The organism is Actinomycetota bacterium, assembly GCA_016700055.1.
Lineage (GTDB): Bacteria > Actinomycetota > Acidimicrobiia > Acidimicrobiales > Ilumatobacteraceae > Kalu-18.
The window spans coordinates 343,952-400,261 of record CP064997.1 but is presented as its reverse complement, the minus strand read 5'-3'; the positions used below and the strand labels follow the sequence as shown (position 1 = coordinate 400,261).

At 69.6% G+C, this 56,310-nt stretch carries 64 protein-coding genes and 1 tRNA gene (2 of these 65 only partly in view); 50 read left to right on the top strand and 15 right to left on the bottom strand.

Going from position 1 to position 56,310, the window contains the following annotated elements; all coding sequences use genetic code 11:
* A protein-coding gene (locus IPM43_01990) for a transcriptional regulator (protein ID QQS25187.1) crosses the window boundary here: on the top strand, positions 1 to 255 show its final stretch. Its footprint begins 264 nt before the window's first position; 255 of the gene's 519 nt are visible here — the last part of the coding sequence; its start codon lies off the left edge, out of view; its stop codon occupies positions 253 to 255.
* A gap of 10 nt (positions 256 to 265) precedes the next feature.
* On the opposite strand, the gene IPM43_01985 is transcribed toward IPM43_01990, so the two are convergent.
* Positions 266 to 1,513 (bottom strand): DUF222 domain-containing protein, encoded by a 1,248-nt coding sequence (locus IPM43_01985; GenBank protein ID QQS25186.1) that lies wholly within the window; start codon positions 1,511 to 1,513, stop codon positions 266 to 268.
* A gap of 83 nt (positions 1,514 to 1,596) precedes the next feature.
* Here IPM43_01985 and hemW point away from each other — a divergent pair, with 83 nt between their 5' ends.
* Positions 1,597 to 2,652 (top strand): radical SAM family heme chaperone HemW, encoded by a 1,056-nt coding sequence (gene hemW / locus IPM43_01980; protein ID QQS25185.1) that lies wholly within the window; start codon positions 1,597 to 1,599, stop codon positions 2,650 to 2,652.
* Here the strand turns inward: hemW and IPM43_01975 are convergent.
* On the bottom strand, positions 2,600 to 3,664 hold the full coding sequence (locus tag IPM43_01975; protein QQS25184.1) for an isopenicillin N synthase family oxygenase: 1,065 nt from the start codon (positions 3,662 to 3,664) through the stop codon (positions 2,600 to 2,602). The genes hemW and IPM43_01975 overlap by 53 nt on opposite strands.
* Positions 3,665 to 3,671: 7 nt before the next feature.
* On the opposite strand from IPM43_01975, the gene IPM43_01970 reads away from it, so the two are divergent.
* Both IPM43_01970 and IPM43_01965 read left to right on the top strand, forming a co-directional pair.
* Positions 3,672 to 3,745: transfer RNA gene (locus IPM43_01970), tRNA-Val, on the top strand.
* A 97-nt stretch (positions 3,746 to 3,842) separates the two neighbouring features.
* Entirely contained in the window at positions 3,843 to 4,931 is a 1,089-nt protein-coding gene (locus tag IPM43_01965) for a site-specific integrase (GenBank protein QQS25183.1), read from the top strand.
* Here the strand turns inward: IPM43_01965 and IPM43_01960 are convergent.
* Positions 4,887 to 5,105, bottom strand: a complete 219-nt coding sequence (locus IPM43_01960) for a hypothetical protein (protein QQS25182.1) — start codon at positions 5,103 to 5,105, stop codon at positions 4,887 to 4,889. The two genes, IPM43_01965 and IPM43_01960, sit on opposite strands and share 45 nt — an antisense overlap.
* 36 nt (positions 5,106 to 5,141) lie before the next feature.
* Positions 5,142 to 5,567, bottom strand: a complete 426-nt coding sequence (locus IPM43_01955) for a helix-turn-helix domain-containing protein (protein ID QQS25181.1) — start codon at positions 5,565 to 5,567, stop codon at positions 5,142 to 5,144.
* Positions 5,568 to 5,714: 147 nt separating this feature from the next.
* Here IPM43_01955 and IPM43_01950 point away from each other — a divergent pair, with 147 nt between their 5' ends.
* From IPM43_01950 to IPM43_01750, 41 genes are all read left to right on the top strand, one after another.
* Complete coding sequence (locus IPM43_01950) at positions 5,715 to 5,936, top strand: helix-turn-helix transcriptional regulator (protein ID QQS25180.1); 222 nt, start codon at positions 5,715 to 5,717, stop codon at positions 5,934 to 5,936.
* Positions 5,936 to 6,109, top strand: coding sequence for a helix-turn-helix domain-containing protein (locus IPM43_01945; protein ID QQS25179.1), 174 nt, complete (start codon positions 5,936 to 5,938; stop codon positions 6,107 to 6,109). The genes IPM43_01950 and IPM43_01945 overlap by 1 nt, the downstream gene beginning before the upstream one ends.
* Before the next feature lie 220 nt (positions 6,110 to 6,329).
* Entirely contained in the window at positions 6,330 to 6,806 is a 477-nt protein-coding gene (locus tag IPM43_01940) for a hypothetical protein (GenBank protein QQS25178.1), read from the top strand.
* A 185-nt stretch (positions 6,807 to 6,991) separates the two neighbouring features.
* Complete coding sequence (locus tag IPM43_01935) at positions 6,992 to 7,141, top strand: hypothetical protein (protein ID QQS25177.1); 150 nt, start codon at positions 6,992 to 6,994, stop codon at positions 7,139 to 7,141.
* Positions 7,138 to 8,442, top strand: coding sequence for a hypothetical protein (locus tag IPM43_01930; GenBank protein QQS25176.1), 1,305 nt, complete (start codon positions 7,138 to 7,140; stop codon positions 8,440 to 8,442). The genes IPM43_01935 and IPM43_01930 overlap by 4 nt, the downstream gene beginning before the upstream one ends.
* A 34-nt stretch (positions 8,443 to 8,476) precedes the next feature.
* On the top strand, positions 8,477 to 9,076 hold the full coding sequence (locus tag IPM43_01925) for a hypothetical protein (GenBank protein QQS25175.1): 600 nt from the start codon (positions 8,477 to 8,479) through the stop codon (positions 9,074 to 9,076).
* Positions 9,037 to 9,252, top strand: a complete 216-nt coding sequence (locus IPM43_01920; GenBank protein ID QQS25174.1) for a pentapeptide repeat-containing protein — start codon at positions 9,037 to 9,039, stop codon at positions 9,250 to 9,252. The genes IPM43_01925 and IPM43_01920 overlap by 40 nt, the downstream gene beginning before the upstream one ends.
* Positions 9,249 to 10,073 carry a pentapeptide repeat-containing protein gene (locus IPM43_01915; GenBank protein ID QQS25173.1) on the top strand — a complete coding sequence of 275 codons (825 nt, stop codon included), beginning with the start codon at positions 9,249 to 9,251 and terminating at the stop codon, positions 10,071 to 10,073. The genes IPM43_01920 and IPM43_01915 overlap by 4 nt, the downstream gene beginning before the upstream one ends.
* A complete protein-coding gene (locus IPM43_01910) occupies positions 10,070 to 10,267 on the top strand; it encodes a terminase small subunit (GenBank protein ID QQS25172.1) in 198 nt (65 codons plus the stop codon). The genes IPM43_01915 and IPM43_01910 overlap by 4 nt, the downstream gene beginning before the upstream one ends.
* A 19-nt stretch (positions 10,268 to 10,286) precedes the next feature.
* Positions 10,287 to 12,167, top strand: coding sequence for a DNA (cytosine-5-)-methyltransferase (gene dcm / locus IPM43_01905; GenBank protein ID QQS25171.1), 1,881 nt, complete (start codon positions 10,287 to 10,289; stop codon positions 12,165 to 12,167).
* Positions 12,164 to 12,397, top strand: coding sequence for a hypothetical protein (locus IPM43_01900; protein ID QQS25170.1), 234 nt, complete (start codon positions 12,164 to 12,166; stop codon positions 12,395 to 12,397). Before dcm ends, IPM43_01900 begins: the two co-directional genes overlap by 4 nt.
* Positions 12,394 to 12,630: a WhiB family transcriptional regulator gene (locus IPM43_01895; GenBank protein ID QQS25169.1), complete on the top strand. Its 237-nt coding sequence runs from the start codon at positions 12,394 to 12,396 to the stop codon at positions 12,628 to 12,630. The genes IPM43_01900 and IPM43_01895 overlap by 4 nt, the downstream gene beginning before the upstream one ends.
* The gene (locus IPM43_01890; GenBank protein QQS25168.1) at positions 12,627 to 12,950 is read left to right on the top strand and encodes a hypothetical protein; all 324 of its coding nucleotides are present in this window, start codon (positions 12,627 to 12,629) and stop codon (positions 12,948 to 12,950) included. Before IPM43_01895 ends, IPM43_01890 begins: the two co-directional genes overlap by 4 nt.
* Entirely contained in the window at positions 12,947 to 15,316 is a 2,370-nt protein-coding gene (locus IPM43_01885; protein ID QQS25167.1) for a bifunctional DNA primase/polymerase, read from the top strand. The genes IPM43_01890 and IPM43_01885 overlap by 4 nt, the downstream gene beginning before the upstream one ends.
* A gap of 25 nt (positions 15,317 to 15,341) precedes the next feature.
* Positions 15,342 to 15,572 (top strand): hypothetical protein, encoded by a 231-nt coding sequence (locus IPM43_01880; protein ID QQS25166.1) that lies wholly within the window; start codon positions 15,342 to 15,344, stop codon positions 15,570 to 15,572.
* Positions 15,569 to 15,763 (top strand): hypothetical protein, encoded by a 195-nt coding sequence (locus IPM43_01875; protein QQS25165.1) that lies wholly within the window; start codon positions 15,569 to 15,571, stop codon positions 15,761 to 15,763. Before IPM43_01880 ends, IPM43_01875 begins: the two co-directional genes overlap by 4 nt.
* 33 nt (positions 15,764 to 15,796) lie before the next feature.
* Complete coding sequence (locus IPM43_01870; GenBank protein QQS25164.1) at positions 15,797 to 16,252, top strand: hypothetical protein; 456 nt, start codon at positions 15,797 to 15,799, stop codon at positions 16,250 to 16,252.
* A complete protein-coding gene (locus IPM43_01865; GenBank protein QQS25163.1) occupies positions 16,249 to 17,556 on the top strand; it encodes a DNA-packaging protein in 1,308 nt (435 codons plus the stop codon). The genes IPM43_01870 and IPM43_01865 overlap by 4 nt, the downstream gene beginning before the upstream one ends.
* A complete protein-coding gene (locus tag IPM43_01860) occupies positions 17,553 to 19,862 on the top strand; it encodes a phage portal protein (protein QQS25162.1) in 2,310 nt (769 codons plus the stop codon). The genes IPM43_01865 and IPM43_01860 overlap by 4 nt, the downstream gene beginning before the upstream one ends.
* Positions 19,859 to 20,527, top strand: coding sequence for an HK97 family phage prohead protease (locus IPM43_01855; GenBank protein QQS25161.1), 669 nt, complete (start codon positions 19,859 to 19,861; stop codon positions 20,525 to 20,527). The genes IPM43_01860 and IPM43_01855 overlap by 4 nt, the downstream gene beginning before the upstream one ends.
* Complete coding sequence (locus tag IPM43_01850) at positions 20,524 to 21,588, top strand: glycosyltransferase (GenBank protein ID QQS25160.1); 1,065 nt, start codon at positions 20,524 to 20,526, stop codon at positions 21,586 to 21,588. Before IPM43_01855 ends, IPM43_01850 begins: the two co-directional genes overlap by 4 nt.
* A gap of 30 nt (positions 21,589 to 21,618) precedes the next feature.
* Positions 21,619 to 22,317 carry a hypothetical protein gene (locus tag IPM43_01845; protein QQS25159.1) on the top strand — a complete coding sequence of 233 codons (699 nt, stop codon included), beginning with the start codon at positions 21,619 to 21,621 and terminating at the stop codon, positions 22,315 to 22,317.
* Positions 22,314 to 23,216 (top strand): NAD-dependent epimerase/dehydratase family protein, encoded by a 903-nt coding sequence (locus IPM43_01840; protein QQS25158.1) that lies wholly within the window; start codon positions 22,314 to 22,316, stop codon positions 23,214 to 23,216. The genes IPM43_01845 and IPM43_01840 overlap by 4 nt, the downstream gene beginning before the upstream one ends.
* Before the next feature lie 29 nt (positions 23,217 to 23,245).
* Positions 23,246 to 23,500, top strand: a complete 255-nt coding sequence (locus IPM43_01835; protein QQS25157.1) for a hypothetical protein — start codon at positions 23,246 to 23,248, stop codon at positions 23,498 to 23,500.
* Positions 23,501 to 23,900: 400 nt separating this feature from the next.
* Entirely contained in the window at positions 23,901 to 25,139 is a 1,239-nt protein-coding gene (locus IPM43_01830) for a phage major capsid protein (GenBank protein QQS25156.1), read from the top strand.
* Positions 25,140 to 25,401: 262 nt separating this feature from the next.
* A complete protein-coding gene (locus IPM43_01825) occupies positions 25,402 to 25,941 on the top strand; it encodes a hypothetical protein (protein ID QQS25155.1) in 540 nt (179 codons plus the stop codon).
* Positions 25,941 to 26,270, top strand: a complete 330-nt coding sequence (locus IPM43_01820; GenBank protein ID QQS25154.1) for a hypothetical protein — start codon at positions 25,941 to 25,943, stop codon at positions 26,268 to 26,270. The genes IPM43_01825 and IPM43_01820 overlap by 1 nt, the downstream gene beginning before the upstream one ends.
* Positions 26,270 to 26,653, top strand: coding sequence for an HK97 gp10 family phage protein (locus IPM43_01815; protein QQS25153.1), 384 nt, complete (start codon positions 26,270 to 26,272; stop codon positions 26,651 to 26,653). Before IPM43_01820 ends, IPM43_01815 begins: the two co-directional genes overlap by 1 nt.
* Positions 26,650 to 27,081, top strand: coding sequence for a DUF3168 domain-containing protein (locus IPM43_01810; GenBank protein QQS25152.1), 432 nt, complete (start codon positions 26,650 to 26,652; stop codon positions 27,079 to 27,081). Before IPM43_01815 ends, IPM43_01810 begins: the two co-directional genes overlap by 4 nt.
* A gap of 11 nt (positions 27,082 to 27,092) precedes the next feature.
* On the top strand, positions 27,093 to 27,647 hold the full coding sequence (locus tag IPM43_01805; GenBank protein ID QQS25151.1) for a hypothetical protein: 555 nt from the start codon (positions 27,093 to 27,095) through the stop codon (positions 27,645 to 27,647).
* Positions 27,648 to 27,660: 13 nt separating this feature from the next.
* A complete protein-coding gene (locus IPM43_01800; protein QQS25150.1) occupies positions 27,661 to 28,071 on the top strand; it encodes a hypothetical protein in 411 nt (136 codons plus the stop codon).
* Positions 28,071 to 28,238: a hypothetical protein gene (locus IPM43_01795; protein ID QQS25149.1), complete on the top strand. Its 168-nt coding sequence runs from the start codon at positions 28,071 to 28,073 to the stop codon at positions 28,236 to 28,238. The genes IPM43_01800 and IPM43_01795 overlap by 1 nt, the downstream gene beginning before the upstream one ends.
* A gap of 205 nt (positions 28,239 to 28,443) precedes the next feature.
* Positions 28,444 to 31,200 carry a hypothetical protein gene (locus IPM43_01790; GenBank protein ID QQS25148.1) on the top strand — a complete coding sequence of 919 codons (2,757 nt, stop codon included), beginning with the start codon at positions 28,444 to 28,446 and terminating at the stop codon, positions 31,198 to 31,200.
* A complete protein-coding gene (locus IPM43_01785; GenBank protein QQS25147.1) occupies positions 31,200 to 31,580 on the top strand; it encodes a hypothetical protein in 381 nt (126 codons plus the stop codon). Before IPM43_01790 ends, IPM43_01785 begins: the two co-directional genes overlap by 1 nt.
* A 1-nt stretch (position 31,581) precedes the next feature.
* A complete protein-coding gene (locus IPM43_01780; protein QQS25146.1) occupies positions 31,582 to 32,853 on the top strand; it encodes a hypothetical protein in 1,272 nt (423 codons plus the stop codon).
* A gap of 1 nt (position 32,854) precedes the next feature.
* Positions 32,855 to 35,407: a hypothetical protein gene (locus tag IPM43_01775; GenBank protein ID QQS25145.1), complete on the top strand. Its 2,553-nt coding sequence runs from the start codon at positions 32,855 to 32,857 to the stop codon at positions 35,405 to 35,407.
* Complete coding sequence (locus IPM43_01770) at positions 35,404 to 35,556, top strand: hypothetical protein (protein QQS25144.1); 153 nt, start codon at positions 35,404 to 35,406, stop codon at positions 35,554 to 35,556. The genes IPM43_01775 and IPM43_01770 overlap by 4 nt, the downstream gene beginning before the upstream one ends.
* A 92-nt stretch (positions 35,557 to 35,648) precedes the next feature.
* A complete protein-coding gene (locus IPM43_01765) occupies positions 35,649 to 36,317 on the top strand; it encodes a peptidoglycan-binding protein (protein ID QQS26291.1) in 669 nt (222 codons plus the stop codon).
* Positions 36,317 to 36,517, top strand: a complete 201-nt coding sequence (locus IPM43_01760; protein QQS25143.1) for a hypothetical protein — start codon at positions 36,317 to 36,319, stop codon at positions 36,515 to 36,517. The genes IPM43_01765 and IPM43_01760 overlap by 1 nt, the downstream gene beginning before the upstream one ends.
* Entirely contained in the window at positions 36,514 to 37,011 is a 498-nt protein-coding gene (locus IPM43_01755) for a hypothetical protein (protein QQS25142.1), read from the top strand. Before IPM43_01760 ends, IPM43_01755 begins: the two co-directional genes overlap by 4 nt.
* Entirely contained in the window at positions 37,001 to 37,180 is a 180-nt protein-coding gene (locus tag IPM43_01750; protein ID QQS25141.1) for a hypothetical protein, read from the top strand. The genes IPM43_01755 and IPM43_01750 overlap by 11 nt, the downstream gene beginning before the upstream one ends.
* A gap of 86 nt (positions 37,181 to 37,266) precedes the next feature.
* On the opposite strand, the gene IPM43_01745 is transcribed toward IPM43_01750, so the two are convergent.
* On the bottom strand, positions 37,267 to 37,389 hold the full coding sequence (locus IPM43_01745) for a helix-turn-helix domain-containing protein (GenBank protein QQS25140.1): 123 nt from the start codon (positions 37,387 to 37,389) through the stop codon (positions 37,267 to 37,269).
* A gap of 601 nt (positions 37,390 to 37,990) precedes the next feature.
* Between IPM43_01745 and IPM43_01740 the strand changes: the two genes are divergently transcribed.
* A complete protein-coding gene (locus IPM43_01740) occupies positions 37,991 to 38,155 on the top strand; it encodes a hypothetical protein (protein QQS25139.1) in 165 nt (54 codons plus the stop codon).
* Positions 38,156 to 38,309: 154 nt separating this feature from the next.
* Here the strand turns inward: IPM43_01740 and IPM43_01735 are convergent, their stop codons facing one another.
* The 4 genes from IPM43_01735 to IPM43_01720 are packed head-to-tail and all read right to left on the bottom strand — an operon-like array spanning position 38,310 to position 42,385.
* Positions 38,310 to 39,299, bottom strand: coding sequence for an aldo/keto reductase (locus IPM43_01735; GenBank protein ID QQS25138.1), 990 nt, complete (start codon positions 39,297 to 39,299; stop codon positions 38,310 to 38,312).
* A gap of 21 nt (positions 39,300 to 39,320) precedes the next feature.
* Complete coding sequence (locus IPM43_01730; protein QQS25137.1) at positions 39,321 to 39,965, bottom strand: hypothetical protein; 645 nt, start codon at positions 39,963 to 39,965, stop codon at positions 39,321 to 39,323.
* Positions 39,962 to 41,248, bottom strand: a complete 1,287-nt coding sequence (locus IPM43_01725; protein QQS25136.1) for an MBL fold metallo-hydrolase — start codon at positions 41,246 to 41,248, stop codon at positions 39,962 to 39,964. Before IPM43_01725 ends, IPM43_01730 begins: the two co-directional genes overlap by 4 nt.
* Before the next feature lie 24 nt (positions 41,249 to 41,272).
* The gene (locus IPM43_01720; GenBank protein QQS25135.1) at positions 41,273 to 42,385 is read right to left on the bottom strand and encodes an acyl-CoA dehydrogenase family protein; all 1,113 of its coding nucleotides are present in this window, start codon (positions 42,383 to 42,385) and stop codon (positions 41,273 to 41,275) included.
* Between the two features lie 103 nt (positions 42,386 to 42,488).
* Between IPM43_01720 and IPM43_01715 the strand changes: the two genes are divergently transcribed.
* The 3 genes from IPM43_01715 (at position 42,489) to IPM43_01705 (ending at position 48,119) form a co-directional block, all read left to right on the top strand.
* The gene (locus IPM43_01715) at positions 42,489 to 43,709 is read left to right on the top strand and encodes an NADP-dependent isocitrate dehydrogenase (GenBank protein ID QQS25134.1); all 1,221 of its coding nucleotides are present in this window, start codon (positions 42,489 to 42,491) and stop codon (positions 43,707 to 43,709) included.
* A gap of 1 nt (position 43,710) precedes the next feature.
* Positions 43,711 to 44,691: an NAD(P)H-quinone oxidoreductase gene (locus tag IPM43_01710; protein ID QQS25133.1), complete on the top strand. Its 981-nt coding sequence runs from the start codon at positions 43,711 to 43,713 to the stop codon at positions 44,689 to 44,691.
* A 95-nt stretch (positions 44,692 to 44,786) separates the two neighbouring features.
* On the top strand, positions 44,787 to 48,119 hold the full coding sequence (locus IPM43_01705; protein ID QQS25132.1) for a S8 family serine peptidase: 3,333 nt from the start codon (positions 44,787 to 44,789) through the stop codon (positions 48,117 to 48,119).
* A 6-nt stretch (positions 48,120 to 48,125) separates the two neighbouring features.
* Here IPM43_01705 and IPM43_01700 read toward each other — a convergent pair whose 3' ends face one another.
* The 4 genes from IPM43_01700 to IPM43_01685 form a co-directional block, all read right to left on the bottom strand.
* Complete coding sequence (locus tag IPM43_01700; protein ID QQS25131.1) at positions 48,126 to 49,673, bottom strand: molybdopterin-dependent oxidoreductase; 1,548 nt, start codon at positions 49,671 to 49,673, stop codon at positions 48,126 to 48,128.
* Positions 49,674 to 49,681: 8 nt separating this feature from the next.
* A complete protein-coding gene (locus IPM43_01695) occupies positions 49,682 to 50,947 on the bottom strand; it encodes a citrate synthase (protein QQS25130.1) in 1,266 nt (421 codons plus the stop codon).
* A 78-nt stretch (positions 50,948 to 51,025) separates the two neighbouring features.
* Positions 51,026 to 52,369 (bottom strand): methylmalonyl-CoA carboxyltransferase, encoded by a 1,344-nt coding sequence (locus IPM43_01690; GenBank protein ID QQS25129.1) that lies wholly within the window; start codon positions 52,367 to 52,369, stop codon positions 51,026 to 51,028.
* Positions 52,370 to 52,392: 23 nt separating this feature from the next.
* The gene (locus IPM43_01685; GenBank protein ID QQS25128.1) at positions 52,393 to 53,328 is read right to left on the bottom strand and encodes a LysR family transcriptional regulator; all 936 of its coding nucleotides are present in this window, start codon (positions 53,326 to 53,328) and stop codon (positions 52,393 to 52,395) included.
* A 237-nt stretch (positions 53,329 to 53,565) separates the two neighbouring features.
* Between IPM43_01685 and IPM43_01680 the strand changes: the two genes are divergently transcribed.
* Positions 53,566 to 55,005: an HAD-IB family hydrolase gene (locus IPM43_01680; protein ID QQS25127.1), complete on the top strand. Its 1,440-nt coding sequence runs from the start codon at positions 53,566 to 53,568 to the stop codon at positions 55,003 to 55,005.
* Between the two features lie 8 nt (positions 55,006 to 55,013).
* Here the strand turns inward: IPM43_01680 and IPM43_01675 are convergent, their stop codons facing one another.
* Both IPM43_01675 and IPM43_01670 read right to left on the bottom strand, forming a co-directional pair.
* The gene (locus tag IPM43_01675) at positions 55,014 to 55,682 is read right to left on the bottom strand and encodes a nitroreductase family protein (protein ID QQS25126.1); all 669 of its coding nucleotides are present in this window, start codon (positions 55,680 to 55,682) and stop codon (positions 55,014 to 55,016) included.
* Between the two features lie 19 nt (positions 55,683 to 55,701).
* A protein-coding gene (locus IPM43_01670) for an aconitate hydratase (GenBank protein ID QQS25125.1) crosses the window boundary here: on the bottom strand, positions 55,702 to 56,310 show its final stretch. Its footprint extends 1,665 nt past the window's final position; 609 of the gene's 2,274 nt are visible here — the last part of the coding sequence; the start codon falls outside the window, past its right edge; it ends in the stop codon at positions 55,702 to 55,704.

The window sequence follows — 56,310 nt, the reverse complement described above, 5'->3', positions numbered from 1 at the left end:
GCGCTCGACGCGCCGACGGGGACGTACCGCAAGCTGGCGATCGACCTCGTCAAGCTCGCGCAGATGAAGGGCCAGCCGTTCGAGATGCTTGCCCGCTTCCTGCGGATGATCCAGGTACAGCGCCAGGACTTCAACGGCAAGGTGCTGACCGTGCGGGGCCACGACACGCGGGCGATCGCGGCCATGCTCGACGTCCCGATCGACCAGGTAGGTGAGCGCCTGGAAGCGCTCGACCTCGTCTTCCGCACCGACTGACCGACCTGCCTCAGGCGGCGTCGTCGCTGTCGTCGTCGGGTCGGTGTTGGTTGCGCCAGCGGATGAGGGCGCGGAGGCGGTCGAGGTCGTCGATCGGTCTCACGGGTTGGGGTTTGATCTGGTGGTGGTCGCTGACGTCGGGGTGGCGGTTGTGGAAGGCGCACAGCAGCCTCCCGTTGAACTGGCTGGTCGGCCCGCCGTCGCGGTAGGGGGTGATGTGGTCGACGTCGCAACGTTCCACGGCCTGGTAGCAGCCTGAGCTGTGTTGGCAGCGGCGGTCGCGGACTTCGATCGCGCGCCGCAAAGCCCCGGTGAAGCGTCGTTTGTGGGTGACGGCGATGACGGTGGTCTTGTTGTCGAAGATCACCGATTCCACCAGTGCGTCGTTGACCAGTCCGGCCGCTTGGCCGGGGGTGATCACGGTGCCGTTGGACAACTCACACATGTGCCGCAGCGTTTCGTCGCCGACGAGCACGGTGACCAGCGGCCGTTGCCGACCGGTCTTGGACGCCGCTGAGCGTTTGGCCATCTCCACCAACGCCGCCGCCCGCCGCTGCGTGACGGTTCTCACGGTCAACGAAGCCTTGTCCGCCAACAGCAGCTGGCGCTCCAGACGCTGTAGTTCGTTGGTGAACACCGCCCCTGATATCGCGTCGAGTTGACCGTTGATCACCACCGTGCCGTCCAAGGTCGCGGACGTGTGCAACGAGTTGGCGCTCTCGTTGCGTTCGGCCTCGTCCTCGGCGGCGGCGGCGTCGGCGCGTTGACGCCAGTACTTGACGAGCCGTTCGGCGTCGGGGAACGGCAACCGGGCGCATTGATCGACGAGCCATTCCTCACTGTCGGCGAACGCCGCTTGGCAGGGTTCCTTGCGCGCCTTGGCGAACAGGTACACGTGATCCAACGACAGCCGACCAGCGGTGATCGCGTCCGCAGCACGACGCATCACCGCCAGATCCCTTGCCCGGGCGAGCTCCACCCTGGCCGAGTGCGTCGAGGTGTTCGTCTCTCGCGCCAGGCGGTGAGCGGGGCTGCGCGAACCATCTGCGGCCCACACCCCACGCGTATCCCAACGGCGGACCACCGCGGCGCGGGCCACCCCCAGTCGAGCGGTACAGCGCTGCACCGCGATCGTCAACGCATGCAATCTGTCGTCAGACAGCCCGTCGAGGTCGAGCCGAGAGAGGGCATCGACACCGGCGTTCAAAGCTGCCAGCGCCTCTTCCTCAACCCCTACGACCCCAACTACGAGTTCCATCACACCAGTATACGAACATATGTTCGTCTTGTCAACCCCTGAACTGAGAAACGGACGGTGCCGGCGAACGCCAGACTGAGTTAGTGCCGTTCGGTGTCTACGTCCACATCCCGTTCTGTCGGCACCGTTGCGACTACTGCGCGTTTGCCACCTGGGCCGATCGTGATCACCTGGTCGCCGTCTACATGGACGCGCTCGCGGCCGAGATCGGCCGTGCCGTGGCCGCCGGGATGCCGGCCGCGACGAGCGTGTTCGTCGGCGGCGGCACTCCCACCCGCGTGCCCGCCGAGGCACTCGCCGGCGTCCTCGGACGGATCCCGATCGCCCCCGGCGCCGAGGTGAGCGTCGAGTGCAACCCCGACGACGTGACGGTCGCGATGCTCGGCACGTACCGCGCCGCGGGGGTGAACCGGCTGAGCTTCGGGGTGCAGTCGATGGTGACCGATGTGCTCGCCGCGCTCGGGCGCACGCACGATCCCGCCAACGTCGTCGCCGCCGTCGACGCGGCGCGCGAGGTGGGGTTCGAGTCGTTCAACCTCGACCTCATCTACGGGGCCGCAGGCGAGACGCCGGGCGACTGGGCGGAGACGGTGCGCGCTGCGCTCGCGCTCGAACCGCCGCACGTGTCGGCCTATGGGCTGACGGTCGAGGCCGGGACTCCGCTTGCCCTCGATCCCGAGCGGCATCCCGACGACGACGTGCAGGCGGAGATGTACGAGATCGCCGACGAGCTGTTGAGTGCCGCGGGGCTTTCCACCTACGAGGTGTCGAACTGGGCGCTGCCCGGCCACGAGTGCCGGCACAACCAGCTCTACTGGGGGCAGGGCGACTACCTCGGCTTCGGCTGCGCGGCCCACTCTCACCGCGACGGGCGGCGGTGGTGGAACGTGCGAGCCCCCGAGCGTTATGTGGATCTCGTCGGCGAGGGGAGCCCGGCCGAGGCAGCGGCGGAGCAGCTCGACGTGGAGACCCGCCGGATGGAGGGTCTGCAGCTAGCGCTGCGGACTCGCGACGGTGTTCCCGCCGGCTCGCTGGACATGACCGATCTCGCCGGGCTGGTAGAGGTCCGCGGTGAGAGGGCGGTGCTCACGCGGGCGGGCCGCCTGCTGGCGAACGAGGTCTCGCACCGCCTCCGCTGAGGTCTTCCACGCCGGCCGCCACCGACGTGAACAGCTCGGGGAAGACCTTCGCCACCTTCGCGGTGAGGTAGTCGCCGTAGGTCCCGTCCCACGCGTGGACGCTCGCCGCGTCCCACCGGAGGTCGGCGTCGTCGGCAGGGGGCGAGCCGGTGAGCGGCAGCGGCACGACGCACGCGTCCCACGAGGGGTCGAAGAAGAACGGCATCGACAGCCGGCTGCGCCCACTCGTGTTGCGCACCCTGTGCGCCGTCGAGCGATAGCGGCCCTCGGTGAGGCGATCGAGCATGTCGCCGATGTTGCACACGATCACGCCCCGCTCGGCGGGCACGTCCACCCAGCCGTCGGGCGTGCGCACCTGCAGCCCGCCGCAGCCGTCCTGGGCGAGCAGGGTGAGCAGCCCGTAGTCGGTGTGCTCGCCGACGCCCCAGTCGGTGTCGTCGCCGGGCGGGTAGTGGAAGATGCGGAACAGCACCGTCGGATCGCCGGTGAGGTTCTCCTCGAACCAAGTCGGCGAGAGACCGAGGCCGAGCGCCACGCCGCGCATCACCACGTTGGCGAGTTCGGTCAGCTGCGCGATCCAGGCGAGCGCCAATGGGCCGAGCTCGGCCGGCTCACTCGGGAACAGGTTCGGCCCGTGCAGGGGCACGCCGGCCGCGACGCGCGGGTGGTCGGCGCGCAGCTCGGTGCCGACGTACAGGCCCTCCTTGCGGTCCGGACGCCCGGAGGTGAGCTCGCCGCCGACGGGGAACCACCCCCGCCAGGCGGTGCCGCCGCGGGGCATCGCGATCTGCGACTTCACGGCGTCGGGCAGGGCGAAGAACTCGCGAGCGGCCCGGTCTAGGTCGTCGAACAGCTCGTCGGGCACCCCGTGGCCGGTGATCCGGAAGAAGCCGGCGTTGCGGCAGGCGGCGTCGATCTCGCGGGCCGCGGCGAGCGCCGCCGGCCCAGGTGCGCGCAGCGCGGCGACGTCGATGAGTGGGAGCGGGCCGGGCACCGCTGGTAGCGTACGCATCCGCTTCGGGCGTATAGCTCAGTTGGTTAGAGCGCTACCTTGACACGGTAGAGGTCTCCGGTTCGAGTCCGGCTACGCCCACCCATCGCCCCTGGTCGCAGACGTGGTGGGGTGCGGTCGTTGTCTCCGGCGTGACACCCGTGACCACGCCGTCGCACCGACGGTGCAGAATCGGGGGGTGCACCTCGACCGTCTCCCCTCCGGCTCCTGGCGGGTCCGAGTCTCCGTTGGTGGCCGTCGGCGCTCCACCACCGCGCCCACCCGGCGGGACGCCGAGATCGCCGGCGCCCGGCTCCTGATCGAGCTCGGACGGCACCTGGCCGGCCGAGACGTCACTGTCGCCGTGCTGGCCGGCACCCACCTGGCCGACGCCGAGCTGGCCGCCACCACCGCCGATGACTACCGGCGGGTCGTGGACGCCCTCCCCGCCCACTTCACCGACCGCCGGGTCGCCGACGTCGGCGTCGGCGACGTCGAGCACCTGTACCGCACCCTCGGCTGGTCGCCGCACCGGCTCGACAGGCTGCACACCGTGCTCTCGGCCGCCTGGCAGCGGGCGATGCGCTACGACTGGGCGGACCGCAACGTGGTGCGCCTCGCCCAACGTCCCAAGGTCACCCCCCGGCCCGTCACCCCACCCGACGACGTCGACGTCGCCCGCTTGCTCGACGCCGCCGACGGCCCGCTCGGCGTCTGGCTGCGCCTCGCCGCCACCACCGGGGCCCGGCGAGGCGAGATCTGCGGACTCCAGTGGCACGACCTCGACCTCGACACTGGGGCGCTCGTCATCCGGCGCGCCGTCTCCTACACGCCCGCCAGCGGGCTCGTCGTCACCGCCACCAAGACCGGGGCGAAAGGGCATCGGGTGGTGGCGCTCGACGTGCCCACGTCACGCCTGCTCGCTCGCCACCGCGCCGAGCGCGCCGAGCACTTGCTCGGGCTCGGGCTGGCGTGGCGGGACGACTGGTGGGTGTTCTCGCACCGACTCGGCGAGACGTCGTGGCGGCCCGACTACGTCACCCACGCCTTCGGGGTGCTGCGAGGCGACCTCGGCCTGGAGCACGTGCGGCTGCATGACCTGCGCCACTACGTCGCCACCACCCTCCTCGCCGACGGGGAGGCGCCCGTCACCGTCGCCGGACGGCTCGGGCACGCCACGGCGGCGACGACGCTGCGACGCTACGCCCACTTCGTCCCCGCCACCGACCGGGCGGCCGCCGACTCACTCGCCCGACGACTGGCCCAACACGGCAACGATGGCGGCTGAGCACCAGGCGACGACGGAGCCGAGGAACACCGGCCCCCACGCCAGCAACGCCACCACCCAGTCGAACGACTCCCCGGCGTCGGGGATATCCCGGCCGGCGAGAGCGCCAACGGCGACCGAGGCGACGAGCAGCAAGCCGGCCACGAACCGGATCTGACTGGCAGCCTTCTCCATGCCGTCAACGTACCCCCGGTGCGCAACACCCTCTGTCTAGCGTTGCGCCTGTGAGCGTGGACGAGGCGGTCGAACGGTTGGAGCGGGCGCTGGAGGATCTAGAGCGTCGACTCGACGCTCTAGATCTCCGACTCGATCTGCAAGACGCTGCACGACGTCACCCAGCCGCAGGAGTCGGGCGACCAGGTCGTTGCCGGGCTCGCTGGCAGCGGGTGGCGTGAACCTGGGGTCGACCAGGGCGAGCAGCTCGGCCGGCTCGAGGCCGACGACGATGGCCATGCGGGCGAGCGTCTCCGGCTTGGCTGACTGACCTGCCTCCACCTCGGTCCACTTCGTCCGGCCGACCCCGGCCGCCTTCGCTGCGTCGACGACGGTCAGCCCGGCAAGGATCCGGTGGCGCTGCACGAGGTCGGCAACGGCGTCGAACCCGCCCCCCTTCACGCTCCCATCATCGATGCCCATTCGTGGACAGTCAACCACGCCACAACTGGACTCGACTGGACGAACCAACAGCCCCAGTGGCGCATCATGCCTGGTCGTGCTGTTTTTTGTGTGGACATGGTGGATCATGGTTGACACTGACCAGAAGTGACCGGTACTGTTCGACTCGTGCCCGCAATCGACCCCAACAACCTCACCAAGGCGATGGAGCGATCAGGGCTGACGCCCACCCGTCTCGCAGACGAGCTCGGCGTCAGCCTCTCCTACGTGGTGCGCATCATGCACGGCAACCGCCGACTTAAGCGCAACCCCGCCCTCCGTCGCCGCATCGCCGACGCCCTCGACGTGCCCCAGCACTGGATCGAGCACCGAGACAGCGGGGCAGCGTGATGACCAACCTGCCCGCCATCCTCACCGCCGAAGAAGTGGGGGAGTTGCTGCGCCTATCGCCCGCCACCATCCGGCGCCTCGCCGAAACCGGCGAGCTGCCCGGCCGCAAGCTCGGCAAGGTGTGGCGCTTCTCCAGCCAAGCCATCGAGCACCACCTGTGGGAGAGCCAGTGAGCATCCACCTGTTCCGCTGCTTGCACTGCCCCGCCGACTCGCTCCCCTTCCTCTCGCTCGATGCCTGGCGCAAACACCGGCGCATCGCCCACAACCACCACACCGGTCTCCCCATCTCGTCGGCCCCTAGCGCCTCCTGTGCTCAGCCGACGGGGACGCCCCCAGCCCCCGTACCGACGTCCGGGCCGGCTGGGGGCACCTTCTCACCGGACGGCACCACATGATCCGCTGGATTGCCGCCGCCCTCGTCGTCTTCATCGGCGGGGTCATCAACGACCCCGCCGACTACCAGGCGGACCTGAACGTCATCGCCGAGGTGCCTGCGGTGCGGGGAACCGTCGTGCAGGTCACCCCGACCGCACCGCCGCCGGCACCGCCCAACCTGCGCCTCGACGGGCCGTGCGACGAGATGAACCTGTACCGAGTCGTCGTCGGGCTTCCCGAGCAATTCAACGCCCTCGGCTACCGGGAGTCCCGCTGCCTCAACACCGTGACGTCACCGTCGGGGTGCTGCGTCGGGTGGTGGCAGCTGCACTACGTCATCTTCCGGGACCACCGCATGATCGGCCCGCTGGCCGAGTGCGGCGCCACCTGGACCAACATCATCGGGGACGACCCCGACTCGAAGATGCGCCAGGCGTGTGCCGCCAAGGCCTTGTTCGACGTCGCCGGCTACGACCCGTGGGCGCTGTCATGAACGCCCCCATCGACCGCACCCACGCCGAGTCGCTCGCCGCCATCGCCGAGATTCGCCGGCAGGTCACCGAGCTGCGGGCCGCCGCCGCCGCCTGGACGCCCAGGCCGTACACGGTGCAGGTGCGGGGATGACCGCCGCCATCATCGCCGTGCTGGCCGCGCTCGTCCTCGTCGGAGTGTGGCTCGATGACTGACCAGCGCCTCGCCCACCAACTGAACCTGCTCTGCGACGAGTTGGAGCGCCACGGGCTCCGCTCGATCGACCTCTACACGCTGCGTCAAACGCTCACCCACTACGCCGAGCTGCATCCCGACCCCCAGGAGATATCACGATGACCGAGACACGCCGAGACCGCTGGGGCCGCTACCTGGTCGTCCCACCCGAGGGCGGCCGCCCGGTCGGCTACACCCGGGTCACCACCGTCGCCAAGACGCTCGACTCCGGTGACGGGCTCGGACCGTGGAAAGCGACCGCGGCAATGGTCGGGGCGATCCGCAATTCGGGCCTGCACGCCCGCTGGCAGGCACTCATCGCCGAGCACCCCGACCCGTGGTACTCGGCGGCCAAGAAGGAATGCAAGCGGCTGGTGGAAGAATGCAGCACCGCCGGCGGTGCCACCGACCGGGCCAACCAAGGCACCGCGCTGCACGCCGTCACCGAGCTGGTGGACCGGGGCAACATGCCGATCCTGCTGCCGACGATGGCCGCCGACGTGGACACCTACGTGCGCACCATCCAGGCGGCAGAGATCACGTTCGACCCCGACATGATCGAAGTGACCGTCGTGCTCGACGGCGACCATGTGGCCGGGACCGCCGACCGGTTGGTCGCCCACCTCCCCGGCTACGGGCCACTCGTCGCCGACATAAAGACCGGCGCCAACCTGTCCTACAGCTGGCAGTCGATCGCCGTGCAGCTCGCCGCCTACGCCAACGCCGACGCCCTGTACGTCCAAGGCGACCGGGACGACGGCACGCAGGACCAGCGGCTCCCCATGCCCGCCGTGTCCCGCACCCACGGGCTCGTCATCCACCTGCCCGTCGGGTGCGGCACCTGCACCCTGCACCTCGTGGACATCGCCGCCGGCTGGCAGGCGTTCCGCCAATCCATGCAGGTGCGCGCTTGGCGGACCCGCAAGGACCTCGCCACCACCTACACCCCGGCGACGCCAGCCGAGCGCCGGGCCACCCTGCCCGGCGTCCACGCCCCGGGCCGCCCGGCGCCCGACGAAGGCGCCTACGTCACCGACGCCGACGCCGAAGCGATGAAAGCTCGGTTCGAACGCCTCGCCCCCAACCAGCAGGCGGTGTTCCGAGAGCTGGTGGTGCAAGCGACCAACGCCGGGGTGCCGATCCACATGTCGCAGGCCCGCACCGTCCGCCGGTATGAGATCGCCCGAGGTCTGCTCCCCCTGCTCGAGGCCGGCTGGGACGACGAGGTGGTGCGAGCGCTCGCCGCCAAGGCCATGTCCTCCGACGCCCCGATGCTCACCGCCGTCGCCCTCGGTCACGCCGTCGGAGCGCTCGACGCCACCTCGGCCGCCCAGTTCGCCCGTCTATGCGACGACTACGTCGCAGGACGGCTCACCGCCGCCATCACCGATGACGGACAGCTCACGCTGCACGAAGCGGCGTGAACACCACCAACCCCAACTGAAAGGGACAACCACCATGCCCATCCCCATCGGGACCCCCAAGACCCCCTCCATCCCCACCGTCAAGCTTCGCCACCCTGGCGACCGGGTCGGCATTGCCCTCGTGGACGAGCGCGAAGTCCCCTGGCTCGAGTTCGGCACCGGCGCCCCCAAGCTCAACGCCAAAGGTGAGCCCCGCACTCAGGTGATGGTGCTCGGCATCGTCGTCGGCCACTCCGGCGCCACCGTCACCAACGACGGGGCCGACGTCGATGTCCAGCCCGGCGACCTCGTCCGCTGGTACTTCTCCGGCCGCAACCGCTGGGACCCCGACCTCGACAAGACCCGCCAACCCGGCCAGCCCAAGAGCTGGGGCGGGGCGAAGGACGAGCACGGCCAGCTGATGTCCGGCGACGTCCTCACCATCACCTACGAAGGCGACGTCGCCGGACAGGGCGCCAACCCGCGCAAGCTGCGCACCGCCAACCTGCGGCGCGCCAAGCCCGACGAGGCCGCACAGACGCAGCGGTGCGAGCAGCTGCATCGAGAGATGACCGGCGTGCAGATCGGCGCCAGCGGCCACGACAACGACACCGGATGGGGCAACGACACCGGATGGGACGAGGAGCCGTTCTGATGCCGCAGCCTGTGATCGGGTTCAAATTCGTAAACAAGGCCGATCTTGAGGGCGTCGATCTGCGGTGCGACCTTGAGGGCGCCGATCTGCGTGGCGCCAACCTGGCCGGCGCCAATCTTGAGGGCGCAAATCTTGAGGGCGCCAATCTTGAGGGCGCCGAGGGCGTGACGTCATGACCACATCACAGGAGGATGGCATGGACTCAGCAAATGGGATCGTAACCAAGGCCGATCTTGGGGGCGCCGATCTTGGGGGCGCCGATCTGCGCAGAGCCGATCTGCGCAGAGCCGATCTGCGTGGCGCCGACTTGTCCGGCGCCAATCTTGGGGGCGCCGATCTTGGGGGCGCCTACATGTCCGTCGCCAACCTGTACGGCGCAAATCTTGAGGGCGCCGATCTTGAGGGCGCCGATCTGCGCAGAGCCGATTTGCGTGGCGCCGACCTGTCCGGCGCCAATCTTGGGGGCGCCGATCTGCGCAGAGCCTGCCTTGGGGGCGCCAACCTGTCCGGCGCCGATCTTGAGGGCGTCGACCTTGAAGACGTCAATCTTGAGGGCGTCGATCTGCGTGGCGCCAAATTGTACGGCGCCAAATTGTCCCGCGCCGACTTGCGAGAGGCCAACCTGGTCGACGCCAGGCTAGTCAACGCCAACCTGTCCGGCGCCTGCCTGGCCGCCGCCGACCTGTCCGGCGCCTGCCTGGCCGACGTCAACCTGTTCGGCGCCAATCTGCGTGGCGCCGATCTGCGCGAAGCCGAACTGGCCTACGCCAGGCTGTACGGCGCAAACCTTGAGGGCGCCGATCTTCGTGGCGCCGACCTGTTCGGCGCCGATCTTCGTGACGCCGATTTGCGTGGCGCCGACTTGTCCGCCGCCAATCTTGGGGGCGCCAACCTGTCGGGCGCCGACCTGTCCGACGCCAACCTGTCCGACGCCAACCTGTCCGGCGTCAATCTTGAGGGCGTCAACCTTGAGGGCGCCAAAGGCGTGGCGTCATGACCACACCGACACCGTTCGTCTCGCGCGCCGAACTTGCCGACCTGTTGGGCGTGTCCATCGCGACGATCGACCGATGGCGCCGGGCCGGCATGCCGAGTCATCGCCCTAGTGGTGGTCAAGGGGCGCTTTTCTTCGACCCGGGCGAAGTGGTCGAGTGGGTGCGTGGGGCGCCAGCAGAGGTGTTTGTGAGATGACCGGTGAAGGGCAGCAGGGATGACACCGCGGGCCTACGGAGTCACGGTCCGCCGTAGCGCGCCGTTGCGCCTACCGATGCACCATGATGCGCCTGACCAAGGCGAATGGCGAACGTGGGCGCAAAGCTCGGAGAGGCCCATCGCGATCGACCTGTTCTCGGGCGCAGGTGGTCTCTCACAGGGGTTGGAAGCGGCCGGCTATCGAGTCGCGCTAGCCGTCGACATCGACCCTTGGGCGCTCGAAACACACGTTCACAACTTTGCCGGACGCGCCCTGGGTCTCGATCTGGCGTCCGACGCCGACCGAGACGCTGTCGTTGGCATGTTTGACGGAATCGCCGTGGATTTGGTCGCCGGCGGACCGCCGTGCCAACCGTTCTCGCGAGCAGGTCGGTCCAAGATCCGGAGTCTCGTGGAGCTGGGCGCGCGCGACGAGGTCGACCTGCGCAAGGAGCTCTGGCGCGCATTCCTGGATGTGGTCGAGCGCATTGCTCCCCGGTCGGTGCTGATGGAGAACGTGCCAGACATGGCACTCGGCGACGACACGATCGTGCTTCGCCAGATGCTGGACCGACTGGAGACGCTCGGTTATGAGGTCGACGCCAGGATCGTCGACACCTGGGTCCACGGTGTTCCCCAGCATCGCCAACGGCTGATCCTGGTCGGGGTACGTGACGGCGGCGCGTTCCAGTGGCCCGACCCTGTCGAGCCCGTCACCGTGCGAGACGCGATCGGCGACCTGCCAGTGCTCGACGTTAAGGCGGACGCTCCGATCGGTGCTGAGGCCCTGCCCTACGACGATCGAAGAGCGAGCGACTTCGCCCGACGCGCCCGCAAACAGTGTGCGGGAGACTCGGCGGTGACCATCCACGACCACCTGACACGGGCGGTGAGGGCCGACGATCTCGAGGCCTTTCGTCTGATGACATCCGGCACGCTCTACTCGGATCTCCCCGACGAGATGAAGCGCTACCGCGACGACATCTTCGACGACAAGTACAACCGCCTCGGTTGGGATGACTACTCGCGATCGATCACGGCGCACATAGCCAAGGACGGGTACTGGTACATCCACCCAGACCAGCACCGAACGCTCACCGTCCGTGAGGCAGCTCGCGTGCAGACGTTCCCCGACAACTTTCGGTTCGCCGGCAGCAGATCGCACCAGTTCCATCAGATCGGAAACGCGGTTCCTCCCGCTCTGGCCGAGGCGATTGGCGGCGCCATCATCGAGGCATGTCGAGGGCCCCTGCTACGTGCCGCACGTCCGTCGGTCCGCCGCGCGAAGTTCCGCACATCAGTCCGGGAGTGGGCGAAGGCTGACCGCCAGCAAGCTCCCTGGGAGTACCCCGGAGAACCGTGGCCGGTCGCGGTTGGACTGATCCTGGGATCGAAAGGTGGGTCGGCGTGGCCCGCCCCAGCCGACGTCCTTCGTCTGGCGCCGGGCTTCAGCGATGCCACACCGAGCCTTCTGTCGGCGGTCGCAACAATGTCCACGCCCGGCCGCCGGCGTGATGCGGCGGAGCGACTCCGCCGCGTCGCCGACTCGGTCCGCGCCGATGCAGCCGGGTGGGAGGGACAGTCGTGGATGAAGGCGGCGAACCTCGGACCGGCCAACCGAACCTGGTACAGGTTGCTCGCCGGCGAGACGCTGGGACTGGTGGCGTCAACGGCCGTGCTTCGAGTGACTGCTCGCGTCACCGGCACCGACGTGCACCGCCAGAATCGGTTGTCCGCGGGTCGCATGGAACTCGCCAAGTTGGTCGGCGCTGGCGAGGACGCGGCTCTACTGAACGCTGCGCTGCACCGCTTGGGGAGCACCGTGTGCCTCCCTGACGAGCCGCTCTGTCGGCTGTGTCCGGTCCGGTCTCAATGCGCGGGACGATGGGAGGCCCGATGATCTGGGTGCTCGGGGTCACTTGCTGGCTGGTCGCGTGCGTGGCGATCGTCCAAGCCCTTCACATCGGCGCTTTGCGCGGCGAAATCGACGTCCTGCGGCGCTGGCGGCACCAGCCCTACCGGGCGCAGCAGTTCGAGCTGGACGCGTGGCGGGACACCGCCGACGCCGAGTTGGACGCCGTGTGCCGGCACTCGCCTGAGCGATCACCGGCGGATGACAACGACTGGTGACCCTCCCCGGACGGCCCCTCTGGTGGCGAGACGCCGCTTGTCGAGAGCAACCCCTGGACCTGTTCTTCCCCGCCCCCGGCCGCTCCGCCCAACCCGCCCGCAACATCTGCGCCACCTGCACCGCCCTCCACCACTGCCACACGTGGGCGATGAGCGAAGGCGACTGGCTGGACGGCATCTTCGCCGGGCTCACCCGGAGCGAACGCAACCGACTGAGGAGACGCAGCGCGTGACCCCCACCCAGCTCACCCTCCGAGCACTCCGCAACGACGGATGGCCGCTCGTGGAAGTCGTGGAACGCTGGCTGCCCCAGCAGCGCATCCGCAAAGACCTGTTCGGCTTCGTCGACATCGTCGCCGTCGGCCACCCCGACCACCCCGCCCCGCTCCTCGTGCAGGCCACCTCGGCGACCCACGTCGCCTCACGGGTGCGCAAGATCGAAGACCACCCCAACGTCGCCCACGTGCGGGAGGCCGGGTGCTTCACCATCGAAGTGTGGGGGTGGGCCAAGAAGGGGCACCGCTGGCAGGTGCGCAAGGTGAACGTGACGTGACCGCCACCAAGCACGCCGACTACGAGGGCTCACCGTTCACCGCTGCCCTCTACTACGCCTCGCTCGGCTGGCGGGTCCTGCCCATCCGCCCCGGCAGCAAGCACCCGCCGATGGGCTCGTGGCAGCACGCCGCCACCACCAACCCTGGCGTCATCACCAACTGGTACCAGGGCCTGTACCGAAACCACGGCGTCGGCATCCTCACCGGGCCCACATCGGGAATATGGGTACTCGACGTTGACGTCTCCGACGGCAAAAGAGGCGACGAGACACTCGCTGAATTAGAATCAATCCACGGTCCGCTACCGCCGACAGTTCGCGCAATCACCGGCTCCGGAGGTAGCCATATCTTCTTCAAGGACCCCGGCGGCGTCCCGATCCGCAACTCGGCCAGCACCCGCCTCGGCCCCGGCCTCGACATACGCGGCAACGTTGGGGTAGTCGTCGCAGCCCCCACCATCCACCCCAACGGGCACCCCTACGCCTGGGAAATCGACCACGGACCCGACGAAATCACCACCGCCGACACCCCCCAATGGCTCCTCGAGCTCGCCGCCGACCCCCAGCCGGCAGCCAAAATCGAGCGCACCGGGCTGAAGATCGGAGACACCGACTCCATCGCCGCCCGCATCAACGCCGACCATCGCTGGCACGACGTGCTGTACGCCGACGGTTGGCAGCTCCACCACACCGACCACACCAACCATGACACCCACTGGACGCGCCCCGGCAAAAACGTGCGCGACGGCTCGTCCGCCGTGCTCCACCACCCCGACGGACCATTCACCGTGTTCACCACCGCCGTACAGGCGCTCCAACAGCCGTGGGCGGCCGTCAACGGCGGCACCGGCTGGACGTACAGCCTGTTCGGCTACGTCGCCGCAACACGCCACCACGGCGACCGCTCCGAATGCGCCCGAACCTACCGCCACGCCGCCAACGCGCAGATCGTCACCATGGACAGCACCCGCCACGCCCACCAGGCACTCACCGACGAGGCAAACAGCGACTGGGACCCCACCGACCTCGCCACCATCTCCGCCCTCATCCGCACCGGCAACTACCAACCAACCACCCCCGAAATCCTCCACGTCGACAAATCCATACCCCTGCTGTATCCGGGCCGCATCAACTCGCTGTTCGGCGAATCCGGCGGCGGCAAAACCTGGGTAGCGCTCGCCGCCATCGCCGAAACCACCCGCAACGGGCAACGAGCCCTGCTCATCGACTACGAAGACGCCCCCGCCGGCATCGCCGAACGCCTCGTCGCCCTCGGCCTCTCCGACAACGAAATCGCCCTCATCGACTACGTCAACCCCACCACCGGCCTCAGTGAACTCAGCGTCGCCGAAATCACCAAACGCACCCACACGTACCGGCTCATCGTCATCGACTCCACCGGCGAAGCCATGGCCGCCGGCGGAGTCGACCCCAACGCCGACGCCGAAGTCGCCCGCTGGTTCGTCCTCATCCGCCAACTCACCCGGCTCGACGGCGGACCCGCCGTCCTCATCCTCGACCACGTCCCCAAAGCCGCCGACGCCCCCAGCGCCTACGCCATCGGCTCCCAACGCAAACGCGCCGCCGTCAGCGGCGCCGCCTACCGGATCGACACCCTGCGGGAACCCGCCAAAGGCCGCGACGGCAAACTGCGCCTCACCGTCGCCAAAGACCGCCCCGGCAACCGGGCCAAGAGCACCACCGCCGCCATCGTCGACATCATCAGCGACGGCGACACCGTCGAGCTGATGATCCACCTGAGCGACGCCCAAGCCGCCGCCGCCGAAGGCCGACGATTCCGACCAACGGTGCTGATGGAACGAATCAGCCGCTGGCTGGAGATCAACCCGGGCGCATCCACTCGGCAAATTTTCGCCTCCGTCACCGGCAAGCGGGAGACGCTGCAAGAGGCCCTCGAAGTGCTCACCGCCGAAGGCTGGGTCGCCGCCGAAGCTGGGGAGCGAGGAGGCAAGTCGTACCGGTCGCAGCGATCGTTCCGCGAGCTCGACGACACCGGCACGGATGTGGGGAACCCTGTGGACAACCACGGGTCGGCCCACCGCAGCCCCACCGCAGCCCCACCGCGGCCCACCGCGGCCCACCGCGGCCCCACCGCGGCCCGGCCGCGGTCCGAAAGCCCCGAAGACCCACCGCGGCCCACCGCGGCCCACCGCGGCCCCACCGCGGCCCGGCCGCGGTCCGAAAGCCCGGATGACCGCGGCCCCGTGGTCCCCCCCCCCTTCGGGGGGGACACGGGGCCGCGGTCGGACGGCGACCCCAGAGAACACACCCACCGCGGCCCCGAACCCAGAGAACACCCCCAAGCCACCCACCGCGGCCCCACCCCACACGAGGAAATCTTCTAATGCCCCCCCCCCATTCGACACCGGCATGCTGAACACCACCTCGCTCACCGCCTGGCAACACATGCTCGACGTCCTCGCTGACGGCAACTGGCACACCTCCAGCGAACTCGTCGCCACCCACGGCGGCTCACGACGACCCTGGAAACGAGAGATGCTCCGACTCGCTGCCCGTGAGGGCGTCATCGAACAGATCACACCCAACAAACTCCCCAACGGCCACCAACCGGCCGCCCTGTTCCGCATCCCACAGCCATGACCACACGCACCTGGAACCCCCAAGCACTCCTCCACGCCACCAGCCTCGGCGTGCGCCCCCTCGCCCGACGCCTCGCCATCGACCCAGCACTGCTCTGCCGCCCCCTCACCGACCGGCAAGCCGACGCCTACGCCACCCGCCTCGGCCTGCACCCCGCCACCATCTGGGGGAACACGTGGCACGACCGATAACTCGTCAACACCCGTTGCAACACTTGCAAGTGCATGCCACGAACCCGGTATTTGCCCGAGCAGAAGGCCGAAGCCTTGCAGCTCGTCGCATCGCTCGGCCAAGCCGAAGCGGCGCGCATCTCCGGCATCCCCTTCGGGACCGTCTGCTCCTGGGCGTCTCGCGCTGGGCTCAAGGGGCCCGAGGAGTTCGTCGGTCGCCAGAAAGCCGTCGCCGCCAAGCGGGTCGCCTTCGCCGAACGACGGGTCGACCTCGGCAACCGCATCGGCGACCTAGCGGCCAAGATCGCCGACCGCATCGACGCCGAGCTCGAAACCGGCACCCGACGCGACTACCAGTCGATCCGCAACCTCTCCGGCTCGCTGTCCGTGCTCGTCGACAAAGCCCAGCTGCTCTCCGGCGGCGTCACCACACGCACCGAACACGTCGAGCGCACCCCCGAGCGGGAAGCAGAAGTTGCTCGCGTCCTCCAGCTCGTTCGCAGCGCATGACCGACCTGCTCACCGTCGTCCGCTCCATGACCGACACCGAATGGGCCGAGATCTCCAAGGTGCTGCTCACCTGGTTCCCAACAGGCCGATCGGAGCAGAAACCGGGCGCCGCCGATTGGCTCGTGTACGCCTACGTCGCCGGCCGGGGCGCCGGCAAGACCCGAGCCGGCGCCGAATGGCTCGCCGAGCAGGCCGTCACCCAGCCCGGCACCCGTTGGGCGGTCGTCGCCCCCACCTTCGCCGACGTGCGAGACACCTGCATCGAAGGCCAATCCGGCCTGCTCACCGTCGTTCGCCGCCGCATCCCCGGCCTCGATGTCGCCAAAGCCTGGAACCGCACCCTGCTCGAGCTGAACCTGCCCAACGGGGCCCGCATCAAAGGCTTCTCCGCCGACGAGCCGAACCGCCTCCGCGGACCCCAGCATCATGGCGCCTGGGCGGACGAACTGGCCGCCTGGCGCTACCACGACGCCTGGGACCAGCTGCAGTTCGGGCTCCGCCTCGGCGACCACCCCCGCACGTTCGTCACCACCACCCCCAAGCCCACCCGCACCGTCCGCCGGCTGCGGGAACGCTCCCAGCGTGGCGACGAGGTCCGCTGGGTGGGCGGATCCACGTTCGACAACGCCGACAACCTGTCCGCCGTTGCCCTCGCCGAACTGCGAGCCACCTACGAACACACCCGCCTCGGCCGCCAAGAGCTATTCGGCGAGCTGCTCACCGACACCCCCGGCGCCCTGTGGACCGTCGACCTCATCGACCGCCACCGGGTCGCCACCCACCCGCCGCTCACCCGGGTTGTCGTCGCGATCGACCCGGCCGTCACCGCCGGCGAAAACTCTGACTCCACCGGCATCGTCGCCGCCGGCATCGGCGTCGACGGGCACGTGTACATTCTCGCCGACCGCACCTGCGTCGCCAGCCCCGCCGACTGGGCCCGACGGGCCGTCGCCCTCTACGACGACGTCCTCGCCGACCGCATCGTCGCCGAGGTCAACAACGGCGGCGATCTTGTGGGCACCGTGCTGCGCACCATCGAGCCGTCCGTTCCCATCCGCCAGGTGCACGCCAGCCGTGGCAAGCGGATGCGCGCCGAACCGGTCGCTGCGCTCTACGAGCAGGGCCGGGTGCACCACGTGGTGGGTGCCGACCTGTCCGACCTGGAAGACCAGATGACAACCTGGACACCCGACACCGGATCCTCCCCCGACCGGCTCGACGCCCTCGTGTGGGCGGTCACCGACCTCGCCGTCGAGCAGGCGAAAACTCGTCGACGCAGCATCGTCGGGACCGTCGCAGCATGACCGCCGTCGAGCGCCGCCTCATCCTGCCACCCAACATTCGCGACCCGCGGGCCGCCACCGCCACCCTCGGCTGGACGGCCCCCGACCTGCCACAGGTCGAGCATTGGGACGCCGAGCAGGCGTGGCGCCTCGGTGTGCTCGCCAACGTCGTCGCCTACCGCTGCGTCCAGCTGCGAGCCAACGCCTGCTCCAGCATCCCGCTGGTCGCCGGCACCCGCCTCGGGGACCACACGACGATCCGCCCCAACGCCCCGATCGCCCGCCTGCTCGGCCCCCCACCCGGCGGGCCGGCCCCCAAGCTGTCCGCCACCCGCCTCATCCGCTGGACGGTCGCCCAGGAGATCGTCACCGGCCGGCGGGCATGGGAGATCGAGACTGACAACCAGCGCCCCGACGGGCGCCCCGTCGCCTTCTGGCCGCTGGTATCCGCCCAGGTGCGAGCCACCCCGGCGCACAAGGGGACCGAGTGGTTCCGGCTGTTCGAGTACGGCCCCGCCCACGACCCGGTCTCCCTCGTCCCCGGGTTCGTGTTCTACGGCTGGACCCCGTCGGGGCTGAACTTCCGCCAAGCCGAATCGCCGCTGCAGTCGTCCCGGTTCGACTTGTCGCTCGTGCAGCTCTGCGACCGCTACGGCATCGGCTTCCTACGCAACGGCGCCGTGCCCGCCGCGATCATCACCACCACCGCCTTCCCCGACGACGACCACCGCCAGCGTTTCCTCGCCGCCTGGCAGGCCGAGTTCGGCGGGCCGGAGAACGCCGGCCGGGTGGCGCTCAACGAGGTCGGCGACGACGGCGACGGCCCGGTCGGCGACTCGATCGACGTGAAGGTGCTCGGCCTGTCCGCCAAGGACGCCCGCCTCGTCGAGGCCCGCAAGGAAGCGATGCTCGAGGTGGCGATGTCGCTCGGCGTCCCCTGGTCGAAGCTGGACGCCTCCGGGCGCACGTTCGACAACGCCGAGGTGGAGGACCGGGCGTTCTACGAGGAGACGATCCTGCCCGACCTGGTCGACCTGCAGGACGACATCAACATGCAGCTCGCCCCCCGCCTCGGCGACGAGGTCGTCTGGTTCGACCTGCGGGGCGTACGGGCGCTGCAGCGGCGCATGTTCACGATTGGCGGCGGCGACCTGCCGGCCCTGCTCGACCGGGGCGTGCTGCTGCCAAACGAGGTACGCGGTGACCTGTCGCTGAAGCCCGTCGAGTGGGGCGACCGGCCGCTGCAGCCGGCGACGAGCGTCCCCGACGCCACCCTGCCCGACAACACCCCCGCCCCCAAGCCAGAGCCGGAGCCGGAGCTGGAGCCGGCGCCGGAACCTCGTGCCCTGCCCGCCGCCCCCGAGCACCGTGGCATCGACCCCGAGCAGGTGGAGGCCCGCCGGGCCCGGATCTGGCGAGCCACCGACGCCGCCGCACAGACCGTCGAGACCCGCTGGGAGCGGGCATGGCGCCGGTTCTTCGACCGGCAGCGGGACGCCACCTTGACCCGCCTGCGCGGCAAGCGTGGCCGACAGGCGCTCGGCTACGGCACCGACGGCCTCCCCGTCGGTGCCGAAACCCGCGCGCCGGGCGACCCGATCGAGCCGGAGAACATCTTCTCGCCCGACTTCTGGTTCGTCGAAACCAACGAGATGGCGGTCGGGCTGTTCGAGGCGGCCGCCGGTGCCGGCCTCGACCGGCTGGTCGCCCTGTTCGAGGTGGCGTTCGACGTGCACGCCGCCTGGGTCGAGGACTTCATCCAAGTCCGGGCCGCTCAGCTCGCCGGGCAGGTCACGCAGACCACCTACGACCAGCTCCGTGACGAGCTGTCCGACGGGGTGGGGCTCGGCGAGTCGATCGACGAGCTGTCCGACCGGGTGATCAACGTGTTCTCCCAGGCGTCCGAGCATCGTGCACGCACCATCGCCCGCACCGAGGTGATCTCCGCCTACAACGGCGCCGCCGTCCTCGGCGCCTCCCAGCTGCCCCGTGACGTGGTCGCCGGCCAGGAGTGGATCGCCACCCGCGACACCCGCACCCGCGACGCCCACGCCTCCGCCGACGGCCAGATCGTCACCGCCGGCGCCCCGTTCGTCGTCGCGGGCTATTCGGCCGCCTACCCGGGCGACCCGGCTCTCCCGGCGTCGCAGACGGTCAACTGCCGGTGCGCGGTGGCGTTTCTCACCCCCGAGGAGATGGCCGAGATGGTCGGGCGGGTCCCGGCCCGGGTGCCTGATCGGGCCGCACGGGCCCTGCTCAGCCTGGTCATCCCAGGAGAGTTCGACGAGCTCGGCTTCCGCCGGGCCGCACAGGAGGTTGCAGCATGAACCGCGAGCATCGCGCCGCCCCCGTGGCCGCCGTCGACGGCGACGGCCGCACGTTCACCGCCCGGGCCGTCACCTACGACGTAGTCGACGACTACAACACTCGTTTCATCAAGGGGGTGTTCAACGCCTCGCTGGCTCGCCGCCTGCCGGTCATCGCCTGGTCGCACGACTGGTCCGAGCCGATCGGGCGTGCCACCAGCTGGGATGAGCGCGACGACGGGCTGTACATCACCGCTCGCCTGTCCGACCCGGAGGCGGTGCCCAGGGCCCGCCAGGCGATGGTGCAGCTGGCCGACGGGACGCTCGACTCGGTGTCGGTCGGGTTCTTACGCCTGGAGGAACGCACCGGCGACGACGGGGTGGTCGACATCATCCGCGGTGACCTCGACGAGGTGTCGGTGGTGCTCCGCGGGGCGGTGCCGGGCGCCGAGGTGCTGTCCGTACGCTCGGCCGGGGGTGCGGTCGACCTGGACGCCCTGGTGGCGATCGCCAAGCGCAAGGCCGCCGGTGAGCTGTCCGACGCCGAGGCGAAGGCCGCGCTCGGCCTGCTCGCCGGCGGCGTTGCCGAGCTGCCGGAGCCGGAGCCGGAGCCGGAGCCGGAGCCGCCGGTCGCGATCGACGCCGAGATCGATGCAGCGTTGGCGTCGCTGGGACGCAGCCGGTGAGAGTTGCCGTCTTCCCCGCCGACCTCGGCGGGTGCGGGTACTACCGGGTGATCTGGCCGGCCGAGGCGCTCGCCGCCCAGGGTGCCGACGTGGTGTTGGTGCGCCCCGACGTCGACGACGACCGCCAGATCCAGGCGGCGTGGATCGGTGACGGCGACGACCGACGCCTAGTCGACGTGGTCGCCCCCGATGCCGACGTGGTGGTGCTGCAACGCCCGCTCACCGACACGCTGGTCGAGGCGATCCCGATGCTGCAGGCCCAAGGGGTGCGGGTGGTCGTGGAGATCGACGACGCCTTCGACGCCATTTCCCCCCGCAACGTGTCGTGGAAGGCGCTGCATCCCCGCACGTCGCCCCGTCGCAACTGGCTGCACCTGCGTCGGGCGTGCGAGCTGGCCGACCTGGTGGTGGCGTCCACCCCCGCCCTGGCGGCCCACTACGGGCGCCACGGCCGGGCCGTCGTGGTCGAGAATTGCATCCCCGAGCACTACCTGGGCATCACCGGCACCCCGCACGACGGCGTGTTCGTCGGCTGGTCGGGGTCGATCATGACCCACCCGGACGACCTGCAGGCGACCGGCGGCGGTGTTGGGCGGGCGGTGGCCCGCACCGGGGCCCGCTTCGCCGTGATCGGCACCGGCAGGGGCGTGCAGAGGGCGTTGGGGCTGCCCGAGCCGCCGTTGGCGTGCGGCTGGGTGCCGATCGAGCAGTACCCGACGGCGCTCGCCCAGCTCAACCTCGGGGTAGTCCCGTTGGAGCTGACCCCCTTCAACGAGGCGAAGTCGTGGCTGAAGGGGCTGGAGCTGTCGGCAGTGGGGGTGCCGTTCGTCGCCTCACCGACCGGGCCGTACCGGGCCCTGGTCGAGCGGGGGGCCGGGCTGCTCGCCGAACGCCCCCGCGAGTGGGAGGGCCTGGTGAAGCGCCTGGTCGGTGACACCGACTGGCGGCTCGATCTGGCCGGCCGGGCACGCGAGGTGGCCGCCGGGTTGACGATCGAGGCCAACTGCGGCCGCTGGTGGGACGCCTGGACAACCCCAGTCAACACCGTCTGCGCAGCATGATCGGGTGGCAGCAACAACCGAGGTGATGTTGTGACAGTGCTCGTCGGCACCACGTTGGCAGCGATGGCGATGAGCCACCACGACACCTGGTCGGCGTGGCTGATGCACGCCGAGCGCATCCGCCAGTTCTACGACGGCGACGTGCACTTCTTCGCCGCCATCCAGCTCGACGGGCGGGGCATCGACCCGTTCGTTCCGCTGCTCGCCCGGCTCGACGACCTCGGCGGGGAGCACTGGACGTACACGCTCGACGACGGGCGCGACCGAGTGACGATGACCAATCGGTGGCGTCACATCACATTCGGACAGAACCTGGTGGTGGAACGAGCCCAGTCGGACCCGTCGGTGTCCCACCTGCTGTTCTGCGCCGCCGACTGCGCTCCACCGTCGGACGTGATCCCTCGCATGTTGGAGATGAACCACCCGCTGGTCGCCCCGTACATCAACACCTACGGGCTGCGCGGCGACCATGTGGCCGGGTATCCGTTCCCGGTGGAGCGGGCGATGGCGTCGGCCGCCTGCGTCTTCATCGCCCGAGACGTGTTCCGGCGCATCCGCTGGCGCTGGGACCTCGACGACGGCATGTCCGACGACCCCTGCTACCACCACGACGCTCAACACCTGCTCGGTGTGGACACGCTGGTGCGCCTGGACGTGCGTGCCCGGCACTACCCGGAGGCGATCGGCGACTACGAGGCCCGCGGGCTGGACACGACGGTGGTCCGGTGATCGCCCTCGTCACCGGCTCGGCCGGGTTCGTCGGCCGCCACACGGTGCGGGCGTTGCGGGATCGCGGGTGGGACGTGCACGGCATCGACCTGGCGCTCTCCGCCGACTGCACGGTCGCCTCCGTGTCGGACGTGCGGCACTTCTTCCGACTGGACGACCGCCGGTTCGACCTGGTCGTCCACTGCGCCGCCGTTGTCGGCGGGCGGGCAATGATCGACGGTTCGCCGCTGCAGCTCGCCGCCGAGGACCTGTCGATCGACGCCGAGATGTGGCGATGGGCGCTACGCACCCGGCCCGGCCGGGTCGTCTATTTCTCATCTGCAGCCGCCTATCCGACGTGGTTGCAGACCGACGACGCGATAGCGGCGCTGCTCGAGGACGACATCGACCTGGGCGCCGGTCATCATTTGGGCCGGCCCGACCAGACGTACGGCTGGGTGAAGCTGACCGGCGAACTACTCGCTGTTCACGCTCGTGAGCAGGGGTTGGCGGTGACGGTGCTGCGCCCGTTCTCCGGCTACGGCGGCGACCAGGCGCTCGACTACCCGTTCCCGTCGATCCTCGCCCGCGCTGTCGCCCGCGAGGATCCGTTGGACGTGTGGTCGGACACGGTGCGGGACTTCGTCCACGTCGACGACGTGGTCGCCTGCACGCTAGCCGCCGTCGAGGCGGGCGTTGACGGCCCGCTGAACATCTGCACCGGGGTGGCCACGTCATTCTCCCAGCTCGCCCATCTGGCCGCCTCGGTCGTCGGCTACGAGCCGGAGGTGCGAGTGCTGGAGGGCTACCCCACCGGGGTCCGCTACCGGGTGGGGGACCCGACGAAGATGTTGGGCGTGTTCCCCCCGGTCGTCACCATCGCCGACGGGGTGAACACTGCAGTGAAGGGGCTGTCATGAGTCGCAGGTCACCGGATGGTCGCAAGGGGGTGGACGCCTACTCGGCGGACGAGCTGCACCGGATGCTCGTGTCGGACGCCGTGAAGCGCCACGCCACGTCGCTCCCGTGGGCGGTCGCCGCCTACGACCGGATCGGCAAGCTCACCCGCAAAGGCGCCGAGGCAGCGTTCCAGGCGGTGCTCGACGAGGTGGAGATGCTCACCGATCTGCGGGCGATGCCGGTGGAGGAGCCGGCGACCCGTGGCGAGGTCGCCCGGGCGGTCCGACCAGTGGTGCGCCGATGAGGTGGTGGCGTCGCCCCCGGAACCTCACCCCCGACCACTGCCGGGTGTGTGACCGCCAGCTGCGTCACGGGGACGTGTGGGAGGTCCGCTCCAACGTCGAGGCTGCTGAGGACGGGTTCGGCGGCACCTGGCTGGCGGTTTGCTACTGCCGACGGCACAAGCCCAAGGGCGCCGTGAGAGTCTGAGTGGCGATGTCCCGGGCCGAGGTGATCCGCAAGGCGGTGCTCGAGTACCACGCCGGGCGGATCACGCTCGCTGAGCTGGCACGCGTCGTCGCCCAGTGGCGGCCGAGACGGTAGGTCAACACCGTCTGCGCACCCTGTTCGTCGACCGCCGGGCCTGGCCGACTGCTCTGTGCCGGTGGAGTGAACAACCGCTCCCACCCACAAGGAGACCCATTGTGAGCATCAAGCTCCCCGAGCTGCGCCCCGACGCCACCCTGTCAGACGTACGCAGCGCCCTCGCCGACGGGGCCCGGACCCTGCTGGAGCTGCGCTCCAAGCCGGCCGACGCCCGTGGCGACACGTTCGACGCCGACGCCAAGTCGGTGATCGACTTCATCCACGCCGCCAACGTGATCGAACAGGCGTTCACCTCCGTCGAGCGTGGCCGCATCGAGTCGGAGGCCCGTGGCCCCCGCACCGGTGAGATCGACCTCACCAACGACCGGCGTTCCATGGGCGCCCAGGTGACCGACGGCGACGCCTACGCCCAGTGGGCGACCCGCGGCCGGGCCGGCGGCCCGTTCGTTACCGAGGTCCGCAACCTGCTCGGCGGGTTCTCCGCCGGCGCGTACGACACGGGCGCCGACGGCTTCCTCGCCGCCGGCTCGCCGATGTACGTGCCCGCCACCGCACCCCGCCGGCGTACCTTCCTGCGGGACGTGATGAGCGTCCAGCCGACCGGGTTGCGGGTCGTGCCCTACGTGCGTGAGCTGGCCCCGATCACCAGCGAGTCGGGTGCCGGGATGACGTCGGAGGGCTCGGCCAAGACCGAGGCGACGATGCAGTTCGAGACCCACTCGGCGATCATCGAGAAGATCACCGCCTGGGTCCCGGCGACCGACGAGATCCTCACCGACGCCCCGACGCTGCGCGGCTACATCGATACGCGGCTGTCGTACATGCTGTCCATCAAGGAAGACGACCAGATCATCAACGGGACCGGCACGTCGCCGGAGATCACCGGCGTCGAAACGGTGTCGGGGACACAGACCCAGTCGACCCCGACCGGCGATTTTCCCGGCATCATCGGCAACTCCATCGCCAAGGTCGAGAACATGTACGGCGAGCCGAACGCTGTGTTGGCCAACCCACTCGACTACTGGGCGGCGGTCATCAAGCGCTGGTCGACCCAGCAGGACAACGCCGGCGGTGGTAACGCCCCCTCGGCGGAAGCCGGCATCACCTGGGGCCTGCCCGCCGTGCGTACCCGTGCCGTGGCGTCCGGTAAGGCGTACGTCGGTGACTTCCGCATCGCGTCCACGCTGTTCGATCGACAGCAGACCACCGTCCGGGTCGGCGACCAGCACTCGGACTACTTCACCCGCAACCTGGTTGTGGTGCTGGCTGAGAAGCGAATCGGCATCGCCTGGCATCGACCGGACCTCGTCGTGAAGGCGACCGTCCCGACCAGCTGATCCCCCCTGGGGCCGCCATGACGTCGCACTTCCCAGCTGCCACGCCAGGGGAGTGCGACGTCTGCGGTGGCCCCTGCCGGGAGCCGTTCACGCCCCCCCCTGCTCACGACCGGTACCCGTTCCTACCCGCCGAGGTGATCGTGGCTGAACCCCAACCCAAACTTGAGTCGGAGCCGGTGCGGGGGCGTCGTCGCGGTGAGCCACGGTCCCGATATCTCGTCGAGGACCGGGCCCGACATCTGACCGAGGACCGGTCGCGGCTGTGAGCCTCGTCACTGTCGCCAGGTATCGGGCGATCACCGGCGACACGGCCACCACCGCTTCCACGGTGACGGCACGGATCGAGGACGCCGTCGACCTGCTCGAAGAGGTGCTCGACCGCCCGCTGGAGAGCGCCGAGCGCACGGAGGCGCTGACCCCCACCCGGGATGGCAAGCTGTGGCCTCGCGCTGTCCCGGTCACCGACCCGGGCGACTACACCGTCGACGGCCTGGCGCTCAAGGGCGGCATGTTCGGCTCCACCACCTTCACCGTCACCTACACCGGTGGTTGGGTGGAGCCCTCGGCGGACCCGTCGGCCACTAACCGGCTGCCCGTGTGCATTGAGGAGGACCTCGCCTGGGCGGCTCATGCGCTCATCCACCCCGGCCCCGGCTTGGACGTCCCCGCCGGTGCGACAAGCGTGCAGCTCGGCGACGTGTCGGTGTCGTTCCGAGGTGGCGCCCCCGGGGTGAACCGCTCCGGCATCCGCTGGTCGAGGCGCACGCTCGCCTACCGCTACCGGGTGACCCGGAGCGTGTGATGCTCCTGTGGACGACCCGTGTCGACGTGGAGCGCCCCGACCCTGGCGGCGACGACGACCCGTACGAGGCGCAGACCTGGTCGCAGGTGGTGTCCAACTGCGCCACCCACATCGGCTCCCCGTCGGGACGTGACCTGCAGGTGGGCGGCGGCAAGGAGGTCGTCGACGCCGTGCTCCACGCTCCCGTCGACGTGATGTTCGCCCACGGTGACCGGGTGACCGAGCCGGCGTCCGGTGAGACGTGGACGGCCACCTGGGTGCAGCGCCGCCGAGGATTCGGTCTCGATCACCAGCGGGTCGGCTTGCGACGTGTGGACGGGGCGGCGTGATGGCCGGCTACGTGAAGCTCGACGAGGCCGGGCTGCGCCAGATGTTCGAGTCACCGCAGGGCCCGCTCGGCAAGTACCTGACGAAGGTCGCCGTGCGCATCGACCGGGAGGCGAAGCAGTCGATGAAGGGCGGCTCCGGGCGCACCTACCGTCGGGGCAAGGTGACCCACCGGGCGTCCGCCCCCGGCCAGCCCCCCGCCGTCGACACCGGCCGGCTGCGCTCGTCGATCACCCACGAGCTCGGCGCCAAGGGCCCCGTGCTTGTCGCCAGGGTCGGCACCAACGTCACCTACGCCAAACACTTGGAGCTCGGCACGTCCAAGATGCGCCCCCGGCCGTTCCTGCGTCCGGCGCTCGCCAAGGTGCGGGGGATGCAGCCGTGAGCACCTGGCCGGACGTCGAAGGCGGTCTGCGCACCTACCTGCGTGCCAACTCGGGTGTGTCCGCCCTGGTCGGCAACCGAGTGTTCTTCGGCGTGCCTCGCAAGGCGACCGAGACGTCGTTCCCACTGGTGACCGTGCAGCGGGTCGGCGGCGGGGCAGACCTGTCGGACGCCCCGGTGGACGTTGCGCTCCTGCAGGTCGACTGCTGGGGGTCGCTGAACGCCAACGGCGACCCGTTGAAGGTGACCGCCACACACCTGGTCAACACCGTGCGTGCAGCATTAGAGGCAGTGAACGGACGCACCACTCTCACCAGCGGGGTCGACGCCTTCGGCATCACCGTCGAGAGCGTCGTCTGGGCGCCAGATCCCGACAACGACCGACCTCGTTACTCCGTCACCGCAGAGGTGACGGCAATCGCTTCGTAGGAGGAGCAGCAATGGCAGCAGGTGGCACCCCCGGCAACGTGACCCTCGGTCCGGGCCGGCTCTACTACGCCCCCCTCGGCACCACCGAACCCACCTCATGCTCGGCGGCGTTGCCGTCGGCGTGGAAGGTGATCGGCTACACCGAGGAAGGCACCGAAGTGTCGACCGACTTGACGGTCGAGGACATCGAGGTCGCCGAGGAGCTGGACCCGATCGACCAGCTGATGACGAAGCGCACCACCACGGTGACGTTCACCATGGTGGAGGCCACTGCCGCCCGCCTCGCCTTGGCGATGGGCTCCGGCGCCGCTCGAGCCGACGACGCCTCGTCGTTCGAGTTCCCCGACTCGCTCACCGCGGTGATGCTCGTGTGGGACTCGACGGACTCCCCAGACGCCACCAACCGGCGTTGGGTGTTCCGCCAGTGCAAGCCGCAGGGCACAGTGGCGATGGCCCGCCGCAAGGCACCACAGAAGACCGGCATCGCGGTGACGATGGCGTGCGCCAAGCCGGACTCCACCACCGCCGCCGTCAAGGTGTTCCCCAACTCGTCCGGCCGAGTCTGACCGGGCCCGGGCGATGCCGCATCGAAGCTTCGATGCGGCTCGGCGGGCCTACCACGTCGAGCGGGACCCGATCACCTTCGACCTCGGCGGGGAGCGGTTCACCGTGCTTCCCGACCCGTCGCTAGGTGACGTGTTCGAGCTGATGGACGCCCCCGAGCCGACACCCGACAACGAGCAGCAGTCGGTCCGCATCCTCGCCAGGTTCATCCGCCGGATGCTTCCCGACAAGGACCGGTTGTCTTGGGACCGGGTGCTGCTCACCATCCCGTCGACCGAGTCGCCGGTCATCATCGAGCTGGCGTCCTGGATCACGGAGCAGATCACCACCCGCCCTACGTTGCCGCCCGCGCGCTCCTCGCGTGGGCGGCGGAGCACTGGGCGGACCTCCAAGCCCGAGCCGGCTGGGACAACCCGGTCGAGCTGATGCCTGCCTGGCGCGCCTTCGACTTCATCTACGACACCCTCGTCGGCGGGGTGACCGAGGAGTCGCGCCTGCGCATCGACGCTGCGCTCGGCGACGAGGCGGCCCGCGTCGAAATCGAGCGCCGCCGTCAGTCCGCTGTAGCGGCAGCGGGGTTCGAGGTGGGTTGATATGAAGATTGCCGAGGCGTACGTCGAGATCAAGGGCGACTACAAGAAGTTCCGCTCCGAGCTGACCAAGGAGGGCAAGTCGGCCGGCCAGCAGGTCGCCGGGGCGTTCGCCCAGGCGTTCGCTGCGGCCGCCTTCACCGCCGGCGTCGCCAAGTCGATCAACGCCGCCAACCGGCTGCAGCAGGCGGTCGGGGCAACCGAGGCGGTGTTCGGCTCGGCTGGGCGGGCGGTCAAGGAGTTCGCCGACACGTCCGCCCAGTCGTTCGGCATCTCGGCGTCGGCCGCCCGCGAGCTGACCGCCCAGATCGGGGCGTTACTGCAAGGCATGGGGTTCACCGCCGAAGAGGCGGCATCCACGTCGGTCGAGCTCGCCCAGCTCGGCGCCGATCTGGCCGCCACGTTCGGCGGCAAGCCGGAGGCGGCGGTGCAGGCGCTCGGCGCCGCCCTGCGCGGCGAGCGGGACCCGATCGAGCGCTACGGCATCAGCCTCAACGAGGCGGCTGTCAAGCAGAAGGCGTTGGAGCTGGGCCTGTACGACGGTGTGGGGGCGCTCGACGCCAACGGGCGGGCGCAGGCGACGTTGGCGCTCATCACCGAGCGGTCGGCGGGGGCGCAGGGTCAATTCGCCCGCGAGTCCACCACGGCGGCAGGCGCCCAGGCAATCGCCGCAGCGTCCGCTGAGGACGCTGCAGCGTCGTTCGGTGAGGTGCTGCTCCCCGTCTACACCCGGGTCGTTGAAGTCGCCGGGGCGTTGGCGGGGGTGTTCGGCAAGCTGCCCGCACCGGTGCAGACCGCCGTGGTGGCCCTGGCCGGACTGATCGCCTTCCAGGGGCCGATCCGGGCAGTGGTGACCCAGGCGAAGGCGTTGGAGGGGGTCCTGGGCAAGATAGGCGTGTCCGGGAAGACGGCTGCAGCGGGCCTAGGGGTGCTCACGGGGGCGTTGGTCCTCTATGAGCTCCACGCGGGGGAAGCCGAGAAGCAAATCCGAGAGCTGGCGTCGATGATGGACGACGAGTTCAAAGCGTCCATCCTCGACAGCGTCGACGCGCTCAGCAGGTTCCAGCCAGGCTTCGCAGACGAGATCTTCACGTTGGGCGACGCTGCTGGCTACTCGGCCGAGGAGCTGGTGAAGATGACTGCGCCTACGGCTGAGCTGCAGGCCCGCCTGCTGGAGCTCGCCGAGTCGGATGCCGCGTTCCGGGCCGGGCTGGAGGAGACTGGCATCACGCTGGAGCTGCTGCGCGAGATCGTCGGCAGCAACGCCGCAGCGCAGCAGCAGTACGAGGCGACGATGGCGGGCACGCAAGGCGCTGCGGAGGACCTTGGTGGCCAGCTCGGCAGCGTCACCGATGCCACCGTCAAGTACGGGCTCACCTCGGCTGAGGCTGCTCATGCCGCTGACGAGCTGACCCAGGCGATTGAGGGGCAGGAGCAGGCGCAGCGGGACATCTACACCGCGATCGTCGACAGCGTCGCCGCCTTGGTCAGCGCCGAGGATGCGATGTTCGCCGCCACCGAAGCGGTGAGCGAATACAACGCCTCGCTCGCCGAGCAGGCGGCGGCGTCAGACGATGCCAAAATGACGGCCGGCGAGCTGCGTGACGAGCTGGAATCCACTCGGGACTCGATCTTGGACGCCGCCGCCGCTCAGGTGGAGATGACCGGGGCGTCGCTCGACACCAAGGATGGCATCCAGCTTTACATCGACAAGATCCGCGAGCTGTCGCAGAACATCGCTCCTGGATCTCCGGTCGCCCAGGCGCTCGACGGGATCGTCGCCACGTTGGAAGCCCAGATGCATCAGGCCGAGCCTGCCGGCCAGGCGATCGGTAAAGGGTTGATGGACGGCATCGCCGCCGGCATCCGGGTGAACAGGATCATCGCCGAGAACGAGATGGCAGCAGTCGTGCGCCGCCTGCTCGACCGTGGCGTGAACGTGGCCCGGATTCGGTCACCATCGAAGGAGTCGGCCGAACGGATCGGCGAGCCGCTGGCCGAGGGCATCGCCGTCGGCATCGAAGCGGGCGCACCGACCGTGCGGCAGGCGATGGCAGACCTCGTCACCTCGTCCATCGAGGAAGCCGAGGATCTCGTTGATGGTGCCAAGTCAATCTTCGACGGTCTGTGGGACTCGATCGACGACGAGCGGCACCAGGAGCGGCTCCAGGAGGGCGTCAGCGACGCCAACGATACGCTCGCTGATGCCCGGCGTCGTCTCGTCGACGCCCAGCGTGCGCTAGCCGGGGCGACGCCGGGCACCGAGGACTACACCGAGGCGCAGGAGGATCTCGCCGACGCCCAGGAGCGGGTCGAGGACGCCGAGCGCCGGGTCCGCGACGCCAACTTGGACCTGCTCGAGTCGTCGCAGGACCTGATCGACCAGGGCCCCGAGGGGGAGGCGACGTTCGCCGCCCTCGGGGCCGCTGCCGGCCTGACCGAGGGGCAGGTCCGTGCGCTGATTCAGGCGTACAAGGACCTCAAGGCCGCACAGGGCGAGCTTGACGAGGCTAACGCCGCCAACCCGGACGCGCCGTCGTCGACCGCTGAGGAGCAGCTCGACGCCCGCAACCAGCTAGACGCTGCGATTGCCCGTGTCCGCCAGCTCGACGAGTCTGGAGCGTCCGACGGCGAACTGGCGGCCGCCATCGTCGCCGCCGCCAAGCTCGCCAAGAAGGTCAACGGCGGCAAGGGCCTCGACTGGCTGCGCTACTTCGCCGGCTCCTACCAGCGCACATGGGATGACCTGGCCGGCATTGAAGCGGCATGGGCCAAATCCGGCTTCGATGCCGGCGGTGTCGTTCCCGGCCCGATCGGGTCCCGCCAGGTGGCGCTCGTCCACGGCGGTGAGACGATCCTGCCCACTCACCGTCAAGGCGTTGGCACTTTGGATCCGGTCGAGTTCGGTGAGGCTGCAGCCCGGGCGTTCGCCCGGGAGATGCGCCGGATGGAGAGGGCCCGCTGATGGCGACCGTCACCCTCGACCGCATTTGGCTCAACCTGGCCAGCGACCCCGACACGCACTTGACGATCCGCCAGGCCACCTGGCCGGAGTCGTTCACTGTCTCCGCCGAGGTGCGCCGCTTCGCTGGCGGGGTGAAGCGGATAATCAGCCGTCCGGGTTCGACGGTCAGCGTCACCGTGGGGGCGCCGAAGGTGGCGATCGCCGACTGGCGGACCCTTAAGACCACGTTCGCTGGGGTGGCGGTGCTGATGCGCGATGGCCGCGGGTTCCGGGAGTGGGGGCTGATCTCCGACGTGCAGGGCACCCCGGAGCGGGCGGTGCAGGTGATGCGTGACGTCGCGTTCACGTTCACCTCGATCACCTGGTCGGAGGTGGTGTGAGGTGGCGGTCGACTACGGCTCCCCGTGGCTGCAGGTCGACTACGGCTTGGACCTGCTCGACTCGACTGGGGCGTGGGTGATGTCGCTCGACGACGACCTGGTCGCCGAATCGTTGTCGGTCGACATGGATGCCGAGCGCACCATCGGCGCCACGGTGTCGTTCGCCGTTACTCGCGAGCTCGACTGGGGTACCGCCCGGGTGCGCCCGAACGTCACGGTCACCGATGCCACCGGCGCCTCGGAGTCATGGGACCTGGGTGTCTTCGTGCTCGACACGCCGGAGCGGGTGATCGCCGAGACGCCGCCCACTTGGCAGGTGCAGGGGTCGGACCTGACGGCGGTGCTTGACACTCCGGCCGGCGCAGCAATGCAGGTCACCACGTCCGATTATGTGCTGACAAAGGTGGCGGACCTCATCGTCGCCCAAGTGCCGGGCGCCACGGTGAACCTGTCGCCGGTATCGGTGTTGACGGCGTGCACCGAGTGGTCGTGGCCGTTGGACGAGTCGAACACGGTGCTCAGGATCGTGAACGACCTGCTCGCCCAGGTCGGTTACGAGCCGTTGTGGTGTGACCGGGACGGGACCTTTCGGTCGGACCCGGTGCCCGTCGTTGCCACTCGCACGCCGGTTTTGACCATTGACGCCGACGCCGATGTGCCGGTGGTGGGTGAGGATCGCACCGTCGTCCATGACATGTGGTCGTCTCCGAACCAGTGGACGTTCGTGGCCGAGGCGCCTGCCGGTGATGCCCCGGTTGAGGGTGCCGGCCTGTACGTCGTGGCCAATGCATTTGACGGGCCGTCGTCGATCTCCGAGCGTGGTGGCCGGGTGGTGCGCAAGGTGGTGCGCCTGGCAGTCGCCGACCAGACGGCCCTCCAGGCGCTCGGTGACGCCATCGTCGCCGCCGACAGGGCGCAGACGATGGTTATTCGGGCAGTGGCGTCGCCGTTGCCCGGCCTGTGGCACGCCACCCCGGTCCGCTACGTCGACGCTGCGGTCCCGGTCGATGCCACGATGACCGTGGTGCGGTGGCGACTCGGCGTCGAGTCGCACGACCTGGAGCTCGTCGCCGGGTGGCTGCCGACGCTGCCCGAACGTGAGCGGCCCCGAATCACCTGGGGTGAGGTCGTGGATGCCACAACTGGGACGGTGCGCCCGGCCGGCGACGTCGCAAACCTGAGGACGAACAAGTCGACGGCCACGCTGGCGAACGGGGACATCGTGCTCCTGGTGCCCCGCGGCAGCGGTTACTCGGCAGTGAAGGTGAGCTGACATGACGGTGACGACGGTTGCATCCTCTCCGACCCTGCCGACCAACTTCTCGGGGCAGCGTCACGTCGCCCGGACGTCGTCGGGGCGGATCTGGGTTGCTCACCGGAATGCCACCGACCTGCGGTTCTCCTATTCGGACAACTCCGGCGGGTCGTGGACATTGGCGACACCGAAAATCACCGGGGCGATCAAGCAGTGGTGCTTGTTCATCGACATGGACGACAACGCCTGGGTGTCGCTGGTCGACGAGAACGACGACGCCAGGCTGTGGGTGAACCAGTCGATCACGTCGTCGTCGTCGTGGACATACAACCGCCCAATAGCCACGGCGGCGACGACGACGGCGGTGGTGGTGTTCAAGCATCCAACGCTGCCCAGCTGGTCGATTCAGGCGACCGGCTGGAACTCCGGGGGCGGAACCTGCTGGATGCACGTCCACCAGATCAACCGATACACGCTCCAAACCGTTAGCTCGCTCTACTCCTCCAACGCTTTTGACTCCATGACGTTGCTGTCACCGCTGGTGCTCGACTTCGCCCACACCGGTGACGGCAAGACGGCGACGTCGTCGCCTCACTTGTGGGTGGCCTATGTCCGGGACACCGACGATCTCGTGATGGGTCGATTCACGTGGACCGGTTCGGGTTACGCGTCGGCGTCATCCACAGTCGTTGACGTGACCGTGGACACCGCCGGCCCGATCGCCGGGGTGTTCGACGGGTCCCGTTTTGTCGTTGCCGCCCAGGACGCCACCGACTCGACCATCGTTGTCTACGAGCGCAACGCCGGCGACACCAAGACGACGACCCGCACACCGACAGCGTTGTCCGGCGGGGATGTCGACAGTTTGTGCCTGACTTCGAACAGCGCCAATGTGTGGCTGTTCGCCTCGGGGCAGACGGCCGACGACATATCCAGCTTGATGTACACCCGGGCGGCCGGGACGTGGGGGGCGTGGCAGACGGTTGAGGCGACCACGGTTGTGCACCCGTACGTGTCGTCGGAGCGATGCAACAATGCGTTGTCGAAGCGGTCGGTGGTGTGGTCGTCCTCCGCGGCGGTGAAGCATGAGCTGGTCGGTGCGAACCGGTCGCCGACGACGCCGACGTGGGTCACGACATCGGGGGCGTTTGACGAAGCCAGCGCCCACAACCTGACATGGCAGCACAATGACCCCGACGGCGATGCCCAGCATTCGTACAAGCTGCGACGTTCGGTCAACGGCGGGGCGAACCAGTGGTGGAACGGCACCACCTGGACCACCGAGGGCTGGGTCACGTCGTTGTCTACGGTGGTGTCGATCACTGCCGCCACGGTGGCTGACGGGGACAGCATTGCCTACTCGGTTGCCACGAGGGATGCCGACCTCGCGGAGTCCGGGTACTCGTCGACCCTGACGCTCACCTACTCGGCGGCGGCGACCCCGACGATTTCCTCACCGGCGGACGGTGGCACGGTCGCCGGGTCCACGCTCACCGTCACCTGGGCCGTGTCCGAGCAGGCGGCGTACCGGGCGATCCTCTACACGTCCGGTGACGTGATGCTCGCCGACTCGGGGTGGGTGACGTCGACGGCGACGTCGCACACCTTCAGCTCGGTCGAGATGGCGGACTCGACGTCGTACAAGGTGTCGGTTCAGACGCGGGGCGACGATGGGCTGGCCGGCGCCGCCGATACGAACACCTTCTCCGTCTCGTTCACACCGCCGACCACCCCGATCCTGACGGTGACAGCATCCGGCGGCAGCATCTCGGTGGCGATCGACAACGGTGCCACTGATTGGACCGACTCCTTTACCCGGTCGAACTCGACCGACATCTCCGGTGAGGGCTTCTGGACCGCCGATGCCGGCACCTGGGGGGTGCAGTCCAACGCCCTGGAGGTGACGGCTCTGTCCGGCGGCGTCGCCCGTGTCTTGGTGGACACCTGGTCGTACGTGCACGCTGTCGAGTTCGACTACGTGTTCGACGGCGACGCCTCTAACGACGCGTTCTACGTGGCCGTCGGCTGGGCGTCGGCGTCGAACTTTGTTCGGCTGCAACGGTCGGCCGCGTTCGGGACCTGGAACATTTACAAGACGGTCGGCGGCTCGGTGACGAACGTGACGAACCTCGGGCTGGTCGACACGTCTTCTGGCCGGTTCCGCCTGGAGTGGGGTGGGCTGAACACCTTGACCGTCTATCAGTCGTCGACTCCGGGAGGGACGGTGTCGCTGGTCGGTGCTTACACGGTGACCGGGATCACCACACCGGGTCGGTCGATCGCCTTCAAGGACGGCGAGGTGGGCAAGGTGGCGATCGACAACATGGAGATCTCGCCATCGCCGGAGTTCGCTTCCGTGTCGACCAACGATGTTTACGTTCGGGTGGCGTCCGGCGGCACCCGAACCGGTGAGCGCACCGTGGGCGACGACGGGGTGCGCATCGCCACCGGCGTCGCCGTCGACGCCACCTATGTCGACTGGGCGGTGTCGTCCGGCGTCGCGTTCGAGTACCGGGTGCTCGCCACAGCCAGCTCCAACGGAACGTCGGCGTGGTCGGCGTGGACCGGGTGACCACGTTTTTCCGGCGGCTGTTCGTCGCCGGGTTCGCCGTCGCCTTCGGCTGGGTGGCGGCAGCGGCCGCCTGGGTGTCGGTCATCGTGACGATCACCCGCCGGAATGAGACCAGGCGTCAACGTCGCCGGGAAGGATGGGGCCGATGACTGTGGCAACTAGGTACTTCGAGTGGGCTGATGGTGCGCCCGGCGCCCCGTACGACGCCTTGTCCCCCAACCTGCGGGCACTGCGTGAGGAGATGCAGAAGCGGTGGGGCGGGACCGTGCTCGGCGGGTATTTTGTGCGGCCGGTCCGGGGCGGGACCCGCTGGTCCGCGCACGCTTTCGGTGCAGCGATCGACCACGGGCTCGCCACCCGCCACGGCGGCCCCGGCATCAACACCGTCGAGAAGATCATCCTCCCCTGGCTGGTCGACAGCTCGGCCGAGCTCGGCATCCAGGTCGTGCACCACTACGCCAAGTGGTCGCAGGGCCCACACCAGGGTGCCAACCGGTGGAAGGCCGGCAAGGGCTGGTACGTCTCATCCATCGGGTCGGGCGACTGGTTGCACATCGAGACGCACCCGGACCGGTGGGCGGACGCCACCCCGGTCGACCAGCGTCTCGCCGCCCCGGCCCTAGACCTGCCCGAGTTCGCACCGGACCGGGGACTGTGGTCGCTGTGGCCGTTTTGGCAGGGCAAGCCGACCGTCCGCCTCGGCACGACCGGTGACGCCGTGCGCTACCTCCAGGGCGTGCTCAAGCACAAGGCCGGCCAGACCCAGCTCGGTCCGGTCGACGGGGTGCTCGGCAACCAGACCCTGTCGGCGGTGCTGAACGTCCAACGCTTCTTCACCCCACAAGCAGTCGACGGGGTCGTCGGCCCCAAGACGTGGACAGCGGTCGACTACCTGGCAGGGCTGCGGTGATGTTCGGCCGCAAGCGCACCCCGTCGACCGTGAAGGTCGTCGTCTACCGGGACGTGGAGGGGCGGTGGCGGTGGCGGGCGGTGGCGACCGTCAACGCCAAGATCCTCGCCATGTCGTCCGAGGCGTACAACGATGTGCGCGACGCCCAGCAAGCCATTCGGGCACTGTGGCCCGACGGCGTCGAGGTGGAGCAGCGGTGATCGTCCTGTCGATCCCGCCAGCCCCGTCGGGCGACAACGTCGAGGTGCTGTCGTGGGTGCTGGTGGCGCTCATCGTCATCATCGTGATGGGGGCGATCCTGGCCCTGCGCTCGGTGCGCCCGGTGCTGCATGAGATCCTCGAACACGTCGGGATCGTGAACAACACCGTCGACCGGGTCGAGGACTCCGTCAATCATCGCCACCCAGGAGCTCCCACCCTTGCGGACCATGCGGTGATGACCCGTGCCACCGTCGAGCGGCTCGAGGAGAACCTGGTCGACTTCGACCGGCGCAACGAGGCCATCCACCGGGAGATCATTGGCGACGTGTCCAGCCTGAAGGCGTGGGCTCGCCGGTGGGGTGACCTGCCGCCGGAGCCGTCGTCCGACGGCTCCGGCGGCAGGAACCGCAAGATCGCCACGGGAGGCTCGATGACCATGTCGCCTGAGAGATGTCCGTCAATCAATCCGGAAGGAGACGCCGATGCTCGCTGACCTGCTACCCGCCAAGGTGCGGTACTACGTGTACCTCACGCTGACCACTCTGCTCGGCTTGGAGCTCGTGTTCGACGTGCTCGACTCAGGGGTCCAGCAGAAGATCATTGAGGCGATGGCTGTGCTCGGCTTCATCCTCGCCGCCGGCAACACCAACAGGAGCAACTGAGGTACCGCTGCCGGTGTCGAGCAGCTCGGCCGCCTGGTCGGTGGAGAGCGTCGGCGGGAAGTCGGTGCCGTTCACGGTGAGGGCGATCATGCGAGGGCCTTCAGCTCGTCGAGCACAGCGATGTAGCGCACGAGGTGCTTGGCGTGTGGGTTCTGGCCGAGCTCCCAGCGGGCCACGGTCCGCTGGGCGACCCCGACCGCTTCGGCCACGTCGGCTTGGGAGGCTCTGCCCGAACGATGCGGATCGCTCGGCTTCGACCCGATCACCGTGCGCGACAAGCTCGCCGAGGCGCGGCGGCGGGGACTGCTCGAGTCAGCCGGCCGTGGGCGCCCCGGTGGCCGGCTCACCCCGAAGGCCCGGCAGGTGCTGGGCCTCAGCGACGAAGGAGACGATCCACGATGAGGGGACGAGTCCGAACCATGGCCTTCTCGGCGTGTTGGGGTCGGAGCGGGGACACGAGTGTCCGGTGCACGTCGAGCACGTGACTGGGCATCTCCTCGTCACAGTCGGGGCATCGCTGGCGTGCTCTCGTCGCCCACTCGCTCGCTCGCCCGGGACTCTACCCCCGGGGCAAGCGAGGCAAGCGACGGTCGCTCGCCCCGTCGCTCGCCCGGCGAACGAGCATTTCGCTCTGTTTCCCCTGGTCAGGGGCTACGTTCGCTCGCCCCGCAGGTGAGGTCATTTCTGTTCGGTCGTTCGCCCCGATGAGCAGCTCATGAGCTGCCTCTCCGGCGAGCGAAGTCGCCGCTCGGACGGGTTCACGCGGCCCCCTTCTCCAGCTCGGATTCGTTCAGTCGGTAGCGCTCGACGGTGCGTCGGCTGCCGTTCTTCGACGGTGATGGTGACGGGCACCTTCTCGATGCGCTCGTCGTCGAGGAGCTGCTGGAAGGCTGCCCGCTTGAGGTCGCTGCCCATCCCCGTCACGAGCTTCAACCAATCGACCTCGGCGAGGGGCTCGCTTGGAATGCGACGTGACATCGCATGACACCGCAGACGCATCACGCCTGCTCGCAGACCCCATCGATGAGCGCACACACCGGCGAACCACCAGCACAAGTGCCGTCGACGGAGAGTTGACACGGTAGAGGTCTCCGGTTCGAGTCCGGCTACGCCCACCAATAGCGCCGGGTCAGCGGGCGTGCTCGACGAGGCGGTATTCGTGCGTCAGCTCGTCGATGCGCTGCTTCAGCTCGGCGTCGAGGGGGGTGCGCACGGCTTCGACCGCGGCCGCGAGCTGGTCGGGTCGGCTGGCGCCGACGATCGGCGAGGTGATCACCGGGTTGGCGAGCACCCACTGCATGGCGAGCGTGGCGAGCGGTACGCCGGCCTCGTCCGCGATCGGGCGCAGGTCATCGACGGTCGAGAACATCTGCTCGTGCCAGTAGCGCTCCTGGTAGCGGCCTGCCGCCCAGCCAAGCGTGAACCGGGTCTGCTCGGTCGGCGTTCCCGGCCGGTGCTTGCCGCTCAGAAACCCCCCGGCGAGAGGGTTGTAGGGGATGACGGCGATGCCTTCTTCGGCGCAGAGCGGCAGCATCTCTCGTTCGATCTCGCGGTGGAGCAGGTTGTAGCGCGGCTGAACGCAGTCGAACCGCGCCGTGCCGAGCACCTCGCTGCGTCCGAGCGAGCGCGCCAACTGGTAGGCGGCCAGGTTGGAGCAGCCGAGGTAGCGCACCTTGCCCGAGTGGACGAGGTCGTCGAGCGCCCGCAGGCTCTCGTCGATCGGTGTGTCGTGGTCCCACGCGTGGAGCTGGTAGAGGTCGATGTGGTCCGTGCCGAGACGGCGCAGCGAAGCCTCGACGGCGCGCATGATGTTCTGGCGGCTGTTGCCCGAGTCCCACGGCTTGGGCCCGGTCGGGAAGTAGCACTTCGTGGCCAGCACGTACTCGTCGCGCCGGCCGTGCAGCCAGCGCCCGACGATCTCCTCGGTACGGCCGAACAGCTCGGGTGAGGCTCCGAGGGGGTAGACGTCGGCGGTGTCGATGAAGTCGATGCCGGCGGCTGCCGCGGCGTCGAGGATCGCGAACGACGTCTCTTCGTCGCACTGGAATCCGAACGTCATCGTGCCGAGGCAGAGCCGGGACACCTTGAGGCCGGTGCGGCCGAAGCGGACGTGGTGCACGTGCCCGAACCTACTGCGGGCTCAGTCGCCCTCGGCGATGGTGCCGGCGATCAGCTCGGCGAACATGTCGCGCCCCCGCGTGGTGAGGTGGACGCCGTCGGCGTCGAGCAGGGAGGGGTCGAGGCCGACCGCTCCCGGCCAGTCGATCGGGCCGCCGCAGTCGCGGGCCGCCAGCCGGTCGCGCAACGTGGTTGCGATCAGATCGGCGCGGGCGATGGACGCGGGGTCGACGGGCGCGGCGACGTGGGGGAGCACCCACCACACGCAAGCCTCACCGTCGGACGCCGTCGCGTCGATCGAGCCGAGCAGCACGTCGAGATCGGCGAGGACAACGTCGTCGGTGACCGAGCCGACCGTGAACGCGTCGTTGGTGCCGAGCTCCACCACCCACCGGTCGGGCTCGGACGCGGCCAACACCTCCACCCGGGGCAGACCCGCGTCGGACAGCGCCGGGCTGACCATCGTGCGCCCGGGAACGGCGTCGACCGTGCTGCGCGGCAGTTCGGCGAGGATCGGCTCTGTGGCCGAGAACATGATCGAGTCGCCGAGCAGCACCGTGCCCTCACCGTCGGCGGGGAACGCAGTGTCGACCGAGGGCCGCTCGGCGAGACCGCACCCCGCGAGGAGCGCCAGCGCAGCTACCAGCCCGCGTCGTGCTGTCGTCATCGGCCACCCGGCACGACGGCGCGGGATTCCCGCTCCGCGCCGAGGAAGATGCCCTTCGCCATCAGCGACGTCTCCGCCGCCCGCCGTGCCGCGTACACCTCGGCACGCGCGCCGTGCACCAGCGGGTCGTCGGGCGCGGCCCATGCGGCGAGATCAGCCAGGTGGCAAGCGAGGCGCAGGTCACCCTCGGCGAGCGCTCGCTCGGCACGCTGCACCATCGCCTCCGCGCCGCCGGCGAGCTCGGCGAGCACGCCGGCGAGGTGCGCGTCGGGGGAGGGCTTCAGCCGCGACGGCGCGCCGTCCCACCATCCGCCGTACTGGCGCCAGATGTTGCGGACGACGAACTCGGGTTCGTCGTAGAGAGGGCGCAGGTACGGCTTGGCGAGCTCCTCGGCGGGGACACGCACCTCGTGCACGATCGTGTCCAGGGCGGCGCCGGCGTTCATCATGGCGAGCACCTCCTCGACGAGCGTCTCGAGCACTGCGGCGATATCGGTGAGCACGGTCGCGATGCGCTCCCGGCCGGCGATCGGCAGACCGTGGGCGGGCACGAGCAGCTCTGGTCCGTGTTCGGCCATGTCGCGCAGCGCTGCGGCCCACTCGAGCGGGTAGCGCTGCACCTTCTGCGGGTTGCCGGCGTTGGGGAAGTTCCAGATGACGAAGTCACCGGCGAACAGCCAGCGCCGGCCTGGCACCCAGCCCCACAGGTGGTCGTCGGTCTCGCCCCTCGCGTGGTGCAGCTCGAGCACGTCGTCGCCGGCGGCCAGCTCGTGGTGCTCGCGGAACGTTTCGTCGGGCCGCATCACTTCGTCGGCGACGAAGCGCCGGCCGAGGCCGAGACCGAGCCCGCCGCCGGTGGCGCCGAACTGGCGGGCGTTGATCGCGAGGTTCCAGCCGTTCGTCGCGTCGTATCGGTCGAGGCGCGTGGCCACGTTCTCGTGGCCGACGACGCGCGGGCGGGGGTGATGTCTCGCCGCCGCGTCGGCGGCGAAGAACCCGCTGCCGCCGACGTGGTCGACGTGGCCGTGGGTGTACACGAGCCGCTCGAACGGGGTGCTGCGCCAGGTGCGGACGGCCTCGACCACCGCCTGGCCGGTTTGCACGGCCGACGTGTCGAAGCACACCAGGCCCTCGCCCGTGTCCCACACCGCGCAGTGGCTGAAGCTCTCCACCAACGCGAGATCCGCGGCCAGCTCGGACAGCTCGTTGGTCACCCTGTTCACCGGCTGGTCGGCCACGCCGGAGTCGATGATGCGGGCCGAGAGATCGCAGAGGTCGCCCATCGCGCCGACCCTACTCGGGGTGCTTCAGCGGGCCGCCGGCTCGCGCGGCAGGCCGAGCACACGCTCGCCGAGGATGTTGCGCAGCACGTTCGAGGTGCCACCCATGATCGTGTAGCCGGGGGCGTAGACGAGCCCCTGGGTGAGCTCGTTCCACAGCATGGCCTCCGGGCCGAGCACGCGGGCGACGAACTGCGCCACCCGCCACTCGTGCTCGGTGCAGAAGCACTTCGTGGCCGCCGAGAAGCCGGCCGGCGCCTGGCGCAGCACCTCGCGGACGACGAGGATGCGCCCGATCCGGTACGCCGCCTCGAGCCCGGCGATCTCCTGGCGCACGAGCGGATCGGAGGTGTCGGCGCGCTCGCGGGCGAAGCGGTACAACGCGTGATTGGAGACCAGCCGGTCGATGCCGCCGCGCTCGTGTTCGAGCTGGCGCATCGTCTGCTTGAACGCGGCGCCCTCGGTGCCGACGAGGTTGTCGATCGGCACCCGCACGTCGGTGAAGAACACCTCGCAGAAGTGCCGGTTCGTGGTCATGTCCTGGATCGGGCGCACCTCGATGCCGGCGGTGCCCATCGGGACGACGATCTCGCTGATCCCGACGTGCGCCGGCCCGTCGGCGGCGGTGCGACAGATCAGGTAGCAGCAGTCGGCGAGCTCACCGAAGCTGGTCCAGATCTTCTGCCCGTTGATCACCCACGAGTCGCCGTCGCGGCGGGCCGAGGTGGTGAGCGAGGCGAGGTCGGACCCCGCGTCCGGCTCCGACATGCCGATGCACCATGTCGTCTCGCCGGAGAGGATCCGCGGCAGGTACTCGGCCTGCTGGTCGGGCCGTCCGTAGGCGATGAGCGTCGGGCCCATCTGTCGGTCGGCGAACCACATCGACGCGATCGGTGCACCTGCATTGATCAGCTCTTCGCCGACGATCAGGCGCTCGATCGGGGGCCGCCCACCACCCCCGAACTCGACCGGCCAGGTCATCCCGATCCAGCCGAGCGCCGCCAGTTCGCGCGCGAACTCCTTGGAGTAACCGTTGATCCACGAGTCGTTGGCGCGGCCGTAGCGAGCGACGGCATCGGCGGCAACCTGGCGAGCGTGCTCGCGCAGGGCCTGTTGCTCGGGGGTCCACGAGAAGTCCACTGCCGGGCGACCTTAGAGCCCTCGGGCGCGCCCGCCCCATGCACAACGCCCGCCGGCAAAGGGATATCATGACAAGTCGAATACAAGTCCGAAGGGAACGCAGATGGCGAAGATCAAGGTCGACAACCCGGTCGTCGAGCTCGACGGCGACGAGATGACGAGGATCATCTGGCAGTTCATCAAGGACCGCCTGATCCTGCCGTACCTCGACGTGGAGCTCGAGTACTACGACCTCGGCATCGAGCACCGCGACGCCACCGACGACCAGGTGACCGTCGACGCCGCGCATGCCATCCAGCGCCACGGAGTCGGCGTGAAGTGCGCCACGATCACCCCCGACGAGGCGCGGGTCGAGGAGTTCGGCCTGAAGCACATGTGGAAGTCGCCGAACGGGACGATCCGCAACATCTTGGGCGGGGTCGTGTTCCGCGAGCCGATCATCTGCTCGAACATCCCCCGTCTGGTGCCGGGTTGGACCAAGCCGATCGTCATCGGGCGTCACGCGCACGGCGACCAGTACAAGGCCACCGACTTCAAGGTGCCCGGCGCGGGGACCGTCACGATCACCTACACGCCCGCCGACGGCAGCGAGCCGATGCGCTTCGACGTCGCCACCTACGGCGACGACGGCGGGGTGGCGATGGGTATGTACAACTTCAACGACTCGATCCGCGACTTCGCGCGGGCCTCGTTCCGCTACGGGCTGGCCCGCCACTATCCGGTCTACCTGTCCACCAAGAACACGATCCTGAAGGCGTACGACGGCCAGTTCAAGGACCTGTTCCAAGAGGTGTTCGACGCCGAGTTCAAGCCGCAGTTCGACGCCGCCGGGCTCACCTACGAACATCGCCTGATCGACGACATGGTCGCGGCCGCGATGAAGTGGGAGGGCGGCTACGTGTGGGCGTGCAAGAACTACGACGGCGACGTGCAGAGCGACACCGTCGCCCAGGGCTTCGGCTCGCTCGGGCTGATGACGTCGGTGCTGATGACCCCCGACGGCCGCACGGTCGAGGCCGAGGCCGCGCACGGCACCGTCACCCGCCACTTCCGTGAGCACCAGAAGGGCAACCCCACCTCCACCAACCCGATCGCGTCGATCTTCGCCTGGACGCGCGGCCTCGCCCACCGCGGCAAGCTCGACGACAACGCCGCGCTGATCGACTTCGCCGAGAAGCTGGAGACGGTGTGCGTCGAGGCCGTCGAGGGCGGCGAGATGACGAAGGACCTCTCCCTGCTCGTCGGGCCCGAGCAGGGGTGGCTGACCACCGAGGAGTTCCTCGCCGCGCTCGACAGGCGCCTGCAGGAGAAGATGGCCGGCTGACATGCGAGCCGTCGTCCTCCATGACCACGGTGGGCCCGAGGTGCTCACCGTGGAAGACGTGCCCGACCCGGTGCCCGGCGCCGACGAGGTGCTCGTCGACATCCGCGCGACGGCGCTGAACCGGGCCGACCTGTTGCAGCGGATGGGTCTCTATCCCGACCCACGGCGGGGGACAGGTCCCGAGATCCCCGGGCTCGAGTTCGCCGGCACGGTGGCGCAGGTGGGCGAGCGCGTCACGCTCTGGCGCCCCGGTGACGAGGTGATGGCGATCGAGGCCGGCGGGGGTTACGCAGAGCGCATCGCCACCCACGAGCGCCAACTGCTCGCCGTTCCGGCGGCGGTGCCGCTCGACGACGCGGCGGCGATCCCCGAGGTGTTCCTGACGGCATGGGACGCGCTCGTGCTGCAGGGCGGGCTGACGTCGGGGCGCTGGGCACTCGTGCACGCCGGCGCGTCGGGCGTGGGCACGGCCGCGATCCAGATCGCGAAGGCGATCGGTGCGCGCATCGCGGTCACCTGCTCGGCGGGGAAGGCAGCCGTGTGCGAGGCGCTCGGCGCGGACGTGGTGCTTCAGCGCTCCCCCCACGATTGGCTGGCCGACGCCGGCAGCGCTGTGCCGGAGGGGTTCGACGTGGTCCTCGACGTGGTCGGCGGCGAAGAGATCGACCGCAACCTGCGCGCCGCCGCGCTGCGCGGCACGGTCGTGCAGGTGGGCTTGATGGGGGGCGGGGTGGCGTCCGTGAACGCCGGGCTGCTGCTCACGAAGCGCGTCACCTGGGTTGGCACCACGCTGCGCGCCCGCCCGATCGAAGACAAGATCGCCGTCACCCGCCGATTCGCCAGCGAGATGCTGCCCCTCTTCGAGAGCGGCGCCCTGCGCCCGGTGATCGACAGCCGCTTCCCCCTCGACCGCATCGCCGACGCCCACCGCCACATGGAGGCCAACGCCAACGCGGGCAAGGTGTTGATCGACCTCCGGTGATCCGGCGGCCGAGCCACAGAGGGTGGTGCTTGCGCCAGCTTCGGTGGCGGTGTGAGAATCCGCCCGCCACGATGGCGTGGCGGCTGGGAGGACCGATGAGATCGAAGCGGTGGTTGCTGCTCGGAGCGCTGGCAAGCGCGTCGGTGGTGGTGTCGACGTCGGGAGCGCAGGCCGCGCGAACCGATGCCGACGGCCTGTCGGCGTCGGGCACCCTGGTGCCCGAGTCCACCTACTCGCGCTCATCGGTGGTGGTGAACGGACAGAAGCTGATCCCCGTCGTCGTACGGCTGACCGCCGATTCGGTCGCCTCCTACGACGGTGGCGTCGCCGGCTTGCCGGCGACGAGCCCGGCCGTAACCGGCCAGCCGCTGAACGCGAACTCGCAGAACGTGCGGCGCTATCGCGCGTTCGTCGCCGGCGAGAGCGCGACGGTAGAGCAGCGCGTCCGCGCTGCAGTGCCCGAGACCCAGGTGACGCGCCGGCTCGACCTTGCGTTCGCCGGTTTCGCCGCTCGCGTTCCCGCCGACGAGTTGAAGACGATCGAGGCATTGCCCGGCGTTGCCGGCATCTACCACGACGAGTTGCTGCAACTGAACACCGACGTGAGCAACGACTTCATCGGGGCTGACGATCTGTGGGCCGCCCAGGGGGGAGTGCAGAACGCCGGCGGAGGAGTGATCGTGGGCGTCCTCGACTCGGGCGTATGGCCCGAGCACCCCTCGTTCTCGGACCCTGACCCGAACGGTGTCGCCTACCCGGCGCCGCCGGTGGTGCCGGGCAGCAACGGTTTCTCCGCCGGGGCGCGCTCGACGTGCGACTTCGGCAACACCGCCTACAACCCGAACGACGCGGCGTTCACGTGCAACGGCAAGCTGATCGGCGCGTACAACTTCACCGACGGCTACCAGGCCAACGTCGGCCTGCTGCCGACCGAGTTCTTGAGCGGACGTGACGACAACGGTCACGGCACGCACACGGCGACGACGTCGGCCGGCAACAACGGCGTCGCGGCCTCCATCTTCGGGGTGCCGCGCGGAACGGTGTCCGGTGTCGCCCCGCGGGCGCATGTGGTCAGCTATCGCGTGTGCGGCAACGAGGGCTGCTTCGGCAGCGACTCCGCGGCCGCGGTCGGTCAGGCGATCCTCGACGGTGTCGACGTGATCAACTTCTCGATCAGCGGCGGCGCCAACCCTTACGGCGACGTGGTGTCGCTCGCCTTCTTGAGCGCGTACGACGCGGGCGTGCTCGTGTCGGCGTCGGCGGGCAACGCCGGGCCCGATCTCGACACCACCGACCACCGTGAGCCGTGGACGCTCACCGTCGGCGCCAGTACTTCGAACCGCCACTTCCTTTCGACCGTCACGCTCACCTCCACCGACGGCGCGAGCCTGGTGCTGAAGGGAGCGTCGGTCACCGAAGGCATCTCCAGCCCGCTGCCGGTCGTCGTGCCGACGCCCGCCAACTGCAACTCGCCGGCCGCGGCGGGCACGCTCACCGGGATGATCGCGGTGTGCCCGCGCGGCGTCATCGCCAGGGTGATGAAGGGCTTCAACGTGCAGGCCGGCGGTGCCGCCGGAATGCTGCTGTACAACCCGACCCAGCAGGGTCTTTCGACCGACAACCACTTCCTGCCCGCCGTGCACCTCGAGAACGACGCCGGGGCGCAGTTGACGTCGTTCCTGGCTGCGCACCCGCAGGTTTCGGCCACCTTCACCCCGGGCGCACCGCAAGCGGTGCAGGGCGACGTGATGGCGCCGTTCTCCTCGCGCGGCGGCCCGGGCCAGACGCTCGGCGTGTCCAAGCCCGACGTCACGGCGCCCGGCGTGCAGATCCTCGCCGGGGCGACGCCGATGCCGGCCACCTCCGAGGGCGGCCGTCCGGGCGAGTTGTTCCAGGCCATCCAGGGCACCTCGATGTCCTCGCCGCACGCGGCGGGTGCGGCAGCGCTGCTGAAGGCCAGTCATCCGAGTTGGACGCCTGGTCAGATCAAGTCGGCGCTGATGATGGGTGCTGCCGCCGGCGTCGTCACCGTCGGTGACGGCACGGTGCACGCGACGCCGTTCGACGAGGGCTCGGGCAGCATCCGCCCCGCCGTCGCCGCCCGCGTCGGGTTCACGATTTCCGAGGACGCCGCCGACTACGTCGCCCTCCAGGACAACTTGTGGGACGCCAACTATCCCAGCCTGTACGTGCCGCAATTCGCCGGGGCGATCCTGGTGCAGCGCACCTTGCACGACGAGAGCGGTGCCAACCGCAACTACCGCGTGCAGGTTTCGGCGCCGTCCGATCTGAAGATCACGGTGCCGACGAGCGTCAACGTGCCGAAGAACGGCAACGCCACCATCGACATCGCCGTCGACGGGCGCAACATCCCCCTCGGCGAGGTGCGTCACGGCTCGATCACCTTCGTGCACCGCCAGAGCGGCCAGGCGCTGGTGTTCCCGATCACCGTCGTGCGCGCCGAGGGCGACGTCACGGCGGCGACGTCGTGCTCGCCGACGGACATCCGGGTGCGTCAGGAGACGTCGTGCCAGGTGACGGTGACGAACAACTCGTTCCAGCCGGCCGACGTGACGATCACCGACTTCTTGACCAACAACATGCGCATCGACCGCCCGAGCGTGGTCGGGGCGACCGTGCTGAACAGCCACACCCTGCAGGCCACAGCCACCCTCGGCGCCCAGCAGGCGGCGGTCGTCTCCGCGGCAGTGGCACCTGGCTCGACACCGGCTGGGTATCTGCCGTTGTCGCTGTTCGGAACGCCGGCGATCGCCGGCGTCGGCGACGAGACGATCGTCAACTACACCGTGCCGGCGTTCGAGTTCGCGGGTGAGACCTGGACCCGCATCGGGATCGTCTCCAACGGCTACGCCGTGGTGGGCGGCGGCACCGGTGCAGACGTGGACTTCGTCAACACCGACTTCCCCAACGTGCTGCCGCCGAACAACGTGCTCGCCCCGTTCTGGACCGACCTCAACCCCGGCGCGGCCGGTGCGCTGCGGATCGACATCCTGACCGACGGCGTCAACGACTGGCTCGTCCTCGAATGGGATGGCGTGCGGAACTTCTCGAACGCGGCGCAGCTGAACTCGTTCCAGATCTGGATCGGGGTGAACGGCACGGAGGACGTCACCTACGCCTTCGGCCCCGTCACCGGTGGAGACCTCGGTTACCTCACCGTCGGCGCCGAGAACCGCTACGGCAGCTCCGGCCAGGCGGTGTACTTCGACGGCGCCGGCACCGCCCCGGCGAACGGCACCGAGGTGCTGGTGTCGTCGGTGCCGGGCGGCCCCGGCGGCTCGCACACGATCACGTTCGACGCGATCGGTGTCACCGCTGGTACCTACCGCAACGACGTGCTCGTCGACACCACCGCGGTGGCCGGCGACATCTACGCCACCTTCAGCGGGACGGTGCGTCGCCGATAGCTCGGCTCAGGCCGGTGAGACGCTGACGCGTCGCGAGTGCCACCCCGTCGCCCCGTCAGGGGCGACGGGGGAGCGCGCTTCGGTCTGGGTCTCGCCGGTCTTGTCGGTGGCCCGCACCTCGATCAGGTGGTCGCCCTCGGTGGCCTCCCAGTCGAGCACCCACTGCCGCCAGGAGTCGTCGGTGACGTCCGTGCCGAGGCGAGCCAGACGCCACGGGCCGCCGTCGACGCGCACCTCCACCCGCTCGACTCCCCGGTGCTGCGCCCACGCCACTCCGGCGACAGCGGTCGGACCGGCCAGTAGCCGCTCGCCGCGCCGGGGGACGTCGATCCGTGACTGGGTCTTCACCGGGGCTTCGCGCGCCCAGCCCCGCGGCACCCAGTAGCCCTCGGCAGCGTCCCACGTGGTGAGCTCGATCTCCTTCAGCCACTTCGTCGCCGAGACGTAGCCGTACAGCCCGGGCACCACGAGACGCGCCGGGAAGCCGTGGGCGAGAGGGAGTGGCTCGCCGTTCATGCCGAGCGCGATCAGGTTGTCGCGCCCGTCGAGGGCGACCTGCACCGGAAACCCGCACGTCCAGCCGTCGAGGCTGCGGCTGAACACCTGCTCGGCCTCGTCGCGCACGCCGGCCATGGCGAGCACGTCGGCGAGCAGCACCCCCTGCCAGACGGCGTTGCCGATGTAGGGCCCACCGACCTCGTTCGACACGCAACACAGGGTGATCACGCGCTCCACCTGCGGCAGGCGGGAGAGGTCGGCGTAGGTCAGCGACAGCTCTTCGTCGACGAGGCCGTGCACGCGCATGGTCCACCGGTCGAGGTCGACCCGGGGGAAGGAGTGCGCGGTGTCGATGCGGTAGAAGTCGGCGTTCGGGGTGAGGTACGGGGTGCCCGGGACGACACCGGCGCCGTTCGGGATCTCGGCTGCCGCGCCGCCGGGGCCGAGGGCGGGCAGTTGGTCGGGGGCGGCGGCTTCGATCGCCCTCACCCGCTGGCGTTCCAGGCGGAAGGCCCCCGCGCCGGCGACTGCGGCGACGGCCACTCCGGCGCCGCTCGTGGCGAGGAACCGACGCCGATCCCAACCGAGGGGCACCCGCGACGGCCCGGGCACCTCCACCCGCGGCGCGGGGGCGCGAAGCGCGGCGAGCAGCACGGTGAGCGTCAGTGCGCCGGCGGCGGCACCGACGAAGGGGGCGAGGATCGCCGCGGTCCCGGCGCCGGGCCGCTCGGCCGCGGCCGCCGCGCCGAGCACGCCGAACGCCGCGATCCCGGCCAGCCCCATCCAGCGCCGCCGCTGCCCGAGCATGCCGACGATGGCGGCAGCGATGCCGAGCACCACGAAGATCCCCACGCGCAGGGCGCGCTTGTCGTTGGTCGCGAACCAGTCGATGGCCAGTTCCCTCAGCCATGCCGGTGTGCGGTCGACGAACGCACCGGCGACGGCGTCGACCGGCGACTCGTCGTCGAGGACGGCGGCGGTGAACACGGCGACCGCCACCGCGACGCCGCCGGCGACGATGCCGGCCAGGGCCGCCGCGGCGCGGGGCGCCGTCACCTCACCGGCTAGCGCTCGGTCAGCGGCACGTAGTCCCGTTCGGGGGAGCCCACGTACCACTGGCGGGGGCGGCTGATCTTCTGGTCCTTGTCGTCGAGCAGCTCTTCCCAGTGGGCCAGCCAGCCGACGATGCGCGGGATCGCGAACAGCACCGTGAACATGTCGACGGGGAAGCCCATCGCCTGGTAGATCAGCCCGGAGTAGAAGTCGACGTTCGGGTACAGCTTGCGGTCGATGAAGTACGGGTCGCTGAGCGCGGCTTCCTCCAACGTCAGCGCGATGTCGATCAACGGGTTCTTGCCGGTGACCCCGAACACGTCGTAGGCCGTCTGCTTCACGATCTTCGCCCGCGGGTCGTAGTGCTTGTACACCCGGTGGCCAAAGCCCATCAGCCGGCCCTCACCGCGCTTCACACTCTCGATGTACGCCGGGACGTTCTCGACCGAGCCGATCTCGCCGAGCATGCGCACCGCGGCCTCGTTCGCGCCGCCGTGCAACGGGCCGTACAGCGCGGCGGCCGCCGCGGCGGAGGCGGAGTACGGATCGGCATGGCTGGAGCCGACGACGCGCATCGCGGTGGTGCCGCAGTTCTGCTCGTGGTCGGCGTGGAGGATGAACAGCACGTCCATCGCTCGCTCGAGCACCGGGTCGACCGAGTAGTCGCCGACCCTCCACATCATGTTCAAGAAGTTGGCCGGGAAGCTGAGCCTGTTGTCGGGATAGTTGAACGGCAACCCGATCGAGAAGCGGTAGCACATCGCCGCGATGGTCGGCGTCTTCGCGATGAGGCGCAGGATCTGCTTGCGGCGGCTGTCGTCGAGCCAGAGCTCCTTCGAGTCCTCGTAGAACGTCCCGAGCGCGGCGAGGGCGGAGACGAACATGCCCATCGGGTGGGCGTCGTAGTGGAAGCCGTCGACGAACCGCTTGCGCATGTTCTCGTGGATGAACGTGTGGTGCGTGACGTCGTGCTGCCACTGCGCGAGCTGCGCCTCGTTCGGCAGGCTGCCGTGCAGCAACAGGTACGCGACCTCGATGAACGTCGAGTGCTCGGCGAGCTGCTCGATCGGGTAGCCGCGGTAGCGCAGGATGCCGGCCTCACCGTCGACGAAGGTGATCGCGGACCGGCAGGCGGCGGTGGAGAGAAAGGCCGGGTCGTAGACGTACAGCGTCGGGTCGAGCTCGCGGATCGCCGACGAAGGGAACACCCCGTCGGTGATCGGCACCGTTACCTGCTTGCCGGTGCGGTCGTCGGTGATGGTGATGGTGTCGGGCACCTTGCGCGTCCCCTTCGAGAGATCATCTTGGGCGATGGGGGCTTTCTCCCCCGGCGAGGGACGATAGCCCCCCGCGGGTCACAGTGGCCCGTTGCCGTGCTTGCGCGGGGCGAGCACCTCGCGCTTGTCGGCGAGGGCGTCGAGCGCCCGCGCGATCTCGCGCCTGGTGTCGGCCGGATCGATCACCGCGTCGACGTATCCCCGCTCGGCCGCGACGTACGGGTTGAGCAGCCGCTCCGCGTAGTCGGCCTCGAACGCGGCGCGTTCAGCGTCGGTCGCCCGGCGTTGGAGGATCGCCGCCGCCTGGCCGGCACCCATCACCGCGAGCTCGGCCCACGGCCAGGCCAGGCACACGTCGTTGCCCATCCGCTTGGAGTCCATCACGATGTACGCCCCGCCGTAGCTCTTGCGCAAGATGACGCATATCCGCGGCACGGTCGCCCGGCCGTACGCGTAGACGAGCTGGGCCCCGTGGCGGATCATCCCTCTCCACTCGAGGTCCTTGCCGGGGTAGAACCCCGGCGTGTCGACGAGCGTGAGGATCGGCAGGTTGAACGCGTCGCAGAAGTTGATGAACCCGGCTCCCTTCTGCGATGCGGGGATGTCGAGGGTGCCGGCAAGCGCGGTCGGCTGGTTGGCGACCACGCCGATCGGGCGCCCGTCGATGGTCGCGAACGCCGTCACCAGGTTGGCTGCCCAGCGGCCGCGCAGCTCGAGGAACGCGCCGTCGTCGCAGAGGGCACGGATCACGTCGCGCACGTCGTAGCTGCCGGTGGACGACGGTGGGATCAGCTCACCGGCTTCTGGGGTGAGGCGCTCGCCGTCGTCGTCGACGTCCCAGCGCCCGGGCAGCTCGTCGTTGTGCGAGGGCAGGTATTCGAGGAGCGCCTCGACGGCGGCGGTGGCCTCCACGTCGTCGGCGACGACGAGCGTCGCCGCCCCGGTGTAGCGGGCGTGGGTGGCGGCGCCGCCCAGCTCGTCGTTGTCGACCCGTACCCCCGTGAACTCGGCGACCATCGTCGGCCCGGACACGAACGCGTAGGCCTGCTCGGTCATCACCACGTGGTCAGCGATGCCGAGCAGCAGTGCCGGCCCCGAGACCGCAGGCCCGTTGACGACGAAGATCGTCGGCACGATCCCGGAGCAATCGGTGAGCGCTCGCGCGGCGAGGCCCCATCCGTGCAGCGCGGCGAAGCCCTCGACGATGTCTGCACCCGACGAGCCCATCACTCCCACCAGGGGGATGCGCTCGGCGAGGGCGACGCGCGCCGCGTGCTCGATCATGGACGAAGCGTCCGAGCTGAGCGCGCCCTTGCGCACTTCGGCGTCTACGTCGAGCCACACCACGTGGCGTCCGGCGAAGCGCCGGACGTCGACCCGTGCCGCGCCGGGGACGTGCGCGCGGAGCCCCACCGAGGACATCGAGTCACCATAACTTGTGCCGGTCAGCGCCCGGCGAGGGGCGAAACCTCGCTGCCGGTGTGCACCCCCGGCTGGCGCTTGCCCTTCGTCGCGATGACGTTCTGCGCCACGTCGCGCGCTGCGCGGGTGGGAGCGCCGGGGCGGGGCCGGCGGCGCTGCGCCCACCCGACGACGCGCCGGGGGAGCTCGGGCACGCTGACCCGCGTGAACTCGCCGGTCAGCCAGCGGGGGACCGCGGTGGCCGGGACGATCGCCGCGCCGAAGCCCTCGAACGCGAGCGACGCCAGCAGCCGAACCCCGTCGATCTCGGCCTGCGGGGTGAGGCTGACCCCGACGTGCGCCGCGGCGCGGTCGAGGATCCGGCGCAGCGCGGCCGTGCTCGGAGGCAGCAGCAACGGCTCGTGGGCCAGCTCGGCGAGGCCGATCTCGGTGCGGTCGGCGAGGTGGTGGCGTGCCGGGACGAGCAGCATCAGGTCCTCGGCGAACAGCGGCTGTACCTCGATCTCGACGTCGTCGACGGGCAGGTGGACGATCGCCGCGTCGAGCTGGCCGGCGACGAGGCGCGGCAGCAGCGACGAGGTGCCCCCCTCGTAGACGAGGGGACGCACACGGGGGTGCTCGCGGGAGAGCTCGGTGAGAAAGCGCGGCATCATCCAGCGCGCGGTGGTGCCGATCACCCCGATGCGCGTGTCGCCGGCCACCTCGGCGTCACGCGAAGCGATGTCGGCGGTGATCTCGTCGAGCTCACGCAGTATCCGCCGGGCCCGCTCGACGACGATCGCTCCTTCCTCGGTGAGCTCGCCCGTGCCGCGGTCGACGAGCACCGCGTGCAGCTCCCGTTCGAGGCGGGCGACGTGGGTCGAGACGTTGGATTGGACCGTGTACAGCGCGCGGGCGGCGGCGGAGAACGATCCGTGGTCGGCGATCGCGACGAGGGCGGCAAGCTGGCGAAGATCCATCTGTGGAAACGATACGAGGTATCGCCGAATACAGCTTGAACGATCACGAGATCACGTGCATAATTTCACATGTCGATCGCGGCAGGACGCCCCCCATGTCCTGCCCGACGTGAACCCAACGAAGGTGGTTCCCCCAGCCACCGGGTTCCAATCGGTTGAGAGGCCCCGCTTCCCCCAAAGCGGGGCCTTTCCCGTTTTCGCGGCCCGCGCACTCGGGGGCATCTAACCTCTCCACCCATGAGCCGTCGAGCGTCGAAGGGCGCTGCCTTCATCGATCTCGACCGCACGCTGCTCGCCGGGGCATCCGGCGCGGTTTTCGCCGAGGCGATGCGTTCCGCGGGAATCGTCGGGCGCAAGCTCCCCGGTGAGCGCCTGCTCTACGGGCTCTTCAACCGGGTCGGCGAGAACCTGCCGTCGATGGTGCTCGCCCGTCAGGCGGTGACCTTGGCCAAGGGGCGCTCCCAAGAGGCGGTGCTCGAGGCCGCCGAGCTCGCCGCAGACACCCTGGCCGACATGATCCAGCCCTTCGCCGGGCTGCTGTTCGCTCAGCACCGGGCCGCGCGTCGCCCGATCGTGCTGGCCACCACCACTCCGTACGACCTCGTCAAACCGCTCGTCGACAAGCTCGGATTCGACGACGTCGTCGCCACCCGCTACGGGGTGGCCGAGGACGGCACCTACGACGGCACGCTGACCGGCCCGTTCGTGTGGGCGGCCGGCAAGCTCGAAGCCGTCACGACCTGGGCCGAGGAGCACGGCATCGATCTCGCCGAGAGCTACGCCTACTCCGACAGCATCTACGACACCCCCCTGCTCTCGGCCGTCGGCCACCCGTTCGCTGTCAACCCCGACCCAAGGTTGGTGATCATGGCCACAGCCCGCCGCTGGCCCGTACTGCATCTCGACGTCCCCCCGGGAGTGGCCAAGATCCCCGTGATCGGGCTGGAGCTGGCGCGCATCGGGATGCAGTTCGCGCGGCCGGTGCTCGTACCTTATGCGCGCTTCGACATCGCCGGCACCGAGCACATCCCCTCCGAGGGCCCCGCGATCCTGTGCGGCAACCACCGCAGCTACTTCGACTCGGTCGCGACGCTGATGACGATCGCGAAGAGCGGACGCACGGGGCGCTTCCTCGGCAAGAAAGAGGTCTTCGACGTGCCGATCGTCGGTCAGTTGATGACGATGCTCGGCGGGATCCGGGTCGACCGCGGCACGGGCAGCGAGGAGCCGCTGCATGCCGCTGCGGAAGCGCTGCTCGGCGGCGAGGTGGTGGTGATGATGCCCCAGGGCACGATCCCGCGCGGCCCGGCGTTCTTCGAGCCCGAGCTCGTCGGGCGCTGGGGCGCTGCCCGGCTCGCCGCGATGACGAAGGCGCCGGTGATCCCCTTCGGCCTGTGGGGCACCGAGAAGGTCTGGCCGCGGTCGTCGCGCCTGCCTGACGTCACGAACATCACTGACCCCCCCGAGATCCGGGTGCGCGTCGGGCGGCCGGTGGAGCTGAAGTACAAGAGCCCCGACGCCGACACGAAGCGGATCATGAGCGCGATCTCCGAGCTGCTGCCCGCCGAAGCCCGCCGCCGCCGCACGCCGACCGAGGCGGAGCTGGCGCTCACCTACCCGCCGGGTTACAGCGGCGACCCCGAGCGCGAGCTCGCGCGGCGCCCGGGAACCGACTGAGGCAACGCTCAGGGCTCGTCGAAGGGCTCGCCGTCGAAGCGGTTGCGGGTGGCGAACGCGGACACTGGGTGTCGGCTCAGCACGGTCGGCTGATGCTGGGGGTAGCCGAGGAACACCGTTGCCGCCAGGGCGTGATCGGGGGGCAGGCCGAGCAGCGGTCCCGTCACCTGCTCGGCTCGCGACGCGAACGTGGTGATCACCCCTCCCAGCCCGCGGACGCGGGCGGCGAGGAGCAGGTTCCAGCAGAACGGGTAGATCGATGCACCGGCGGTGACCGGCGGGCGGTGCAGGCCGGAGTCCATCAGCGCCACCAGCGAGAGGTCGACGGCGACGGCCAGCACCAACGGCACCCGCTCGATGTGCTCGAGCAGCTCGTGGTCGACGTGCGGCGGGGTCGCCGGCACGACGCCTGCTGGCACCGCCTCGACGACGTTGTACGGAGTCACCCCGGTCGCGCCGATGGCGACGTACTCGTTCCACACCGGCTGCATCAACGTCGCGAGCTCACGGCGCATCATCCCGTCGGTGACGATGGCCACCCGCCAGGGCTGGCGGTTGCCGCCGCTCGGCGCGAAGCGGGCATCGTCCAAGATGCCGTACAGCGTCGCTTCGTCGACGGGCTCCGATGTGAACCGGCGCACCGCCCCGGTGGTCCTCAACCCCTCACGTAGCTCCATCACCGCGGACACTACGCGGTCAGTGACCGGCCGCGGCCACCTTCTCGCGCACGATGTTCAGCGCCGAGCCGGCCCGGAACCACTCCACCTGCTCGTCGGAGAAGGTGTGCGTGGCCTCGAAGTCGACGGTGGTGCCGTCCGGCTTCACGATCTGGCCGCGCACCGGCCGGCCGGGTACCGGCGGCAGGCCGAGCACGTTGATCCGGTCACCCTCTTCGACGAGGTCGTACGTGGACGGGTCGGAGAACGTGAGCGGTACCAGGCCTTGCTTCTTCAGGTTCGTCTCGTGGATGCGGGCGAAGCTGCGGGCGAGGATCACCACGCCACCCCGGAAGCGAGGCTCCATCGCCGCGTGCTCGCGGGAGGAGCCTTCGCCGTAGTTGCGGTCGCCGATCGCCGCCCAGCGGATGCCGGCGTCGCCGTAGCGCTTCGCGATGTCGGGGAACGGGCGCGTCGCTCCGTCGGTGACGTCGACCCCCTCCCCGGTGGCGCCGGTGAACGCGTTGACCGCCCCGATGAACAGGTTGCCGGAGATGTTCTCCAGATGCCCGCGGTACGTGAGCCACTTGCCGGCCGCCGAGATGTGGTCGGTGGTGCACTTGCCCTGCGCCTTCATCAGCACCGGCAG

Coding starts and splice junctions, on each gene's coding strand:
- dcm (QQS25171.1), top strand. CDS start 10,287: ATGACACCGCGGGCCTACGGAGTCACGGTCCGCCGTAGCGCGCCGTTG.
- IPM43_01880 (QQS25166.1), top strand. CDS start 15,342: ATGCTGAACACCACCTCGCTCACCGCCTGGCAACACATGCTCGACGTC.
- IPM43_01915 (QQS25173.1), top strand. CDS start 9,249: ATGACCACATCACAGGAGGATGGCATGGACTCAGCAAATGGGATCGTA.
- IPM43_01855 (QQS25161.1), top strand. CDS start 19,859: ATGAACCGCGAGCATCGCGCCGCCCCCGTGGCCGCCGTCGACGGCGAC.
- IPM43_01865 (QQS25163.1), top strand. CDS start 16,249: ATGACCGACCTGCTCACCGTCGTCCGCTCCATGACCGACACCGAATGG.
- IPM43_01730 (QQS25137.1), bottom strand. CDS start 39,965: ATGACGACAGCACGACGCGGGCTGGTAGCTGCGCTGGCGCTCCTCGCG.
- IPM43_01795 (QQS25149.1), top strand. CDS start 28,071: ATGCCTGCCTGGCGCGCCTTCGACTTCATCTACGACACCCTCGTCGGC.
- IPM43_01760 (QQS25143.1), top strand. CDS start 36,317: ATGTTCGGCCGCAAGCGCACCCCGTCGACCGTGAAGGTCGTCGTCTAC.
- IPM43_01935 (QQS25177.1), top strand. CDS start 6,992: ATGACTGACCAGCGCCTCGCCCACCAACTGAACCTGCTCTGCGACGAG.
- IPM43_01985 (QQS25186.1), bottom strand. CDS start 1,513: ATGGAACTCGTAGTTGGGGTCGTAGGGGTTGAGGAAGAGGCGCTGGCA.
- IPM43_01765 (QQS26291.1), top strand. CDS start 35,649: ATGCAGAAGCGGTGGGGCGGGACCGTGCTCGGCGGGTATTTTGTGCGG.
- IPM43_01785 (QQS25147.1), top strand. CDS start 31,200: ATGGCGACCGTCACCCTCGACCGCATTTGGCTCAACCTGGCCAGCGAC.
- IPM43_01775 (QQS25145.1), top strand. CDS start 32,855: ATGACGGTGACGACGGTTGCATCCTCTCCGACCCTGCCGACCAACTTC.
- IPM43_01870 (QQS25164.1), top strand. CDS start 15,797: ATGCCACGAACCCGGTATTTGCCCGAGCAGAAGGCCGAAGCCTTGCAG.
- IPM43_01690 (QQS25129.1), bottom strand. CDS start 52,369: ATGTCCTCGGTGGGGCTCCGCGCGCACGTCCCCGGCGCGGCACGGGTC.
- IPM43_01685 (QQS25128.1), bottom strand. CDS start 53,328: ATGGATCTTCGCCAGCTTGCCGCCCTCGTCGCGATCGCCGACCACGGA.
- IPM43_01925 (QQS25175.1), top strand. CDS start 8,477: ATGCCCATCCCCATCGGGACCCCCAAGACCCCCTCCATCCCCACCGTC.
- IPM43_01710 (QQS25133.1), top strand. CDS start 43,711: ATGCGAGCCGTCGTCCTCCATGACCACGGTGGGCCCGAGGTGCTCACC.
- IPM43_01675 (QQS25126.1), bottom strand. CDS start 55,682: ATGGAGCTACGTGAGGGGTTGAGGACCACCGGGGCGGTGCGCCGGTTC.
- IPM43_01860 (QQS25162.1), top strand. CDS start 17,553: ATGACCGCCGTCGAGCGCCGCCTCATCCTGCCACCCAACATTCGCGAC.
- IPM43_01705 (QQS25132.1), top strand. CDS start 44,787: ATGAGATCGAAGCGGTGGTTGCTGCTCGGAGCGCTGGCAAGCGCGTCG.
- IPM43_01945 (QQS25179.1), top strand. CDS start 5,936: ATGACCAACCTGCCCGCCATCCTCACCGCCGAAGAAGTGGGGGAGTTG.
- IPM43_01875 (QQS25165.1), top strand. CDS start 15,569: ATGACCACACGCACCTGGAACCCCCAAGCACTCCTCCACGCCACCAGC.
- IPM43_01900 (QQS25170.1), top strand. CDS start 12,164: ATGATCTGGGTGCTCGGGGTCACTTGCTGGCTGGTCGCGTGCGTGGCG.
- IPM43_01910 (QQS25172.1), top strand. CDS start 10,070: ATGACCACACCGACACCGTTCGTCTCGCGCGCCGAACTTGCCGACCTG.
- IPM43_01680 (QQS25127.1), top strand. CDS start 53,566: ATGAGCCGTCGAGCGTCGAAGGGCGCTGCCTTCATCGATCTCGACCGC.
- IPM43_01750 (QQS25141.1), top strand. CDS start 37,001: ATGCTCGCTGACCTGCTACCCGCCAAGGTGCGGTACTACGTGTACCTC.
- IPM43_01820 (QQS25154.1), top strand. CDS start 25,941: ATGCTCCTGTGGACGACCCGTGTCGACGTGGAGCGCCCCGACCCTGGC.
- IPM43_01975 (QQS25184.1), bottom strand. CDS start 3,664: ATGCGTACGCTACCAGCGGTGCCCGGCCCGCTCCCACTCATCGACGTC.
- IPM43_01955 (QQS25181.1), bottom strand. CDS start 5,567: ATGGGCATCGATGATGGGAGCGTGAAGGGGGGCGGGTTCGACGCCGTT.
- IPM43_01805 (QQS25151.1), top strand. CDS start 27,093: ATGGCAGCAGGTGGCACCCCCGGCAACGTGACCCTCGGTCCGGGCCGG.
- IPM43_01920 (QQS25174.1), top strand. CDS start 9,037: ATGGGGCAACGACACCGGATGGGACGAGGAGCCGTTCTGATGCCGCAG.
- IPM43_01930 (QQS25176.1), top strand. CDS start 7,138: ATGACCGAGACACGCCGAGACCGCTGGGGCCGCTACCTGGTCGTCCCA.
- IPM43_01715 (QQS25134.1), top strand. CDS start 42,489: ATGGCGAAGATCAAGGTCGACAACCCGGTCGTCGAGCTCGACGGCGAC.
- IPM43_01815 (QQS25153.1), top strand. CDS start 26,270: ATGGCCGGCTACGTGAAGCTCGACGAGGCCGGGCTGCGCCAGATGTTC.
- IPM43_01725 (QQS25136.1), bottom strand. CDS start 41,248: ATGGGCGACCTCTGCGATCTCTCGGCCCGCATCATCGACTCCGGCGTG.
- IPM43_01940 (QQS25178.1), top strand. CDS start 6,330: ATGATCCGCTGGATTGCCGCCGCCCTCGTCGTCTTCATCGGCGGGGTC.
- IPM43_01800 (QQS25150.1), top strand. CDS start 27,661: ATGCCGCATCGAAGCTTCGATGCGGCTCGGCGGGCCTACCACGTCGAG.
- IPM43_01960 (QQS25182.1), bottom strand. CDS start 5,105: ATGGAGAAGGCTGCCAGTCAGATCCGGTTCGTGGCCGGCTTGCTGCTC.